Here is a 49,560-nt window from a genome sequence, read left to right on the forward strand (position 1 = left end):
CTCCCGAACCTCACGGTTCGGGAGGGCGCCGCGTTCGCGTTCCCACCGTCTTGTTCGTCGACCCGCGCCCCATCGCGTCGCTGAGCGAATGTATCCCTCGCTAGTTCTGACAAGCCGAATGAGCCATTCGCTCAGGTGTGGGGGAGAGGTTCTGGCCGGTTCACCGATCGATCCATTCGGTGCCCGCGGGCTCGAGCTCACCTGTACCCGAGGTCAGCGACGCCACCAGGCCTTCAAGTTCGGTCGGATCACCGGCGACCGTGAACACCACTCGGTCCGTGTAGGCGACGTCGAGCAGCACCACTCCGCGCCCCCGCAACTCTGCTTCGAGTCGTCCGGCATCGGCATGCCCGACTCCCAAAGTGAATTTCTCGCGTTTGCGGCGTTCGACGAGCGAGGCGGTGTCCAGCGCCGTCGACACCGCGCCCGAATACGCGCGCACGAGACCTCCCGCACCGAGTTTGATGCCGCCGAACCATCGGGTGACCACCACGACGACGTTCACGAGGTCGCGATGGTGCAGCACCTGCATCATCGGCACCCCGGCCGTGCCGCCGGGCTCGCCGTCGTCACTCGACCGCTCTGCGCGGTGCGCCTGATCGTCACCCACCACGAAGGCCCAGCAGTGGTGACGTGCGTCGGGGTACAGCCGACGTTGCTCGCCGATGAATGCCGTGGCGTCCTCGGACGAATCCACGCGACGGAGCGCGGCGAGGAAACGCGAGTTCTTCACCTCCGTCTCGACGGCAATGTCCGATCCTGGCGCGAGTGTGTGCGGCATGGCCACCATTCTGGCGCCGGATGCATAGGGTGGTGATCAGCGACCGACTACTGCAGGAGGCTCGATGTCATACACCAGCGGCCCATCCGTGCCGAGCAAGGTTGTGCCGTTGCTGTTGCCCATCGGTGTGGCAGTCCTCGGCATCGTGAACTTCATCGTCGGACTGGCCCCATACGTGAGGATCACGTTCGGCTCGTTCGTGTCGCTGTCGTCGTTCGACTTCGGCTTTGCGGTCGTGCCGCTCGCGCTGCTGCTGTTCGGCGGTGGTTGTGCGGCCCTGTCGTTGCTGCCGGGCCAAGACCTGCGCGCGGCCGCGGTGGTCGCGTCGGGGGTCGGTTTCGTCACGTCGCTGTTCCAGCTGTTCCACCTGCCCCAGGACACGGGCATCGCCTGGGGCGGCGTGACGATCCTCGTCCTCGGTCTCATTCAGACGGCGCTCGCCGTGTTCGCGTTGCTCTTCGGGATAGGTGTCCTTGTGCCGGGGCAGCGACCTGCCCAGCACGGCGGGTACGGGCAGGGCTTCCCACAGCAACCCTTCCAGCAGGGCGGTACCCAGCAGGGTGTTGCACAGCAGGGTGTTGCACAGCAGGGCTTCCCTCAGCAGTTTCCGGCCGGTCAATACGGTGGGCAATATCCTGCCCAGCAGGGTGGGCAATATCCTGCCCAGCAATTCGGAGCACAACAGCAGCAGTTCGGAGCACAGCAGCAACCCGGTCGGATGCAGAACCCGGGAATGCAGCAGCCCTACCCCGGCCAGCAGGACCAGTTCTCGGGGCAGATACCCCAGCAAGCCCCCTACAGCGAATACCTGCAGCCGTACGCGGCGGCACAGCGCGAGGCAGTGTCGAACGAGCAGACGCAGTCGAACGAGCAGACGCAGTCGAACGAGCAGACGCAGTCGCACGAACCGGTGCAGTCGCACGAACAGACCGAGCCGGATCGGTCCCGCGACACGGGATCGGGCACGGTACCTGTGGCCGAGAACACCGACGAGGCGCCGACCCAGGTGTTCCGTGCACCCGACGACCAGCGGTGATCGGCGCGCCTGACACCGTCGACCGGCCGACGGTGCAACCATCGAGGCGATGACTTCGACGCTCGGCCGGCCCGTTCGGCACACACCCTCCGAGGACGACCAGCTCGACTCGGAGCGCTTCCGGATCCTGATCGCTGCGGCGACGCGTGTTCCCGCGGTGACGATCGCCTTCGTCGCGACCCTCGTGGTGACCACGATGGTCGCGGTGAACAGCGATCTCACGGGAATCTACGCGGCGATCGCCGGTACATGGCTTGCACTGCACCAGGTGACCCTGACGATCGACGGCACCTCACTCGGCGTGCTGCCACTGCTTCCCACAGCGCTCATCGTGTGGCAGGCGGCGCGGGCGAGTGCCGCGGCCGTGGATGCGACCATCGACCACACCGAACAGAACCTGACGCTGCAGGACGCGTTGCGAATCATCGCCGCGACCATCGCGGGGCCCTTGGTGATCACGGTTGTCGCACTCGTCGTGATGCAGGACGCCGCGGGTGTGCTCCCAGTGGCGCCGCCCAACGCGGCTGCCGCTCTGGCCTGGGTGACCGGTCTGTACCTGCTTGCTGCAGTGCTGGGAGTCGGTTCTCGGACGTGGCAGGTGGTGTGCCGACGCTACGACATCCCGGAATGGCTCGTTCTGTCGCTACGCCCGGCGGTGCGAGCGCTGCTGAGCATGTTCCTGATGGGTGGTGTGCTCACCGCGGTGGGCATGGCGTTGTCGTGGACCACCATGGGAGACCTGCTCGAGCGCGGTGGGGGAGTCGTCGGCGTCCTGGGGCTGACGGTGCTGTCGATCCTCTACCTGCCCAATGTCTTCTTCGGCTCCTCATCGATTCTGGCCGGAAGCACCGTGCAGTTCGGCGACGTCCGGTTGAGTCTGTTCGAGGCGAGCGGCGGCGATCTGCCGGCACTCCCCGTCCTCGCTGCGATTCCGGCCGGTCCTGCGGCTGCGTTCTGGCCGGTGATGCTTGCCGTGCCGGCGACTGTCGGCGCGCTTGCGGGCCGGTTCGTCGCACAGCGCGTCCTGCAGGCGCAGGCAGATGGTGTGCCGGTGCGTAGCGCCGACGCGTCGCTGACGATTCTCGCGACAGCCGCCCAGACCGGAATCGCGATCGCTCTGCTGACTTGGGCAGCGGGCGGCCCGCTCGGGATCTTCGGGATCGTGGGCAGCAACTGGTGGCTCACCGGTGTTCTGGTCTTCGCGTGGGTTGGCCTGCTCGGGCTGATCACCGCTCAGCTGTTGATGTGGCGGGAAGGCAAGTTCGTCGCGGCGCAGACGGTCGACGACGAATACGACGCCGACGAGTATGACGACGACGAATATGACGACGACGAATACGACACCGACGAATACGACGACGAGCACGACGACCTCGACCACGATGATGACGACACCGACGGCGAGGTCAAGGCGATCGAGGGCCCCGACACAGACGACGCAGACGACGCAGACGACGCAGACGACACAGGCACCGACGGCGATCCCAACGTCATCGAGGCGGAGGTCGTCGCACTCGAAGACGACGAGTCGGATGTGGAGGAGTCGGACACAGACGAGTCGGACACGGCGGCGGATGCGGGGACGGGTCGTGGGGCGTCCGGCGTTGTCGACGGGGAGGTCGAAGACAAGCGCAAGAAGGGCGGCGACTAGTCTCTGAGGCGGCCGCCTTTCCGGCCTGCCCCCTCGAGTTCCAGGAGTAGAGCGCTGACTGCCTCGCGTGACCAGCTGCCGCCCACCGCGCCCGCGCGGATCGTCGTCCTCGCTTCGGGTACGGGAAGTCTGCTGCATTCGCTCCTCGCCGCGACCCGTACCGACGGGTATCCCGCGCAGATCGTCGCGGTCGGGGTGGACCGCGTGTGCACCGCGCAAGAGCACGCCGACGGCGCAGGCATTCCGCAGTTCGAGGTCGCGCTGCGCGACTACGCCGATCGCACCGAGTGGGATCGCGCCCTCACGGCCGCCGTCGCGAAACACGAACCCGACCTGATCGTCACTGCAGGGTTCATGAAGATCCTGGGTTCCGCGTTCCTCGAACGTTTCGGTGGGCGAATCATCAATACGCACCCCGCTCTGCTGCCGTCGTTCCCCGGTGCACACGCCGTCCCCGACGCGCTGGCCTACGGCGTGAAGGTCACCGGGTCGACCGTGCATCTCGTCGACGGTGGTGTGGATACCGGGCCGATTCTCGCGCAGGAACCGGTGCCGGTTCTCGACGGCGACGACGAGGCGGCCCTGCACGAACGCATCAAGGTTGTGGAACGACGCTTGCTGGCCGACGTTGTCGCCGCCGTCGCGACCCGTGGAGTTGTATCCGATGGACGAAAGGCCGTGATCCCCAGTGACCGAACGTAAGACTGTGCGCCGCGCACTGGTCAGCGTCTACGACAAGAGCGGACTGGTCGAGCTGGCGAGTGGGCTGCACGATGCGGGCGTCGAACTGGTGTCCACCGGCTCCACCGCCGCGACGATCGCCGGAGCAGGCGTGCCCGTGACCCGGGTCGAGGAGCTCACCGGGTTCCCCGAATGCCTCGAAGGTCGCGTCAAGACGCTGCACCCGCGTGTGCACGCAGGCATCCTCGCCGACACTCGCAAGCAGGACCACCTCGACCAGATCGCCGATCTCGGCATCGAGGCCTTCGAGCTGGTGATCGTCAACCTGTACCCGTTCACGCAGACCGTGGCATCGGGCGCGACCCCCGACGAGTGCGTCGAGCAGATCGATATCGGTGGCCCGTCCATGGTGCGTGCTGCCGCGAAGAACCATCCGTCGGTGGCTGTGGTCGTCGACCCCGCCGGTTACGGTGACGTTCTCGAATCCGTCAAGGGTGGCGGCTTCACGCTGGCGCAGCGCAAGCGTCTCGCGGCGCAGGCCTTCCAGCACACCGCCGCGTACGACGTTGCGGTCGCGAGCTGGATGAACAGCGGTTATGCAGCTGAGTCCGGGGCGAGCGAAGCGACGGGGAATGCCACTGAGGATAGGTCCCAGTTCCCGGAATGGGCAGGCGCGACGTGGACGCGGACGAACGTGCTGCGCTACGGCGAGAACCCGCACCAGGCCGCGGCACTGTACGTGTCCGAGGGTGGCGAGCCCGGGCTGGCGCAGGCCGAGCAGTTCCACGGCAAGGAAATGTCGTACAACAACTACCAGGACGCCGACGCCGCGTGGCGCTCTGCGCACGACCACAGTGAGCCGTGCGTCGCGATCATCAAGCACGCCAACCCGTGTGGCATCGCGATCTCCGACGACATCGCCGCAGCCCACCGCAATGCGCACGAGTGCGACCCGGTCTCGGCGTTCGGTGGCGTGATCGCCGCGAACCGCGAGGTCAGTGTGAAGATGGCCGAGCAGGTCGCCGAGATCTTCACCGAGGTGATCATCGCCCCCTCGTACGCCGACGGTGCCGTCGAGGTGCTCTCCCGCAAGAAGAACATCCGGATCCTGCGTGCGGATCCGCCGAAGTCGGCGCAGATCGAGATGCGTCAGATCTCCGGTGGTCTGCTTCTACAGGAGCGCGACGCGCTCACTGCCGAGGGTGATTCGCCCGCCAACTGGCAGCTTGCGTGCGGTGACCCCGCCGACGAGGCAACTCTGCGCGACCTCGAGTTCGCGTGGCGTACGGTGCGTGCCGTGAAGTCGAACGCGATTCTGCTGGTGTCGGGCGGCGCGACCGTCGGTGTCGGTATGGGGCAGGTAAACCGGGTCGATTCGTCGCGGCTCGCTGTGACCCGCGCCGGTGATCGTGTCGTCGGTTCCGTTGCGGCGTCCGACGCGTTCTTCCCGTTCGCGGACGGCCTGCAGGTTCTGACCGAGGCGGGCGTCAAGGCCGTGGTGCAGCCGGGCGGATCGGTGCGCGACAACGAGGTCATCGACGCTGCTCGCGAGGCCGGAGTCACGCTGTACCTGACGGGTGCGCGCCACTTCGCACACTGAGCAAGATCCTGCGCTGAGTCGATCTTCGCAGGGCTACCGCCCACTCACAGTCGCTGTTGTCAGGCGGCGTGCGAGTGGGCGGTGTGCTGTGCGGGGTCTTCGAGGATCCCGCGGTCGTCGGCGATGACGAGGCGGGCAGCGCCGCGATCGAGCAGTCGGCGGATGAGATCTGCGGCTTCGGCGCCCTTCTCGGCGTCGACGTGGCTGAGATCGATGGTGATGGCGTGGCCTGTGAGATCTTCGGGCAGCTCTTGCGGGATCTCGCCCATAGCGGTGAGTCGGAATTTCATGGTGTTCTCCTGTTGGAAGGTAAAGAAAAAGGCACCCGGGGCGAAGTGCCCGGGTGCCCGAGAGGCGAGTCGTCGAGGACTCTATTCTCGGGGTTGCCGCGGGGCTACGTGGGAGTGGAAGAAGGCGAACGGTACGAAGCGGCGCTTACAGAAGTGATACTGACGTTGCATCGGACCGTACCTTTCTCGAGTACTCCAGCGGGTTAACGGCAAACCATACACTATCGACGCGTAAGTGACATCTAAAATTCCCCGACGCGTCGCGGACGACCTGGTCAGAGCGATTTGAGCCACTTCTCGAAACCGGAGGTGAACTCCTGGGAGTAGGGCAGGTCGGCGACGTAGTCGGAACCGGTGGACTGCTGGTCGCCGATGTCCTTGAGGACGTGGTTGGTGCGCTGCATGCGCAGCGACGTCAACCGGGTGTGCACCAGGGCGGAGTCGAGCGCGTCGACGTCCTCGATGCGAACCTGGATGTCTTTCGACGAGACGGTGGTGAGCACGGGGAGATTGCCGTCGACCTGCGCGGCGAGCATCCGCGGATCGAGTGCATCCTCTTCGGCGAGTGCCTTTGCGTTGGCCGAGACGAGACCTGCGTTGCGCAGCGGCTCGGGCAGGTTGTCGCTCAGCGTGCCGTCGGCGCGCAGTGACTCGACGGCACCCGCCAGCGCGACACGTAGTTCGTCGGCGATCTGCACCGGGAGCTGCCGCGCGGACACCACGGCGTCGAGCTGGGCGTCGATCTGGGCGGTCAGCAGGTCGAGCAGGCGCACGGCCAGCGGCTCGAGCAGACCGAGGCCCTTGATGTCGATCTCGTTCCCCGTCGCTCCGCTCGCCTTGCTCTCGTTCCCCGTCGCTCCGCTCGCCTTGCTCTCGTTCCCCGCCGCTCCGCTCGCCTTGCTGTCGTGTTGAGCGGTGTCCTGGGCGAGCGCCAGGGCGATGAGCGCACCCTCGCTGTGCCCGATGACGTACATCCGTGTGGAGTCGACACCACGTTGCCGTGCGAGGAACGCCATTGCATCGGCGGCTGCGTCGATGAACGTCGAGAATCCGAGATCGGCGACGTCTTCGACTTCGTAAGGGCCGAGGCCTGTGGTGCCGCTGCCGAGCTTGTCGTAGCGCAGGCTGGCGAACCCGTTGTCTTCGAGGACGTCGGCGAGATGGCGAAGCGTCCCGATCGGGCCCGGGAGCAGGGCGCTGTCGCCGTTGCGATCGGTGGGGCCGCTGCCCGCGAGCAACAGAACTGCCGGTACCGCTCCCTTGATCGAGACGGGGATGCGCATGCTGCCGTGCAGGGTCACATCGCCGCTGGAAAAGGTGATTTCGGTGTCCGACATGTCATTTGTCTATCAGAAGGATCCGACCGTGCGGGCATTCAGGCCGGTCGTGCGCGGCGTGCGCGTCGCATCCGGTCGTATCCCTTGAACCCGACCCAGCCGAACAAGATCAACAAAGGGATGATGAGCAGCGGCAGGACCAGCGCGATCAGCGACGTCACGAACGACACGGTGCTGTCGACCACCGACAACACGGGGTTGCCTGCTCCCGCGGTTGTGGCGGTACTCACGGCGCGGGTGCCGGTCTGCGCGGTGCTCACCGCAAGCGCGGTGGGCGCGCCCACGACGATCCCGGCGATCGCCGCCCACGTCGGATCGAGATTGCTGAACGCCGCCCACGCCACCAGCGCACCCGCGATCGGGCGAGTGACCGTACCGGCCAGAGACAATGCATTGTCGACGAACGGGATCAGATCTGCGAGCACCTCCGCGACGGTCGCGATCGCCAGCGCCGTGAGCGCCGCCGTGGAACCGACCCACTGCATCGAATCACCCACGACAATGCCGAACAGTTCGAAGTGCACGGCCGCGCTCAACATCAGCAGCGGGAGGAACGTGCGCAACCCGGTCGCGGCGGCCAGGCCGAGACCGAGCAGTGTCGCCAGGAGCCAGGTGTCCATGAGCGGAAGTGTAAGTGCGACACGCCCCGGCGCTGCCCTTTCACGCCCCGGAAACCGGAGGGGATGCCGAAACGACGCGACGGTCGTACCTTGGGTGAGGTGACGTCACCCACATCCCGCCCATCCACCCTCGGTGAGCTGCGCGCGTCCGGACACGTGCAGCGCTCCGTCAAGGATGAGATCAGGCAGAACCTGCTCACAGCGCTACGCGACGGCGCCGACCCGTGGCCCGGCATCGTCGGATTCGACGAGACGGTGGTCCCGCAGCTCGAACGGGCCTTGCTTGCCGGCCACGACGTGGTGTTGCTCGGTGAGCGAGGTCAGGGCAAGACCAGGCTGCTGCGCACCCTGCCGCTACTGCTCGACGAATGGACACCCGTGATCGCCGGGTCGGAACTTGGCGAGCATCCCTACGAGCCGATCACACCCGCGTCGATCCGTCGCGCGGCCGAACTCGGCGACGACCTGCCCGTCGCGTGGCGGCACCGCAGTGAGCGTTACTCGGAGAAGCTGGCCACGCCGGACACGTCCGTCGCCGACCTCGTGGGCGACGTCGACCCCGTCAAGGTCGCGGAGGGTCGCAGCCTCGGCGACCCCGAGACCATCCACTTCGGTCTCGTGCCGCGTTCGCACCGCGGCATCGTCGCCGTCAACGAGCTGCCCGACCTCGCCGAACGCATCCAGGTGTCGCTGCTGAACGTGATGGAGGAACGCGACATCCAGGTGCGCGGATACACCATCAGGCTTCCGCTCGACGTGCTGCTCGTGGCGAGCGCCAACCCGGAGGACTACACGAACCGCGGGCGCATCATCACTCCGCTCAAGGACCGCTTCGGCGCCGAGATCCGCACCCACTACCCGATGGAACTCCGCGACGAGATCGCGGTCATCGAGCAGGAAGCCGACCTGCAGGCACGCGTCCCAGGATTCCTGCTCGAGATCCTCGCGCGCTTCACCCGGCTGCTGCGTGAGTCGACGTCCGTCGATCAGCGTTCCGGTGTGTCGGCGCGGTTCGCGGTCGCGGGTGCCGAGACCGTCGCCGCCGCGGCCGTGCGCCGCGGTGCGGTGCTGGGGGAGGCCGACCCGGTGGCGCGCCCGGTCGATCTCGCCACGGTCGTCGAGGTGCTGCGCGGCAAGGTCGAATTCGAGTCCGGTGAAGAAGGACGCGAATTCGAGGTCCTCGACCATCTGCTGCGTCGCGCGACCGCAGAGACCGCCCGCGCCCGCCTCGCAGGCATCGATCTCGCGCCCCTTGTCTCGGCCGTCGAACAGGGCGAGCCCGTGGTGACAGGTGAGCGGATCACGGCGAAAGTACTGCTCGACGAGCTGCCGGAACTGCCAGTGCTCGACGACGTCGCCGACCGCCTCGACGCGAGCGACCCCGGATCCAGGGCATCCGCAATCGAACTCGCCCTCGAAGGGCTCTACCTCGCACGCCGGATCTCCAAGGACACCGGCGACGACGGCGCGGCGGTGTACTCCTGATGAGTCGGGCCGCTCGCTACGGTCCGTATCACGGCGGTGACCCGCTCGCTCCGCCGGTGGATCTGCGCGAGGCACTCGCCTCGATCGGCGACGACGTCCTCGCCGGGAGCTCCCCGCGGCAGGCCCTCCGCGAGCTGCTCCGGCGCGGTCAGGACAACATGCGAGGCTTGGACAAACTTGCGGCGCAGGCGAACCGGCGTAAGCGTGAGCTACTCGACCGCACCAACCTCGACGGCACCCTGCGGGAAGTACGCGAACTGCTGGACAAGGCGGTCCTCGAAGAACGGAAAACGCTCGCGCGGGCCCTCGACGACGATGCGCGCTTCTCGGAGATGCGCATGGAGGAACTTCCGGGTTCCACGGCGCAAGCCGTGCAGGAACTCGCCGACTACGACTGGCGCAGCACCCAGGCGCGCGAGGACTACGAGAAGATCCGCGACCTGCTGGGCCGGGAGATGCTCGACCAGCGATTCACGGGGATGAAACAAGCGCTCGAGGGCGCGACCGCCGAAGATCGGCAGCGCATCGCCGAGATGCTCTCGGACCTCAACGATCTGCTCGACAAGCACTCCCGCGGTGAGGACACCCCGGAAGATTTCGAGCAGTTCATGGCCGAGCACGGCGAGTTCTTCCCGGAGAATCCGCAGAACGTCGAGGAACTGCTCGACTCTCTCGCGCAGCGTGCTGCCGCGGCGCAGCGACTGCGCAATTCGCTGACGCAGGAACAGCGCGACGAGCTCGATGCGCTGGCTCAGCAGGCATTCGGATCACCCGACCTCATGCAGCAGCTCGACCGGCTCGACGGGAACCTGCGCGCGGCAAGGCCCGGTGAAGATTGGACGGGGTCGCAGCGGTTCCGTGGCGACGAGGGCATGGGGCTCGGAGAGGGCACCGGTGCGCTGCAGGAGATCTCCGAACTCGACCAGCTCGCCGAGCAGCTGTCGCAGCAGTATGCGGGTGCATCGCTCGACGACGTCGACCTCGACGCACTCGAACGTCACCTCGGCCCGGAAGCCGCCGCCGATGCGCGAACCCTCGCCGAACTCGAAAAGGAACTGCAGAAACAGGGGTTCTTCGATCGCGGTGCCGACGGACAGTGGCGCTTGTCGCCGAAGGCGATGCGGCAACTCGGGCAGCACGCGCTGCGCGATGTGATGAACCGGATCTCGTCGCGGGGCGGGCAACGCGAGACGCGCCGCGCGGGTGCGATGGGTGAACCGACCGGGGCCACCAAGCAGTGGGAATTCGGCGACACCGAACCGTGGGATGTGGTTCGGACCTTGACCAATGCGACCCTGCGCGATCCGGGGGTGCCCGTGCGGATGGCGGTGTCGGACGTCGAAGTGGTCGAGACGGAACAGCGTGCGCAGGCCGCGGTCGCGCTTCTCGTCGACACCTCGTTCTCGATGGTCATGGACGGACGATGGGTGCCCATGAAGCGCACCGCGCTCGCATTGAACCACTTGGTGTCCACCCGCTTTCGCGGCGATGCACTGCAACTCATCGCGTTCGGACGGCACGCGCGCGTCGTGACGGCCCCCGAACTCGCAGGGTTGGACGGCGTCTACGAGCAGGGCACCAACCTGCATCACGCGCTGTTGCTCGCGGGCAGACACGTACGACGTCATCCGAACGCGCAGCCGGTGGTGCTCGTCGTCACCGACGGCGAGCCCACCGCGCACCTCGAACCGGACGGGTACGCGGCGTTCGACTATCCGCCCAGCGCACGGACACTCGGGCTGACCGTGCGGGAACTCGATCATCTCGCGAAGATCGATGCGCAGGTGACGATCTTCCGTCTCGGCGACGATCCCGGGCTCGCACGGATCGTCGACCACATGGCGCGGCGTGTGGGTGGCCGGGTGGTGGCGCCGGATCTCGATGGTCTCGGTGCCGCGGTGGTGGGCAACTACGTGCGGATGCGGCGGCGTCGCTAGCTGCGCAGGGCGCGCCACGTCGAGGTGGCCGCCGCCGACAGCAGGGCCGCCGTCACCCAGAACACCGAGGCGACACCCGCGACGCCGGCGATCGCGCCCGCCGCGAGCGGCACCATCACCTGACCGAGACGGTTTCCGGTGAGCCGCACCGCGAGCGCCGACGCTCGATCCGGCGGCGCGACCAGCCCGACGACCCACGTCATCGTCAGCGGTTGCCCCACACCCCAGAACACCCCGCACACCGCGAGCAGCACACCGATCACCCACGGATTCGGCACCAGCGGGATCAACGCGACCGGCACGATCGTGCCCGCCGTCGCCGACAACAGCAGCTGCCGACGCGGGATCCGTCGCAGCGCCCACGGCAGCAACGCGCGCGACACGATCGACGCGACGGTCCGCGCGGTGAGCAGCGCCGACACGAGCAGCACCCCGAATCCGAACTTCTCACCGAGAAGCGGCAGGTACACCACGATGAGGTCGACGGAGGCCAGCACGATCAGGCTCGACAACATCGCGGGCTTCATGCCGGGGGTGGCGAGCATCGAACGTACCGATTGGGGTGGCCCGTCGTCGGCGCTGCGCCCCGATCCGGGCGGTTGCCGCAAGCCGAGGACGAAGGGCAACGCGAGCGCCGCCAGCACAGTCATCGCCACGAGTGCGCCCGTGGTCTCGACGTCGCCGTCGCCGGTGCTGTGTGTCGCGGCGATCGCACCCGCGATCGGTACGCCCACCGCCTGCCCGATCGACACACCGAGGGTGATGCCGGCAAAGCCACGGTCGAGTTCGCCCGGCGGCGACAGGATCGAGACGAATGCCTGACCGGACACGGTGACGAGCAGCTGGCCGAGCCCGAGCACGATGTTGCCGAGTCCGAGCACGAGCAGGCCCGAACTCATCGCGATCAGTCCGACCCCCACCGTGGACACGACGATCCCGACACGCAGGATCACGGTGGCGTGACCGCGGTCGACGGCACGTCCCATCCGGACCGCCGCGAGCAACGGTACGAGCGCATACAGGGCAGTGATGATGCCGATCGCCGCGGCGTCGCCGCCGAGGGAGAGGATCCGGTACGAGACGAGGACGCGCACCGACTGGAATGCCGCATGCAGCAGTGCGGTGGAGACGCAGAGGTAGAGGAGCCAGTGCCGAGGAGGAGACTGCATGGGTCAGGCGGCGGTGACCACTCGATCCCCGAGCGGTGACTCCAACTGAACCTCGATGGTTCCGAACACCGCGACCATGATGCACATGCTGTCCTGCATCTCGGGCAAGGTGCCGCCCATCAGCGACACCGTCACGACGTCGTCGGTCTCGGTCACGGTCGGATCGACGCCGAAGCACTGCGGAGTTCCGGTCTCGAAATGCAGCGAGATCCGGTCGTCGCCGCTGCGCGAGAAAGACGTGATCGTCAGAGGATGAGCCTCGACGATGTCGGGTCGCGCCGAAAACACCGTGGCGCCTGCGGGTTCGGGACTCTCCGGTAGCGGCTCGACGTCCGGGGGTGTCGAACCGCAGGCGGCGGCGAGAAGGCAGCAGGCGAGGAGCACGAACAGACGCATGCTTTCCACCGTAGGCGTGCCACGTGGCAATGTGTGGAGGCCGCGCACGATGACCGGAGGACCATGAAGCTGCCAGTGTTTTTCGACCCGCCTCCCCGGGCGATGCCGACGCCCGAGGTCGTCGTCGACGACACGACCACTCCGCGCCGGTTCACCGTGCGGACGATGCTGGCGGCGAAGAAGTGGACGATTCCCGCCGCGCTGCTGGTCGCGATCCATCAGGTGTGCGAGACGCTCGTGCCCGTCGTCATGGGGCAGGCCATCGACCGGGCGGTCGCCACCAGAGACTTCGATGCGCTGTGGCGGTGGCTGCTCGTCCTCGCCGCGGTCTTCGCGGTCCTGACGGTGTCGGCCCGGTTCGGCGGGCGGATCGGGCAGGCAGGCATGCTCGCGGTGCAGCATCGGATGCGCACGCGCGTGACCGACCGGATCCTCGACGTGCGCGGTGTGGGCGGTCCGCAGCGGACCCCCGGCGACATGCTCAACATCGCGACGTCGGACGTCGAACAGCTCGCCCGTGGCATCGCCGTCATGGTGTACCCGATCGGTCACGTCGCCGCGGTCGTGTTCGGAGCAATCATGCTTCTGAGCGTGTCGTGGCCGCTCGGCCTGGCGATTCTCATCGGAGCGCCGGTGATCCTGTGGCTGCTCGACAAAGGTTCGGGCCCGTTGCGCCGGCGCAGCTTCGAGGAACAGCGGGTCGCGGGTGCGGCCGCAGGCACCGCCACCGACCTCGTCACGGGCATTCGTGTCGTCAAGGGCATCGGTGCCGACGCGGAGGCGTCGCGGCGGTATGTGGGAGCGAGTCGCCGTGCCCTCGACGGCGTACTCCGTTCGGCCCGTGCCGAAGGCGCATACATCGCGACCATGGAATTGGCGTCGGGCCTGCTCATCGTCGGTGTCGCTGTGGCGGCAGGAGCGATGGCGGTGACCGGGTCGCTGACCGTGGGGCAGCTCATCACCGTCGTCGGCGTGACACAGGTGATCATGGGTCCGCTCGCCGCGCTCGGATCCAACATGGGTGCGGTGTGGGCGGCAGCGGTCGCCTCCGCGGAACGAGTTCTCAGTGTTCTGCAGGCGCCGCCCGCCGTCGACACCGGTGATCGTGACGCTCCCGGCGACTCCGCCGTCGAATTCGATTCATTGACTGCCGGACACGCGCGCGACCTGGACCTGAGCATCACCGCGGGCACCTTCGTCGTGGTCCACACCGACGCCGAGACCACCGCAGATCTCGTCGCCGTGTTGTCGCGCTCACGACACCCGGAACGCGGCCGCGTCCTCATCGGTGGCGTCGACCTGTTCGACCTCGGATCCGACGCAGCCAGGCGCAGCATGCGGGTGGTGCCGCACGCGTCGCACCTGTTCGAGGGCACCGTCGTCGACAACATCGCCGCGGGAATACCGGAGGGCGCTTCCGATGCCGATGCGCGGGTCACCCGTGCGGTGTTCGCTGCCGCGTGCGACGACGTCGCACGAGTACTGCCCGCCGGACTCGGCACACCGGTCGGTGAGGCCGGGCGGCTGCTGTCCGGTGGACAGCGCCAGCGTGTCTCGCTCGCACGCGCTCTCGCCGCGCCGGCGGAGGTGCTCGTTCTGGTCGATCCGACGACGGCCGTCGACTCCGTCACCGAGGCCACGATCGCCGAACGCCTGCCGGAGCTGCGGCGCGGACAGACCACGGTCGTGTTCACCCGATCGCCCGCGTTCACGGCAGCGGCCGACGACGTGGTCGTGCTGACCGACCGCGACGTACCTGGACGTTCCTTCGCATCCCCTGGAGAGAGCCGATGACCACCACTGGCGTTCGTGCAGGTGAGCGGTTCCGGACCGCGGATGCGCGCGGCACTGTCCGCATCTCGCGCTCGGCGTTCGCAGGTAAGGGCCCCGCGGCGTGCGGCCTGTTCGTCGTGCTGGTGGTCGGTGCCGCGGCCGGATTGGTGACGCCGTGGGCGATGGGGCGGTCGGTCGATGTCGTGCTCGAGGGTGGCGATCTCACCGACATCGCGTGGCTCGCCGCGGCGATGGTCGTCGGCGTCGTGGTGTTCGCTGCATTGAGTGGTTTCGGCCTGATGCTCACCTCGCAGCTTTTCGAGACCGGTCTGGCACGCCTGCGCGAACGCATGCTCGCGGCGGCGATGCGCATGCCGCTGGCCCGGATCGAATCGGCGGGCAGCGGCGACCTCGTGTCGCGGGCGACGGACGATGTCGCTCAGGTCAGTTCCGCAATCCGTGAGGCCGCCCCCGCGATCTCCGGTGCACTGTTCACCGTCGTGCTCACGATGCTCGGCCTGGCGGTGCTGGACTGGCGGTTCCTGATTGTGCTGATCGTGGTGCTGCCCGTCCACTATCTGGGTGCGCGCATGTACACGCGCGCCGCCCCGCCGATCTATCAGAAGTCGCGGATCGCGATGGGGGAGCGTGCGCACCACGTACTCGGCGGAATCCGTGGCCTGCCGACGGTGCACGCGTTCGATCTCGGACCGAGCCTCGCCGGCCCGATCGACGAACATTCGTGGTGGGTCGCGCGGTGGGAGCTGCGGGCCCGCATCGTCGTGAACCGCCTGTTCGGCCGGGTGAACCTCGCCGAATTCCTCGGCATGGCGTCGATCCTGTTCGTCGGGTTCCTGCTCGTCGACGGCGGCGCGGTCACCGTCGGCGTCACCACCACCGCGATGCTGTTCTTCCTGCGACTGTTCGGGCCGCTCGGACAGCTGCTGATGGTGATGGACTCGCTGCAGAGCGGACTCGCGTCCCTGTCGCGGATCGCGGGTCTGATCGAGGAGTGCGAAGAGTACGACGGCACGGATCGCGAGGATGCCGAGTCGCCGTCGCCGGCGGGCCGTGAACTCGTCGCGCGCGACGTGCGTTTCGGATACGAGACCGGACCGGAGATCGTGCACGGGGTGGATCTCACAATCGGCGACGGCGAACACGTCGCGCTCGTCGGTGCCTCCGGGGCGGGGAAGACCACCTTCGCAGCGCTGCTCGCGGGCGTGCATCCCGTACGCGCCGGAACCGTGACGTTCGGTGGAGTCCCGATCGCTGAACTGGGCGACGAGCGTCGTACCCGCGAGATCGCTCTCGTCACCCAGGAAGTGCACGTGTTCTCCGGAGCGGTGCGCGACGACCTGCGGATGGCAGCTCCCGACGCAACGGACGAGCAGCTCGTCTCCGTGCTCGAACGGGTCGGAGCTCACGGCTGGGTGTCGCGGCTGCCGTCGGGGCTCGACACCGAGGTGGGCTCGGGCGGCCACGTCCTCACTCCGATGCAGGAACAGCAGCTCGCGCTGGCACGCCTGATCCTGCTCGATCCGGCCCTGGTCATTCTCGACGAGGCCACGGCCGACGCGGGGTCGGCAGGCGCCGACGAGCTCGAGGCGTCGGCGGAGGAGGCATTGAAGGGGCGGAGCGCGCTGATCGTCGCTCATCGGTTGAGCCAGGCGGCGCGCGCCGACCGGATCGTGCTGATGGACGACGGGCGGATCGTCGAACAGGGCTCGCACGACGAGCTGGTTCGCCGCGGCGGCCGGTACGCGCGACTGTGGGCCGCGTGGTCGGTGGGAAGATCAGGCGAGTAGCGCGGCGACCACGCCGATCCCTGGGATCGCCGCGATGGTGGTGACGAGCGCGGCGTCGCGGGCGAGGACCATGCCGCGGCCGTAGGCGCTCGCGTAGACGAACACGCTCTGCGCGGTCGGCAGCATCGCGACGACGACCACCGCGAACAGTTCTGTGCCGTCGAGCCCGAGCAGGTAGCGACCCATCGCCCACGCGAGCACCGGCTGGACGACGATCTTGAGCACCGACGCGAGCGCGATGTCGCGCCTCGGGCTGGTGCCCTTCTGGAGTACCCGCACGCCCTGCAGCGACAACCCGAACGCGAGAAGTGCGCCGGGCACCGACGCGCCGCCGAGAAGCTGGATCGGTTGCAGCAGTGCGTCGGGCACGCTCCACCCCGTCCCTGCGACGACGAGCCCGGCAGCACCGGCGACGACGATCGGGTTCTTGAACGGTGTGATGAGCGTCTGGATCCGCGATGCTCCCGGTCGCGCGGTGGACAGGTCGAGGGCGGTGAGCGCGATGGGGGAGAGCACCACGATCTGGAACAGCATCAGGGGCGCGACGAACGAGGCGTCGCCGAGCACGAACACGGCGATGGGGATGCCGAGGTTCGCGGAGTTGACGTATCCGGATGAGAGCGCGCCGATCGTCAACTCGGGGACCGCACGTTTCATCCATATCCGGGCGATCACGATGTAGACGATGGACACGGCGAACGCGGTGGTCGCGCCGACGTAGAGATGCTCGGAGAAGATTGTCGACAGGTCGGAGGTGGCGAGCGCGTCGAACAACAACGCGGGCGTGGCGACGACGAACACCATGCGACTGAGTACCGTCTGTGCCTCGGCGCCGAGCGTGCCGCGTCGGCCCAGCACGAAGCCGATTGCGATGATCACGAAGATCACAGTGAATCCCGAGATCACGCCAGACACGATTGCCTAGTCTAATGATCTCCTGACGGCGCTCGATCGACCATGCACATCTGGTCGCAAATGTCATGAAAACTGCCCACTTGTGCACAACGACGAAGTTGTCCACATATGCCTCCCGCGCCTTCCCTGCGGGCGCAGCGCCGGGCATTGTCGGTGCTCATGGGGGAATTCGACGAACCGTTCATCGGCACCGAAGCGGTGGCCGCGGGCCGAGTGTCGCTGCGACAGCTCCGCCGCTTCCGGCGGGTGCACCGCAACGTCTACATCCATCCGGACGTGGAGGTGACTCCGGTACTGCGGGCGCGGGCGGCGTGGCTGTGGTCCGCTCGCGGCGGTGTGGCGGCGGGATTGTCCGCTGCGGCTCTGCACGGCTGCCGCTGGATCGACACGACCGCCCCGGCCGAACTCGTTCGCACCGGTAGCCGCCGAGGCTCCGCCGGAGTGGTGATCCACAGCACCGCATTGAGCGACGACGAGATGTGCGTCGTCGACGCGATGCGTGTCACGACACCGGCCCGGACAGCGTTCGACGTGGGGCGCCGGCTCGAGCGTGACGACGCGATCGCCACACTGGACGGACTGTGCCGAGCGACCGGCCTTCACCCCCGCGGCATCCTCGACCTCGCTGCGCGTCATCCCGGTGAGCGTGGCTTGAAGCAGTTGGCCGCGGTTGTGGCGCTGGTAGACCCGGGCGCCGAATCGATCCCCGAGACCCGGGTTCGGCTGCTGCTCGTCCGTAGCGGCCTACCGACCCCCGAGACGCAGGTGCCGATCGTCGACGGCTCACGGGTGATCGGGCACGCCGATATGGGATGGCGACAATGGCGCACAGCCGTCGAGTACGACGGAACTCACCATTGGACCGACGAACGTCAGCGCACGTACGACATCGAGCGCTACGAAGCGTTCGCGTCGCTCGGATGGTCGGTGGTCCGCGTCAACTCCGAGCAGCTTCGGCGAAAGCCCGCATCGATCGTGGCCCGGGTCCGGCAGCGGCTCCGTGCGGCCGGAGCGCCAGTTTGAGCGTGCACAACTCGGCGCGCGCATCGAGTACAGACGACAACAACTGCACACTCGACCGTGACGAAAGGCGCCCCTCCCGAAAATCGGGAGGGGCGCCTTCGATGCGTGTTACTTGCTGCTGACGTAGGGCAGCAGAGCCATCTCGCGGGCGTTCTTGACGGCGATGGCGACCTCGCGCTGCTGCTGCGGGGTCAGGCCCGTGACGCGGCGGCTGCGGATCTTGCCGCGGTCGGAGATGAACGTGCGGAGCAGGTTCACGTCCTTGTAATCGACATGATCGATCTTTGCCGCGAAGAGGGGATTCTTCTTCGGCTTGCGGCCCTCGACGGCACGCGACTTCTTCGACGGTCCTCGCTTGACAGCCATTCCTCGCTCCTCACCAGCTCGACGTGGACGCCGGGTAACTCCCGGGGCGGGCAGGCTCACGTGTCCATGAGAACCCGAACTTCCGCAGGTGGCCGCCTGGGCGACCGTCCGCAGCGTCTCGATTGCGCAATCGTACCGGACTCGCGACACGGGCTTGACGCGCAACCGTTCTCAGGCACCTCTCAGCGCTTCGGTTCACACTGGTGTGCATGCGCATCTTGGTGGTCGACGACGACCGGGCGGTGCGGGAGTCCCTGCGCCGATCACTCAGCTTCAATGGATACACCGTCGACTTGGCGTTCGACGGGCACGACGCACTCGAGAAGGTCGCCGCCGCCCGACCCGATGCGATGGTGCTCGACGTCATGATGCCGCGCGTCGACGGGCTCGAAGTGTGCCGCCGACTGCGGAGCACCGGCGACGACCTGCCGATCCTCGTGCTCACCGCACGCGACTCGGTGTCGGAGCGGGTATCGGGGCTCGATGCCGGCGCCGACGACTACCTCCCCAAACCGTTCGCGCTCGAAGAACTCCTCGCCCGGCTCCGGGCGCTGCTACGACGCGCCGGCCCGGATCCGGAAGGTGGGCTCGAGGACGCGATGAGCTTCGACGACCTCACCCTCAATCCCGCGACCCGCGAGGTAGCCCGCGGGGACAGGCAGATCAGCTTCACCCGCACCGAGTTCGCGCTCATGGAGATGCTCATGGCGAATCCGCGGCGTGTGCTCACTCGTAGCCGGATCCTCGAGGAAGTGTGGGGCTACGACTTCCCGACGTCGGGTAACGCCCTCGAGGTGTACGTCGGGTACCTGCGACGCAAGACCGAGGCCGGGGGCGAACCGCGACTCATCCACACGGTGCGCGGCGTCGGCTACGTGCTCCGCGAGACCCCTCCGTGAGTGAGCAGATGAGACCTCCCATGTTGTTGACCCGCTCGGTGCCGCTGCGCACCCGGGTCACCTGGCTGGCTGCCGGAGCGGTAGCGCTCGCGGTCGCGGTGACATCCATTGCCGCGTACATGGTGGTGTCGCGTGCCCTCTACTCGGACATCGACAAGCAACTGCACGCCCGGGTGGCCGCGCTCGTCGAATCGAGCACGCTGATCACCTACGATCCCCGCTACATCGGGGGCGCCCAGCTCTACAGCTCCGACATCAGCGTCGCGCTGATCTACCCCGACCTCGGCCGATATGTGCCGCCCGGGTCGTCGGTGCCGATCGGAGAGCCCGAACTCGCCGTCGCCGAGGGCGATCAACCGTCGTCGTTGCGGACCGTCGCGCAGCACCGGGTCCTGGCGCAGCAGATCCCCGACGGCAGCACCATCGTCATCGCGCAGCGACTGCGACCCACCGTCGAAGTGCTCAACCGGCTCGCGAGCGTGCTGTTCATCGTCGGCGGGTGCGGGGTGGTGCTCGCCGCGGCTGTCGGTGCAACGGTGGGTCGCACCGGTCTGCGGCCGATCGCGCGACTCACCGCCGCCGCCGAACGTGTCGCGAGGACCGACGACCTGAGACCCATCCGGGTGACCGGGCACGACGAACTCGCGCGACTCACCGAGAGCTTCAACATGATGTTGCGGGCGCTCGCCGAATCACGGGAGCGACAATCCAGGCTCGTCGCCGATGCCGGCCACGAGCTGCGCACGCCACTGACCTCGTTGCGAACCAACATGGAACTGCTCATCGCCGCGAGCCGTCCCGGGGCACCGAGCCTGCCCGACGACGACATGGCCGAACTCCGCGAAGACGTCGTCGGCCAGATCGCGGAACTGTCGACCCTCGTCGGCGACCTCGTCGACCTGGCAAGGGAGGATGCGCCGGAGACGGTCTTCGAGGCCGTCGACATCGCCGAGGTCGTCGATCGCAGCCTCGAGCGCGCACGACGACGTCGTACGGAGATCGATTTCACCGCTGTCACCGAACCGTGGTTCGTCTTCGGCGACCACGCGACACTCACCCGAGCGGTGGTCAACGTCCTCGACAACGCGGCGAAGTGGAGCCCGGCCGACCAGGACGTGGTGGTGAAGATGCACCAGATCGGCACCGGACTGATGGAACTGACCGTCGACGACGCCGGACCCGGCATCCCCGAAGAAGAGCGGGAGCTGGTGTTCGAACGGTTCTACCGTGCGACGACGGCGCGGTCGATGCCCGGCTCAGGGCTGGGCCTGGCGATCGTGCGCCAAGTGGTGATGAAGCACGGCGGGACGATCGCCGTGGACAGGTCGGAGCGCGGGGGTGCACTCATCCGCATCGTTCTTCCGGGCACGCCGCAGCTCGATGCCTGATGATCGCCGAGAGAGTGGAAATTGTCAGCAAACTCTGAGCTGATTCTTCAGGACCTTCTCAGCTGACGGGTTCATATTGGATGAAGTAGAAAGCCTCCACTCGGATCGATTCTAAGGACGAAGGCGACGAACGAATGACCGACGACCCCACCCACGGCTCCGGACAACCTGGGCATGGACCAGCCGGGCATGGACCCGGCCCCGCGCAGCCGCAGCAGCCGTATCAGTACGGAACCCCGCCGACGGCTCCGTACCAGCAGGCGCCGCAGCCCCCGCAACAGCGCAAGTCCGGACGTACCGCGCTCGTCGTGGGTGCTGTCGCCCTGGCGATCGTCAGTGGCGGTATCGGTGGCGCAGTGGGTGCATGGTCGGTCCGTGATTCCGGTGGTGCCGGGGTGGTCAACTCACTCGACTCGCCCCGGCCCGAGACCACGACGGTGGCGAACGCCCCCGAGGGATCCGTGCAGGCGGTCGCGCAGCGGGTCGTGCCCAGCGTCGTACGTATCGAGGTGGTCGGACGTTCCGGTGCGGGCGAAGGGTCGGGGGTCGTCCTCTCGTCCGACGGCCTGATCCTCAGCAACAATCACGTCGTGGCGGGAGCAGGCCCGGGCGCAGAGCTCACCGTTGCTTTCGCCGACGGATCGACTGCAAAGGCCAGTGTCGTCGGGACGGACCCGATGACCGACATCGCGGTGATCAGGGTCGAAGGTCGCGACGACCTCACCCCCATCGAGATGGGTAACTCGGAGAACCTTCAGGTGGGTCAGCCCGTGGTGGCGGTCGGTTCACCGCTCGGCCTCGAGAGCACGGTCACCTCGGGGATCGTCTCGGCGCTCAACCGGCCCGTCTCTGCCAGTGGTGAAACCGGGAATCAGGGCACTGTGATCGACGCGATCCAGACCGACGCCGCCATCAATCCCGGTAACTCGGGTGGTGCGCTCGTCGACATGGAAGGTCGCCTCGTCGGAGTCAACACCGCCATCGCGACGTCGGGTCAGCAGTCCGGCTCCATCGGCCTCGGCTTCGCGATCCCCGTCGACCAGGCCCGGCGCATCGCCGACGAACTCATCGCCACGGGCACCGCGACACATGCGCTCATCGGTGTTCAGGTCCCCGCTCGGGCGGACGTGAACGGCGCCGCCGTGGTCGAGGTGGTCCAGGACGGGCCCGCCGATCGTGCCGGGATTCCCGCCGGTTCGGTCATCACGAAGGTGAACGACCGGGTCGTCACGGACGGCGATTCCCTCATCGCGGCGATCCGCTCGCAGGCGCCGGGCACCACGGTGAGCGTCACCTATACCGACGCGCAGGGAAACAACCCGACGACGGTCGATGTCGAAACCGCCTCCGACGCGGATGGTGGCCGATGATTCAGGAGGCAGACATCATGGAGATTGTCGAACATAGGGCGCGTCCGGACGGCCTGCGAACTACCTTTGACTCCATGGAACTCGAAACCCCCCGAAAAGGACGAGCACTCGTTGTGATCGTCGACGACAGGGTCTCGCACGGAGACAGCACTGATTCGACCGGTCCGCTGGTGACGGAACTGCTCGTCGAAGCCGGCTACGCCGTCGACGGCGTTGTGTCGGTATCGGCCGACGAGATCGAGATCCGCAACGCGCTCAACACAGCGGTGATCGGGGGAGTGGATCTCGTGATCTCGGTCGGCGGCACCGGCGTGACCCCGCGCGACGTGACTCCGGACGCCACCGCGGACGTGCTCGATCACGAGATCAGGGGGATCGCCGAAGCTCTGCGGTCGTCCGGTCTCGCGTCGGGTGCCGTCGATGCCGGACTGTCGCGCGGGCTTGTCGGAGTATCGGGTTCGACGCTCGTCGTGAATCTCGCGTCGTCGCGCGCGGCGATCCGCGACGGCATGGCAACGCTGTTGCCGCTCGCGACCCATGTCATCGAAGAGTTGTCGCGAGTGGAGGAATAACTCATCTCTGCTGACGACATGGCGGACGACGACGAGCGCGACTACACCGCTCGGTCGGACAACACCGCTGAAGAGAAGAGCCGCGCCCGGATCGACCGGGCGCGGCTTGCTCGGATCTTCGGGGACGCCCTTCCCGACACGACGAAGGACGAACGCGGGGTCGGTGACGAGAGATCGGACGACTCCGACGAATGGCTCAAACGCCAGGTACCGCCTCACCATGGATAACTGTGATATCAATCACTTTGCATAGGGTAACTTAAGTCTTGACCCGACCTCGGGGTCGGCGTGTCGCAACCCGTTCGTAATGTCGCGTTTCCCTGCGTGGTGAAGTGTGGCGAGAGATACGAGTGTTCATGATCACAGCGGCGGGGTAAGTATGTGCACTGAAAGTGCACGTAATTCGACCGATTACCTGCACGAACGTCCGGTTCGTGATGACTACGCCCAAATGGGCGGGTGGTCCGGGGATCTTGGGGTGAATCCGAGTAGCGCATATTTTGCGTTTCCGGCTTGTGTCCGGCTGTGTTTCGTGAGTGTTCCGGAGGCTGGGCGTAGCCATTGCCTCGAGATTGGTCACGGTCTAATCTCCTCACAGGTTCGATCAGGTCAAGGAAAGGTCGCGGCGACCCCGACTTGATCACGAATCGGTAACGCAAACCGTGCGGACGTTGATCAACAGCGAGCTCACCGGCGGCTACGACCGGCGGTGAGTTCTGTGTGGGATGCGCCTCGCGGACGACTAGGGCGACCAAGTTGTCGGACGCGGTCGCGCAACCCGGCACGCAGAGAACGGATGAGACATTCATGAAGATTCAGACGCGTCGCGGTTTCCGAACCGCCCGCAACGCCACGGTGGCGGCGGCCGCTGTGGCCGGTCTGGTTCTCGGATCGGCCGGGGCGGCAAGCGCCGAGGTCAATGATCAGAACCGGATCGTTTCCGACGGCCACGAGGTCATCGTCACCCAGGAAGACACCTTCATCAACGGTGTGCCCCCGATCGGTGGCAGCCCGCTGAGCCGTGAGTGGTTCCACAACGGTCGCGGCCTCGCCAACATCGTCGGACCCGAGGCTGCAGAGTTCGAGGATTCGACGTTCCAGTTCGGCTACCAGGTCGCATGGTCGGCGTCACTCGACGGTGCGATCGGCTTCAGCTGGACGACCCCTCAGCTCGGGTTGGATGCAAAGCAAGGTGTCAAGAACGTCCCACTCTACGACCAGCTTTGGAATCAGAGCGAAGTAGAGGACGAGTACACGGACAAGAACGGTGAGATCGTCAAAAAGGGCGACTACATCGACTACGAGGGAAACAAGGTTCCTTCGGACGATCGACTGGCGAAGACTTCCGACGGCACGGCAAAGGGCGATCCGCTCTTCGTTCCGAACGGCAAGACCAGCCCGGAGCCGTATGCCGAAGAAACGCTGAAGGCAACGGGGCTCCTGCCCCAGGTCACCGCTGGCGTTGAGCTGACCCCCGCTCCCGGCATCGCGGAGCTCGTCGTCGCAGAGGGCCAGTTCGACGGCGACTTCAAGGAAGTTCAGATCGCGAACGTCCACGGTGCCGCCACCGGCGTCATCGGGCCCGTCTCGGTCCGCCCGTTCGTCCGCGTCATCACCGACAACGGCGACAACGTCACCACCTACGGCCAGGTCTGGACTCTCTGAGTCCGGTCCGAGCACTCCCGCAGTAAATCCCCACCACCTAGTACGGAGTAAACATGGGAATCAAGTCGCGTGGCTTCAAGGCTGCACGCAACAGCGTCCTGGCCGGTGCCGCAGTTCTCGGCATGGTCGTCGGTGCCTCGGGTGCCGCCTCGGCCGAGGTCAACGACCAGAATCGCATCGTCTCCGACGGCCTCGAGGTCGTCGTGACGCAGGAAGACACCTTCATTCACGGTGTCCCGGCTCTCGGTGGCAGCCCGTTCAACCGCGAGTTCTTCCACAACGGTCGCGGCACCGTCAACCTCCTCGGCGAGGGTGCAGCCGATGAGGCCGGCACCACCATGCAGTTCGGTTACCAGTTCGCATGGGCCGGCAGCATCGACGGCGCCATCGGCGTCACCTACTCGACCCCCGGCCTTGGTGTGGATGCCAAGCTCCCGGCCGGTGAAGTGACTGCCAAGGTCACCGACATCCTCCCGCAGGCATACGCCGAGCTCGAGCTGACCCCGGCTCCGGGCATCGAGGAGCTCGTCGTCGCCGAGGGCGAGTTCGACGGCGACTTCAAGACCGTTCAGTTCTCCAACGTCCACGGCACCGCCTCCGGCGTGCTCGGCGCTGTCCAGGTGCGTCCGTTCGTCCGCGCGATCACCGCGAACGGCGACAACGTCACCACCTACGGTCAGGCCTGGACCGTCTAAGTAGACGTCCGGCGCAAGCCGAAAGTGTCACAGGCTGGGCCCGCTCGCACTGCGAGCGGGCCCAGCTTTTTCGAGTACCCGTGAAACTCTCGCTTGCTCAGGACTGTTCGGGCGCGGGCTTGGCGTGCGCGCCACCCTGGCCCGGCTGTGAGGCCTGAGATTCGAGGATGTCGCGGATCTGGATGAGTAGATCCTCGGCGCTGGCCTTCTCGTCGGACTCCTCGGTGATGAAGCGCTTCTTCGCCGCGTTGGCCGGCATGATCAACACGAAATACACGACCGCCGCGATGATGATGAAGTTGATGGCCGCGGAGATCACGGCACCGATGTTGATGAACGTCGACGGGTTGTCGGCGATGATCTGGAAGCCCCAGCCCATCTCGTTCTCGCCGCCGAGCGCGGCGATGAGCGGCTCGATGATGTACTCGGTGAAGGCGGTGACGATGGCGGTGAAGGCGGTGCCGACCACCACCGCGACAGCGAGATCGAGGACATTGCCTCTCAGTAGGAAGTCCTTGAAACCTTTCAGCATGCGGTGCTCTCCCTTTCGGCTGGACCGCGTGGACGCGGGCATCGGCGCGTCTGCGATGCGTTGTGTCCTGCATCACATGCCGATAATGGGACGATAAACCGATCGGGTCTGTCGTGTGGGCTCAGTGGAGCGTCACGGTCAACGCGCTCGCGAGCGACGCCGCAGCCACCGCGGTGGCCTGCTCCGACTCGAGTGCCACGAGAATCACGCGTTCGCGCTGGTCGGATGACTCTCCGTGTTGAGCGAGCACCACCACGGCGCCACGAGCCAGCACATGAGCATCGGGCATCGCCGCGTCGGACTCGCCCGTCACGGTCAGGACGTCGACTCTGTCTCCTTCGCGCAGCAACCGGCCGACACCAGCGTCGGCAAGCCGGATGGGAACGACGCGCGCGTTCTCGGTACCCACCGCGGCAGCGGCGAGACGTGGCCCGAGGATCCTCGTGTCGACGAGCGCTTCACCGGCAGGCACCGGGCCGGCGAGGGTGTGGCCCACTGCGTCGGCGAGATCGGTGAGGGTTCCTGCCGTGAGGGCCGAGGTGTCGCGATCTGCGAACTCGACGTCGTCTGCGGTGAGCGAGATTCCCGGAGTCAGGTCGCGCGCGGCAACCACCACGGCGGTCTGTTCGGAGGCCGGATCGTCTCTGAGGGCGAGGAGCGCGGCCAGGGCGACGAGGAGCGCCGCTACGACGCGCCTGACGGCCACGGAGCGGGCCCAGCCGGGGCGCAGAAGGGTGCGGATACGGTCGGGAAGGCTCAGTTCCAGCGACGACGCGGGTCGTGGGGAACGGTGACGAAACGGCGCAGGTCCGGCGGGCATGCTCCGAACTTAGGACTCGGATCGGCCCGCCGGACCTGAGAAACCGGCGAATTCGGGCAACCTGTGGATGAACAGGGTGCCTGTGGACAACTCCGGAGGAGTCGGACGCGTCAGCTGGCGGCTGCGGCGGTCGAGGTCGAGGTCGTGGACGTGGACGCCGCGGCGGGCGCCGAATCGGACTTGGTCTCGGTCTTCGCGGGAGTAGCGGATTCGCCCGCGGTGCTGCCGCTGCGCGAATCGGTGCGGTAGAAGCCGCTGCCCTTGAAGACGATGCCGACCGAGTTGAAAAGCTTACGAAGCTTGCCGGTGCACTCCGGGCATGCGGTCAACGACTCGTCGCTGAACGACTGCACGATGTCGAACTTGTTGTCGCACGCCGTGCAGGCATATGAATAAGTAGGCACCGGGGGCTCCTCCACGTAAAAGTTCGGCTTTAGCACTCTATAGTCGACAGTGCCAACAAATCTAGGGACTGTGTTGTTCCGCACGCTCGTCGGAGTCAAGACGAACCAGCCCCGACCCCGGTGTGAGCGCCCATCCCATCCGAATGTCGTGCGGATCCTCGGGCAGTTCGTCGACGAGTTCGTCGTCGCGCACCACTGCGACGATCCGCGCATCCCGCGCGGCCAGGTGGAGGATGCGGTCGTAGAAGCCTGCGCCGCGGCCCAACCGTACGCCCCGCCGGTCCACCGCGAGGGCGGGCACGAGAATGGTGTGTGCCAGGCCCACCGTCTCGGGCGGCAGTGCGTCGCCGGTGGGTTCGTGCAGCCCGAAACCTGCCGCGACCAGTGTGTCTGCGCCGAGGAAGTGCGCCCAGCGCAGCGGTGTGTCCGGCCGGGTGACCGGCACGAGCACCTCGGCGCCCGCATCGATCAGAGCGTCGAGCATCGAGATGGCGCCGGGCTCGGACCCCACGGGCACATACGCGCATACCGTCACGTCGGCGGGAACGAGCGTTGCGGCTAACGTGGCCAAAGCGGCATTCTCGCTGCGGCGCTGTTCGGTGCCGAGCGTGCGTCGTCCATCGAGGACCTTGGTGCGCCAATCGGCCTTGGTCGAGGGATGCATATTCGTCACCTTAGGATCACCAGGCCATCACTTCGCCGGCAAAAGTTAGGGTGGGAGCTTATGACGAACAATTCGACCGAGGTCGCGCGGCATTTCAGAACCGCGGTCGTGCCGGCGGCAGGTATGGGCACACGTTTCCTCCCGGCCACCAAGACCGTGCCGAAGGAACTGCTTCCCGTGGTCGACACGCCGGGGATCGAACTGGTGGCGGGCGAGGCGGCCGAATCCGGCGCCGAGCGTCTGCTGATCGTCACCTCGCCCGGTAAGGACGGCGTGGTCGCGCACTTCGTCGAAGATCTCGTCCTGGAGTCCAAGCTCGAGGAGAAGGGCAAGTACGAGCTGCTCGCGAAGGTTCGCAAATCGTCGGGCATCCTCGAGGTGGACTCGGTGATCCAGGCCCAGCCGCTCGGCCTCGGCCACGCCGTGTCCTGCGCCGAGGACGCGCTGGACGACGACGAGGACGCGATCGCGGTGCTCCTGCCCGACGACCTCGTGCTGCCCGTCGGCGTCCTCGAAACCATGCAGAAGGTGCGCAGCAAGCGCGGTGGTTCGGTGCTGTGCGCGATCGACGTGCCGAAGGAGCAGGTGAGTGCCTACGGCGTCTTCGACGTCGAGGTCGTGCCCGACGCCACCAACCCCGACGTGCTCAAGGTGCTCGGCATGGTCGAGAAGCCGGCCATCGAGGATGCGCCGTCGACCTTCGCTGCAGCAGGCCGGTACCTGCTCGATCGTGCGATCTTCGATGCGCTGCGTCGCATCGAGCCGGGTGCGGGCGGAGAACTCCAGCTGACCGACGCGATCGCCTTGCTGATCTCCGAAGGCCATCCCGTGCACGTCGTGGTTCACCGCGGCACTCGACACGACCTCGGAAATCCCGGTGGCTACCTCCGTGCTGCGGTTGACTCTGCGTTGAACACCGAGGAATACGGTCCCTCGCTTCGTGAGTGGCTGGTCGAACGTCTCGAACGGTGACGTCGAACGGGTGATCTGTGAACGGTGACGCTGGGTAGTGCGGGCTGGAGGACGAGTAGCGGTATGCGGTCGGTTGAGGATCAGCAGACCAGGGTGACGGCGGCAGCCGTGGCACCCAGGCCTGTCCGGGTGGCGATCTCCGAGGCACAAGGCCTGCTCTGCGCAGAAGAAGTGGTCACCGAGCGGCCGTTGCCCGGATTCGACCAGGCCGCGATCGACGGCTACGCGGTGCGCAGCGTCGATGTACAGGCGGTGGGCGCGCGACCGGACCCGGAGTCCGGCGAGAATCGCACCGAGGTGACGTTGCCGGTCGTCGGCGAAGTTCGTGCGGGCTCGCGCCAGCCGATCCGGTTGCAGCCACGACAGGCCGTGCGCGTCGACACAGGTGCGCCGCTGCCGACACTTGCCGACGCGGTACTCCCGCTCGAGAGCACCGACGGCGGCGATGTTCGGATCAAGGTGCTCGAAGCGGTCCGGTCGGGCGAATACGTCCGCCGCACCGGCGACGACGTGCAGCCCGGCGACGTGGCGGTGCGCGCGGGCGCCATCATCGGTGCCGCGCAGGTGGGCCTGCTCGCAGCTGTCGGACGGGCCAAGGTCCTCGTGCACCCGCGACCGCGATTGTCGGTGATCTCGGTCGGTGGCGAACTCGTCGACATCGATCGCACGCCCGGGCCGGGGCAGGTCTACGACGTGAATTCCTACGCGTTGGCCGCGGCCGCGCGCGACGCCGGCGCCGACGTCAACCGGGTCGGGATCGCGAGTACCGAACCGAAGCGGCTGCGCGAGGTGGTCGAGGGCCAGCTGATCCGCTCCGAGATCGTCGTGATCGCGGGTGCTGTCGGTGGCGGTGCGCTCGACGACGTCCGTGAGGCCCTGACCGACCTCGGAACGCTCGAGGTCGAGCGGGTGGCCATGCATCCGGGGTCCGTTCAGGGATTCGGGCAGCTCGGGCGAGACGAGGTGCCCACCTTCCTGCTTCCGTCGAATCCGGTCAGTTCTCTTGTCGTGTTCGAAGTGATGGTGCGCCCGCTCATCCGGATCGCGCTGGGACGTCGTCAGCCGATGCGGCGGATCGTCACGGCCCGCACGGTCGCCCCGATCACGTCGATTCCCGGTCGCAAGGGATTCCTGCGCGGGCAGCTCATGCGCGACGAAGAGACCGGCGACTATCTGGTGCAGGCACTCGGTGGTGCCGCGGGCGGGTCGTCGCATCTGCTCGCCACGCTTGCGGAGGCGAATTGCCTGGTGCTGGTCCCGCCGGATGTTTCCGAGATCCGGACGGGTGACCCGGTGGATGTGTCGTTCCTGGGGCAGCGTGGATGAGTCGTCACCCCGGGTGGCCGGCCGATCTGGGGCCGCTTCGAGTCTCGGGTGGGCTTGTCACGGTGCGGTCGGTGCGTCTGCGGGATGCCGCCGCGTGGAGCCGGCTGCGTACGCGCGACCGGGATCATCTCGAGCCGTGGGAACCGACGGGTGAATCCCCGTGGGAGGTGCGGCACCACATCTCCGTGTGGCCGGGCCTGTATCGGAGCCTGCGCGCGGAGGCCCGTAAGGGGCTGATGGTGCCCATGGTGATCGAGCTCGACGGGCGGTACTGCGGTCAGATCACGGTGGGCAACATCGTGCGCGGAGCGCTGCGGTCGGCGTGGATCGGCTACTGGGTGGAGAAGGAAGTCAACGGTCTCGGAGTGGCGACGGCAGCCCTCGCCCTCGGGCTCGACCACTGCTTCGGTCCCCTCGGGCTGCACCGTGTCGAGGCGACGGTGCGCCCGGAGAACGAACCCAGCCGCGCCGTGCTGCGCAACGTCGGTTTCCGCGAGGAGGGACTGCTGCAGCGGTACCTCGATGTGCACGGACGTTTTCGTGATCATCTTCTCGTTGCGATGACGGCCGAGGAGGTGCCGGGTTCGGTGGCAGACCGATTGGTGCGTAGCGGTCGGGCGACCTGGGCCTGAGCGCCCAACTCAGTGGTGAACAGCTCCATGTGTAACGCAAGTTACGTACAACATAAGTAACAATCCCCACCGCGAATATATATCTGTGTGACTAGAGTGAAGAGTGTGTCACATGGTTTCGCGTGACTCGTGTGACGGCTGTAGCCGTCTGAGTCGGCGTTTCTGTAGGGATAAGAGTGGTGATGCCGTTAACCTGGGAACGGTCAGTGGCGTCGACGGACTGGTAGGCGACAACTGGGAGGAGGGCCGCCGGAATGCCGAACTCACTCCTGTGGATCGGGCTAGTTGCCGTGTGGTTGTTCGTCCTGGTTCCCATGCTGGTCACGAAGCGTCCTCGTATCCGTCAGACGACCGACGCCGCACTCGCAACACGGGTTCTGCATCGCGGTGACCAGAAGCCGAAGGCTCCCCGTGGGCCCGCTGCCGGTCACCGCACTGATCCGAACTGGCGTCCGAGTCGTGATCACACGCACCGCCATGCGGAGGCTCGTATGAACACTCAGACAGACGACAGGCTCGACACCGAACTCGACCTCAGCGACCTCGACGGTGCTGCACCAGACAACTCCGACGAATATCAGTACGAGGTCGACGGCCCACCTGCTCGTCAGGGCGTTCCGCGTCGACGCGGCCGAGGAGGATTCGATCCGCAGGCAGACGCCGTCGCGTCGGCCGAACGATACGACTTCCGGCAGCGCGCCGTCCTGGGTCTGCTCATCGCCGCCATCATGACCGCGGCGCTGGCCGTGATCCTCTCGTCGGCCATGTGGTGGGTGTGTGGTCTGGTGACGGCCGGTCTGGTCGGCTACCTGTTCTATCTGCGTCGCCAGGTCCGGCTCGAGCAAGAGATTCGTCGGCGGCGAATGGCACGACTGCAGCGGTCGGCGGCGACCGGAGTGCATGTGCGCGGCGACGGCGACCACGGCGAAGTTCCCTCGCGGCTGCGTCGTCCGGGGGCAGTGGTTCTCGAGATCGACGACGAAGATCCCGAATTCGAGCACCTCGACCGGTTCGACGACGAGTACGAGTACCCGGATTACGTCGACCCGGGTTACGACGAACCTGACGACTTCCCGGTCCGGCGCGCTTCCGGTGCATGACCGGAAGCGTGCGATCTACAGCCTCGGAAAGCCCGCATCACACGGTGCGGGTTTTCTGCTGCTTGGCCCTGTGACCTGCTGAGATAGCCGGATTTCGTGTTCGTGGGGTCGGTTTGCTAAGGTTTTCCGAGTTGGTCCGTATGGACTTTCGGGGCTGTGGCGCAGTTGGTAGCGCGCTTCGTTCGCATCGAAGAGGTCAGGGGTTCGATTCCCCTCAGCTCCACCACTTCACAGGCACGATCTCCACGTGAGATCGTGCCTTCGTTGTCTGCCCCGCACCGGAGGGTGAGTCCGCAGCGCTATAAGTGCGCGCAATGGTCATGGGTGTACGGAAATTCCCGTACACCCATCACCACTCGCAGCCTTTATGTGGCGGGTACGGGCGAGTGCGCTGCGTGGATGAACAGCACCGCGAGCCACGCCCACCCGACGACGATCACTGCCCGCTGGATGAGGCCGGCGTAGCGGGAATCGTTCTCCCACGCCTGCCCGAACACGACGAAGCCGGCGGTCAGCGCGGCAGCGGCCAGACCGGAGAGCCACATCCATCCCGCGCCGGGCACGGTGAAGACTGCGATGACCGCCGCCGCGGGAAGCGAAGTGAAGACGACCGCGCCCGCCTGGTCGTGGATAGTGTGCCGGCGCGAGTACTCCGTCGGGGTCTCGTCCGGTGTGCCCGGCGGGTATCCGCGCATGGCGTCCATCGGGAAGAGGCCCGAGACCACGAGCGACAATCCGAATACCCCGATCGCGACCGCGAGAAGCACGCTGCCGAACGCATCGGCGACACCGACTGCCCCGATCGTCACTGCCGAACCGCACACGACGAAGTTGGTCGCTTGGACCCGGCCTCGGCGGCCCAGCGCGAGTGCGCTGACCGGTTGGCGCACAGGATGATAGCCGGGGCGGGTCCACCCGTCGACGAGAAAGACGACGACGAACACGACGAGTGCGACAGAGCCGATGATCGTCACAGGATCACTCCCATCGGAAGAGTGCCGCCGCGACCACGACACCGACCACGATCGTCACGCAGAGGGCGACGAAGTGCGCAGGGTCGGCGGGGGTTCCTGCCCAGGCGGCAGACATCGCCTCGACCGAAGCGCCGAACGGCAACCATTCGCCGACCGTCGCCACAGGACCGGGAAGGGCATCACGGCTCCCGAACAAGCCCCCGGTCGCACCCAGTGCGAAGAACGCGACGAGCCCGATCGCCACGGCGGAGTTCGGGGTCGGGGACACTGCCGCGACGATCATCCCCACGGCATACATCGCCGCCATCGACAGTGCGAACACACCGAGAGCGGTGCCGAGATTCACGGGCAGGCGGGCGTCGAAGAAGACAGTGGCCACAACGAGAGCTGCGGTGAGCCCGACGAGGGTCTGCAGCACGCTGACCACGACCTGGGCTACCAGGACCATCGCGGGCGACGCCGGAGTCACCGACAGTCGTCGCAGAATTCCCGTGCGCCGGTAGTACGCGAGGAAGCTCGGCATATTGATGACACCGATCGTGGCGGTGATGATCGTGAACACCAGCGGCAGCACGAATACGTCCAGCACCGAGCGTCCGTTCGCCACTTCTTCGCTGCTCGCCGACGAGGCGCTCATCACCAGGATCAGCAGGGGAAGGCCGATCGGAACGACGAGGCCGGCGGTGTCGCGTACGACCATCTTCGCCTCGCACACGGTCAGCGTCAGCCAGGCGGCGACTCCCGGACGGTGGGTGTCGACGGCGGTGCTCATGCGGTGTCCTCCAACTCTTTTCCGGTGAGTGCGACGAACGCGTCGTCGAGGTTCTCCGCCGCTGCCCGCGCGACGAGACCGGACGGGGTGTCCAGTGCGACGATGTTTCCGGCGTCGAGCAACGCCACGCGGTCGCACAGGTGCTCGACCTCTTCCATCGCGTGGCTGACCAGCAGAACTGCGACGTCGTCGTCGCGCAATCGCTCGATGGTCTTCCATATCTGTCGCCGCGCACGAGGGTCGAGGCCGGTGGTCAGTTCGTCGAGGATGACCACGCGTGGCTGCCCGACGAGAGCGAGCGCGATCGACAACCGCTGCTGCTGCCCGCCGGAGAGCTTCTCGAATCGGACATCACGTTGCTCGGTGAGGCCGACCATCTCCAGAAGTTCCCCGGCAGGAACGGGTTTCGGATAGAACGTGCGATACAGGCCGACGAGTTCGGCGACGGTCAGCGACCCGTGCAGTGTGGACTGCTGCAACTGCACGCCGAGGATCTGCCGGAGCTGTGCCCGGTCACGGTGTGGGTCGAGGCCGAGTACGCGCACGCGTCCTCCGTCCGGCTTCCGAAGCCCCGCGACCATCTCGACGGTGGTGGTCTTCCCCGCTCCGTTCGCCCCCACGATGCCGAGCGTTTCGCCGACCCCGAGTGTGAAACTCACGTCGTCGACAGCGACCCGGTCGCCGTACCGTTTGTGGAGGTGATCGGCCTGGATCGCCGGTCGGCTGTCGGTGGTCCTGTCCATGATGCCGACGCTACGAGTCGTGGGTGGGTCGTCGCGCGTGCCGGATGTCAGGAATGTGCGCCATGACTTTCGGCACCCTCGGAGGCGGGCTTGCGCAGCTTAAAGTGGTGACGTGCAACGTTGGACACCGGAGGGCCTGTCGGGTGTAGCGATGCTCGTCGTCTCGATCGTGGTGGGTGGGCCGGTGCTGTTCGGGGCCGCGCAGACCGAGATTCCGCGTGCTCTGTGGATCGTGCTGTTCGGCGTCCTGCTCGTGACCCTGTTCGTCGCCGCTGCGACAGAACGGCCTTCGACGGTCGGTGCAGTGTCGTGGGCGGTGGCGGTCGTGACGGCCTGGGCCGTGGTGTCGACAGCGCCGGGTATGGGCCTGCTTCCGGTGCTGCTGGTCATCGTCGCCGCGGTGAGCGTCTACATCGTGCCTGTGCGTGTCGGTCTGTGCGTGGTGGCACTCAATACCTTCGTCATCGCGTGGGCCACGGCCCAACAGAGCGGTGATACGGGTGCACTGATCCTCACCAGCGGTTTCTACCTCCTGATCCAGCTGGCGACGCTGTTCAGTTCGGTCTCGCTCCTGAGGGAACAGCGGATGCGGCGGGAGTTGACGGAGGCCCATGTCGAACTACAAGCGGCGAGCGTCCTGTTGTCGGAGTCGGCGCGCACCGCGGAACGGCTGCGGATCTCTCGCGACCTGCACGACCTCATCGGTCATCAGCTCACTGTTCTGGCTCTCGAACTCGAAACAGCGCGACACCGCGATGGCGAGCAGGCGCGTGAGCACGTCGAGCGGGCGAACGGTGTCGCGCGGGAGTTGCTCGCCGACGTGCGGTCCACGGTGGGTGAGCTGCGGGTCGAACCCCTGAATCTGGCCGCCGCATTGACCCAGGTGGCGCGTGATCTGCCGGGGCTCGAGGTGCAGATCGATGTCGCTTCCGACGTGGACGTCGGTGAAGAACAGGCCGTCGCATTCGTGCGTGCCGTGCAGGAGATCGTCACCAACGCCCTACGTCACGCCGGTGCCCGCACACTGCGGATCGAGGTGTCGTCGGAGCGCGGCGGTGCCGTCCTGTCCGCAGTGGACGATGGTGCCGGCGCGCGGAAGCTGACCGTCGGTAACGGTCTGCGAGGTCTTGCGGAACGTTTCGAGGCGCTCGGTGGAAGTGCCGCGTTCGATGGGACCCGCGGCTTCCGGGTCACCGCGTGGGTACCTGCCTCATGACCAGTGTCGTGGTGGTCGACGATCAGACCCTCGTGCGCCAGGGGATCCGGAGTCTTCTGGAGATCGCCGAGATCGACGTGATCGGTGAAGCCGACGACGGCAGGATGGCTCTCGACGTCATTTCCTCGACGGATCCCGACGTGGTGCTGCTGGACCTGAGAATGCCCGGATACGACGGCATCTGGACACTCGACCGGTTGCGTGAGCAGGACATCGCGGTACCCGTGCTGGTGCTCACCACCTTCGACGACGATGCACTCGTTCTCGCCGCGCTTCGCGCAGGCGCGCGCGGCTATCTGCTGAAGGATGTCACTCTGGAGCAGTTGACGCACGCGGTGCGCACTCTGGCCGACGGCGGCACTCTCATCGCGCCGTCGATCACCGACCGGCTGCTCCGGGCGATCCGGTCCGGCCCGTCACCGTCGGGGACGGGGTCGGGGGCCTCGCGGGCACCGGACCTCACCGACCGAGAACTCGAAGTGCTCCGCCTGATGGCCGAGGGCTTCAGCAACCGCCGGATCTCCGAGGCACTGTTCCTCGCCGAGGGCACAGTGAAGAACCACGTCTCGTCGATTCTGCTCAAGTTCGGTGCCCGCGACCGCACCAACGCGGTGTTGAAGGCACTCCACGAAGGTGTCCTACGCTGACGTCAATCTGCCTGTGAGCACTATCTCGACCGTGCAACCGTCACACGAGACGATGGCGCGGATCAGCGCAACCCGGCACACTGTGTGACATGGACCACAGGATGAGTGACGACGAATTGCGGCGCGCGATTCGGGTGCTGCGTGAACGCGCGGACCTCGCGCGCAACGAGAGCCGTGAGGACGACGCCGCAATGCTGGAACGGACCATTCTCGACTACCAGAAGGAGATGTCGCAGAGGCTTTGAGAGCAGGTTGCGCGTTCCGGAGTGTTCTGGCGGTTAGGGTGTCGCCATGGCGATCAAGGATCTGCGCGGCACGAGGTTTCTCGTCACGGGCGCGGCCAGTGGAATCGGCCGGGCTCTCGCTTTCGCTGCGGCCGACGAAGGCGCCGAACTCGTCCTCACCGACCTCCACCCGGACGGCCTCGACGACGTCGTGACGGCTGTCCGCAACCGCGGTGGGACGGTGCTGCATTCCGCTGCGTTCGACATTTCCGATTACGACGCCGTCACCGCGTTCGCACACGAGGTCCACGAACTGTGCGAGTCGGTCGACATCGTGGCGAACGTTGCGGGGGTGTCGGTGTGGGGCACCGTCGACCGGCTCGAACACAAGCACTGGAAGCTCATGGTCGACGTCAATCTGATGGGGCCGATCCACGTCATCGAGAACTTCGTGCCGCAGATGATGGCGGCGCGACGCGGCGGGCACATCGTCAACGTGTCGTCGGCCGCGGGATTGCTCGCCCTTCCCTGGCATTCGGCATACAGTGCCAGCAAGTTCGGGTTGCGGGGTGTGTCGGAGGTGCTCCGATTCGACCTCAAACGCGACAAGATCGGTGTCTCGCTCGTGGTGCCGGGTGCGGTGGCGACTCCGCTGGTCGACACGGTGCAGATCGTCGGCGTCGACCGAGATGCGCCCGCGGTCCGCAAGCTCACCGGCCGTTTCGTGAAGCACGCGGCCTCACCGGACAAGGTGGCCGACCGCATCCTCGCGGGCATCCGGAAGAACCGGTTCATGGTGTATACGTCGTTCGACACCCGGTTCGGTTTCTGGTGGGCCCGAAAGTTCGCGCCGCCCTACAACCTCGTCATGCAGGGCGCCAACGACTACTTCCGCAAGGTTCTACGCTCGAGCACCGCGAAGTAGCCGAAGCTGGCCGATCTCGGCGACGTTCTTCGTGAGTTCGACGTCGACCCATACGACCGTGTGAGCGACGGTCTTGTCCGGGTCGCCCTGCCACGGAAACGGTGCAGGGGAATCGAGGTCGTCGTCGGTCATCGTGTCGAGCACGGCAACCCACTCGTCGTGCAGGTCGCGTAACCGGGCGATCGAGGCCTCACCGCTACCCGGCCACGTGATCGCGGTGCGGTCGCGTGGGGTGCGGCCTTGCACGTGGTCGAGTGTCACCGTCCACCACCACTCGATGTGCCACATGACCCACGCGATCGTGGGAACCGGAATCGGATCGGGTTCGGTCTCGTCCCAGTCGGGGATCCACAGGCCGTCGGCGCGTTCGTGGACCGTCCAGCAGAGGCCGGCGGGCTGCCACAGGAAATCGTCGGGTTGCAGCCGATCGAGGTGGAATTCGAACAACGACCACGTCAGGTCGAACTGCCATCGCAACAACTCTCGCCGAGAGGACGGCATGCCCCGTATCCCGTCGGGTTTCAGTTCGCGCGCTGGAGTTGCGCGTGCAGATGATGGGTCAGCGGGGTGTCGGCGTGTGCCATCCACATGTCGTAGGTGAGGGTGTCGCCGTCGAGAACGAATCGGCGTTTCAGTTCGTGCACCGGCTTCGCGTCGGGGGAGCGTTCCAGCACGACGGTGACCAGATCGAGCACACCGTGGCTGAGCCGGCCGCGCTGGATCTCGACGAACCCCGTCGGTTGCGAGACGAGTAGTTCGATGTCGTGGCCACTGTTCCTGAGATACCCGTTCTCGGTGTGGAGCGGCCGGGCCTCGGTGCGGTGACGGGTCCGGCTGATGTACATCAGGAACGGTTTTCCGGGGATCGAGGCGAACTCGATCGTCTCGTCGTACGAGAAGTCGTCGATGGTGGGGTAGTGGCCGTCGCCGCCTCCCACCCAGCGACCCGCAAAGGGGGCGAGTTCGCCGAGCGGATCGTTTTCGGTCATGGTGGATAACTCCTCGCGAGTGGGCTGCGGCGTGTGCTCCCGCCATCCTCGCGCAGAAGGCTACCGTTGTCGCATGAACCAGCAGTGGGGTGTCGATTCGGAGGTGGGCGACCTCACCTCCGTGATGTTGCATCGGCCCGGCGCGGAACTCGAACGGCTGACGCCCCGGAACAGCGATCAGTTGTTGTTCGACGCGTTGCCGTGGGTGGCACGGGCACAGGAGGAGCACGATGCGTTCGCCGAGGTGCTGCGCAGTCGCGGTGTCGAGGTCTACCTGCTCGCAGATCTGCTGACCGAGACGCTCGAAGTGAGCGGTGCGGCGCGGGTCCAGAGCATTTCGTCGGCCGTCGACCCGCGCAGACTCGGACATGCGCTCGCGCAGGAACTCTCCGGTCACCTGCGAGCTGTTCCCGCTCCTGAACTCGCGCGAATCCTCATCGGCGGGATGACCTTCGATGAACTTCCTGCGGCAGGGGTGGGTGGGGCACCGTCGCTCGTGCGGCTGATGCATCACGGTCCCGATTTCGTGATCGATCCGCTCCCGAACCTGCTCTTCACTCGGGATTCGTCGTTCTGGGTGGGCTCGCGCGTGGCGATCTCGACCTTGGCGTTGCCGGCGCGGCGACGGGAAACGAACCTCACTGACCTCATCTATGCGTTCCACCCGAAGTTCCTCGGCGTCAGGCGCGCATACGAGTCGCACACGGCACCCGTCGAAGGCGGTGATGTGTTGCTGCTGGCGCCCGGCGTGATTGCTGTCGGAGTGGGAGAGCGAACCAGCCCGGCCGGTGCAGAAGCACTGGCGCGCAGCGTATTCGAGGACAATCTCGCGCACACGGTGCTCGCGGTTCCCATCGAGCAGCGACGCGCGTCGATGCATCTCGACACGGTCTGCACCATGGTCGATGTCGACGCGGTCGTGATGTATCCCGCCATCCGCGACACGTTGGAAGCGTTCACGATTCGACGTGAGGACGGCCATGCCCGGATCTCCGGGCCCAGGTCCTTCCTCGATGCGGCGGCCGATGCGATGGGGATCGAGAAGCTCCGGGTGATCGATACCGGGCTCGATTCCGTTGTGGCGGAACGGGAACAATGGGACGACGGCAACAACACCCTCGCGGTCGCGCCGGGGGTGGTGGTTGCGTACGAGCGCAATGTCGAAACCAACACACGGCTCGAAGATTCCGGAATCGAGGTGCTGCGGATCGCCGGGTCGGAGCTGGGCTCCGGCCGCGGCGGTCCGCGATGCATGTCGTGCCCGTTGGCGCGGGCGGCGCTGTAGAGGCGTCAGAGAATGTCGCGAACCTTGTCGACCGGTCGCGCGAGCACCGTCCCCTTGTCGGTGACAACGAGGGGACGTTCGATGAGAATCGGGTTCTCGACCATGGCGACGAGCAGTTCGTCCTCGGATGCGTCGGCGAGGTTCAACTCCTTGTAGACGGCTTCCTTCTTACGGATCGCTTCGCTGGGCCTCAGGCCCGCATCGTCGAGGAGTTTGCGCAGGCCGTCGCGTGACGGTGGCGTGTCGAGGTACTTCACGATCGTCGGTTCGAGGCCCTCCTCGCGCAGGAGCGCGAGGGTGTTGCGGGACGTGCTGCAGCGAGGATTGTGATAAATCGTTGCGGTGTGTGCCATGTCTCGATTGTGCCCTGCCGGTGGGACCGCCGGAATTGTCTCTGTTGAACGCGGCCACCGGGCCCTTTAACATTCCAGGGTCAATCCGTCTGCATCAACGTGGTTCCTCCGTGAAAGGCCCGGGGATATGCTCAAAGGTTTCAAGGATTTCCTGCTGCGCGGGAACGTCATCGAACTTGCAGTTGCCGTCGTGGTGGGCGCGGCCTTCACCGCGATCGTCACCGCGTTCACCGACAACATCATCAATCCGCTCGTCGCAGTGGTCGGTGGCGAGAACGAGATGGGTTGGGGGTTCCAGATCCTCCCCGACAATGCGGCGACCTTCATCAACCTCGGTGCTGTGGTCTCGGCCCTGATCAACTTCATGATCATCGCCGCGGTCGTGTACTTCGTGCTGATCGTGCCGGTCAACGCCGCCAAGGCGCGCTTCGCCCCGGACAAGGAACCGGAGGACGAGCCGCTGAGCGAGACCGACCTGCTCATCCAGATCCGCGATCTGCTCGAGACGGGCAGCTACAACACGGTCGACGACGACACCGACGGTCGCCACAGCGACAAGGCTCGGGTCTGACCACGCGGTTGCTCGATCGAACGGCGGTCCCGCGCAACGCTGGGCCGCCGTTTCTCTTCCGGTCGAAACCTCTGCGAGACGCTGCTAGCCTGCAATAATGCTCGATATCGTGATCGATTCGGATTCGTCCGTCCCACCGTTCGAGCAACTTCGACGGCGAATCGTGGAACTCGTCCGGGATGGGGAGTTGATCGCAGGAACCAAACTGCCCACCGTGCGCGGAATGGCCGAGACCCTCGGGATCGCGCCGAACACGGTGGCGAAGACGTATCGGGAACTCGAGCAACTCGGTGTCCTCGAGACACGGGGGAGAGCCGGAACCTTCATCGCGGACTCGGGAGACCCCACACGTTCGCTGGCGCAGCAGGCGACGATCGAGTACGTCGCATCGGTGCGTGTGCTGGGAATGTCCGACGAGGAAATCACCGAATTCGTCGAGGTAGCGCTGCGCGCCTGAACGATCGAATGTCGTCGAGATCACAATTTTGCCAACGCACAGGAAAAATGTGCACTCGCCTCGACCGAGTTCTGCGAAAGCGGCACAATATCCAGGCGACGGAGGCAAGTTGGGACACATGACTGTGCCTGACGACCGGACCGACGCTGCAGAAGTAGCTGTAGCGGCCGGGCCCCCGGAGACTCCACCGACAGATCCACCGCGTGCGCGCACCGACGTCGTCGTCTTCGGCATATCTGCGGCCCTGGTCGTCGCCATCGTGGTGTGGGGCCTCGTTGCTTCCGACAACTTCACGTCCGTGACCGGATCCGTCCTCGACTGGATCGTCATCGAGATGGGCTGGCTGTTCGTGATCGCCGCGACCGCGTTCGTCATCTTCGTGTTGTGGATCGCGATGAGCAAGTACGGGAAGATTCCGCTCGGCAAGGACGACGAAGTGCCCGAGTTCCGCACCGTCAGCTGGATCGCGATGATGTTCAGCGCCGGGATGGGCATCGGCCTGATGTTCTTCGGTGTCTCCGAGCCGGTGTCGCACTACGCCTCGCCACCGCCCGGCACCGTAGGCGGAACCGGGGTGGCGATGGCGACCACGATGTTCCATTGGAGCCTGCACCCGTGGGCGATCTACGCGGTCGTCGGTCTGGCCATCGCTTACGGCACCTTCCGAAAAGGCCGGAAGCAGCTGGTGAGCGCCGCATTCATCCCTCTCATCGGCCGCCGTTCGGAAGGGCCGATCGGCAAGCTGATCGACATCCTCGCCCTGTACGCGACCCTGTTCGGTACGGCCGCCTCGCTCGGTCTCGGGGCCCTGCAGATCGGCTCGGGTTTCGAGGTAACCGGATGGCTCGAGACCGCCGGGGTCGGCCTTCTCGTGGCGATCGTCGCGATCCTCACCCTTGCCTTCGTGGCATCCGCTGTATCGGGAGTCGCGAAGGGAATCCAGTGGCTCTCGAACATCAACATGGTGCTGGCAGCCGTCCTCGCGCTGTTCGTGTTCGTTCTCGGCCCCACCATCTTCATCCTCAATCTCATTCCCACGACTCTCGGCGCGTACGCAGCAGATCTCGCCAGGATGTCGGCCCGCACGGCAGCCTCGGGTCCGGAAGCAGGTGAATGGCTCTCCAGCTGGACGATCTTCTACTGGGCATGGTGGATCTCGTGGGCGCCCTTCGTCGGGATGTTCCTCGCGCGGATCAGCCGCGGCCGAACGATCCGGGAGTTCGTCGTCGGTGTGATGATCGTGCCGAGTTTCGTGAGCCTGCTGTGGTTCTCCGTCTTCGGCGGCGCCGGGATCCAGCAGCAGGAAGAAGGATTCGACATCGCGGGTGCGGACACCGTCGAAGAGCAGCTGTTCGGAATGCTCGACCACCTGCCCCTCGTGGGTATTTCCACAGTGGTCGTGATGGTTCTCGTATCGATCTTCTTCGTCTCCGGTGCCGACGCAGCATCCATGGTGATGGGTAGCCTCACCCAGCGGGGAACACTTACGCCGAGTCGTGGCGTCGTCGTGTTCTGGGGTGGTCTCACCGGTGGTGTCGCAGCGCTCCTGCTGTGGACGGGCGGCTCCGAGGCCCTCAACGCGCTCCAGACGATGACGATCATCGCGGCAGCACCGTTCGTCATCGTGATGATCGGGCTGTGCGTGTCGCTGTACCGCGACCTGAGGCGAGATCCGCTGATCACCGGCGGCCGGCGACGACGACTGCTCAAACGCATCGAGTGAGGGAGTGCGTGGCATTCGCGATCGAGGTGACCGATCCGCAGCCGGGATGCAGTGTCCTCGTGATCGGATCCGGTACCGAGGCCGGTGTATTCGCGGCCCGCGTCGGCCCCGACGTCGAGGTCCGCGTCAGTGGGAACCTGGCCGACGCGACCGGTGAGAACCTGGCCGACGCGACCGGTGACAACCTGGCCGATGCGGCCGGTCACAACCTGGCCGACGCGGCCGGCGCCTCCGACCTCGTCTGCGCCTTCGGGATACCGGAGTTCCGCGACAGCGACGTGTCGCGGCTCGCCGGTATCCCCGAGCTGCTCTTGCCCGCCGGACAACTGTGGGTGTTCGACTCACCGGGAGAGGACGATTCGGCCGGGTCACTGTCCATGCGGATCAGCACGACACTCTCGCATGCAGGACTCGCGATCGTCGACATACTCGAAGGCCGGTGCGTCATCGGGCTCTGTGCAATGGTGAAAGGATGAGCGCCGCACGCGATCTCCTGACCACCTTCGAAGAGTTCCTGCGGGTGCCGCTTCCGGTCCACGTGCGATGCTGGGACGGGTCGGAAGCCGGACCCTCCGACGCCGAGGTCCGCGTCGAATTCCGCAACCGCCGGGCACTGCGCCACGTGCTGTGGGCACCCAATGAACTTGGCCTGACCCGCGCCTACGTCAGCGGCGACCTCGTGATCGACGGCGATCTCTATGCCGTTCTCGCACTCCCGGACCTCGTCGACGCACTCGGCACCCGAACCCTGAGCAACACATCGCCACGTGAACTTGCGCGCCTGGCCCGCAAGTTCGCCGCGCTCGGCATAATCGGGCCACCGCCGCGACCACCGTCGGTCGAAATCCCTCGCCGGCGAGGAGCCCTCCACAGCAAGCGCCGCGACGCGCAGGTCGTCTCGCACCACTACGACGTCGGAAACGATTTCTACAGGCTTTTTCTCGGCCCGTCGATGGTGTACTCGTGTGGCTATTGGTCCCGACCCGACACCGGCACCGCCGGTCTTCAGGACGCCCAGCACGACAAGCTCGATCTGGTCTGCCGCAAACTCGGACTCGAACCGGGCATGCGACTGCTCGACGTCGGGTGCGGATGGGGGTCGATGGCGCTGCACGCCGCGCAGCACTACGGCGTCGACGTCCTCGGCGTCACCCTCAGCGCCGAACAACGAGACTTCGCGCGAGCCCGAATCGCCGAGGCAGGCATGTCGGATCGCATCGAAATCCGGTTGCAGGACTACCGCGACATAGACGAGAACCCGTTCGACGCGATCTCGAGCATCGGAATGTCCGAACACGTCGGGGCCGCAAGACTCCCCGAATATGCGCGCCACCTGCACGAACTGCTCGTCCCCGGTGGGCGGTTGCTCAATCACGCCATCGCCTCGGTGGTGTACCGCCCCGAGCCCCGCAGTCGCCCCGCGACATTTTCCCGCAGTCGCCCCGCGACATTTTCCCGCCGCCGCCCCACGACGTTCATCGACCGCTACGTCTTCCCGGACGGGGAGATACTGCCGCTGAGCCGGACGCTCGACGCATTCGAACGCGCCGGACTCGAAGTCCGCGACTCCGAGGCGCTGCGCGAACACTATGCGCTGACCCTCCGAGCGTGGGTGGCGAATCTGCACGAAGGATGGGACGACGCGGTGGCACTCGTCGGCGCCGAACGTGCCCGAACCTGGTTGCTGTACCTCTCGGCGAGCGCGCTCGGATTCGAAGAGCCCGGGCGGTTGACGATCCACCAGGTGCTCGCGGTGCGCCCCACCTCAGGAGGTGCGAGCGGAATGCCACGAACCCGCCACGAATGGCTCTCGGACCGCTAATCCTCGGTGATCTCGCCATCGCAGATCGGTGTCATGGCGATCAGAGATCGGTGTCATGGCGATCGCAGATCGGTGTCATGGCGATCAGAGATCGGTGCGCCTGACAGGGTTTGTCGGCACCCGGCAGTAGCGTGACCGCAGCCCGCTGTTGCACCGCGAGAGGGGAGTCACGGATGGCCCACACAGACCGCTTCGACGGAATTCTGGAACGGGGCTGGAACCGTTTCCGCACTCGGCTGGCCGCACGGATCGCGACGCTCGGGAAGGGCGAGCAGATCGAACTCGCGGCCGAATCCGCAGGTGAATACGTCACCCTCGTGAAGCTCGTCGCGCTCGATTCGCGGCGCATCGAGGTCGAGATGATGGGCGCAGGCTCGAATATCATCCCTGCACGTCGAGCCGATGAAATCGCGCAGCGCGTCGTCTCGGCACTACGCAGGACGCACGGCGTTCTGCACCCCACCTTCCTGCGCCGCGACGAACCCGACGATCCCCGCACACTGCGCTCCCGTGTCGCGCAGGCACTGAAACTGCAGTTCGGCCGACCCATCCCCATCGACGCCGACGGCGACTACGTCGTCATCGTCGACTCACAGGCCGTGTTCGTCGTGGTCGACGACATCGCCCGCACCATCCAGCTGTGGGCGCCCCTGCTGCACGGCATCACCGGGCGTGCGCAGGCAGCCGAAGAATTGCTCGAGCTCAACCGCGTATGGCCACACATCAAACTCCTTCTCGTCGAAGACCGGCTCGTGGCGACGATCGATGTGATGGGCGACCCGTTCGTGCCCCGGCACCTCATCGACCTCTTCGGGGCCCTGAGGGTGCTGCTCGGCAGCGTCGACACCGGATTCGCACAGCGCTTCGACGGAGAGCGGTACACCGGCGACATCGATGCGGAGTCCGCCCTGTCCGACGAGCCGACAGTGTTCGACGAACCCAACTGAACAGGCGCATCAACGCCAGCTGGGCAACCACAGCTGGTTGTGCCAGTCCGCCACCGTGATGGGCAGGCCGGTCAGGATCGGCCACAACCACACGAAGTTCGCGACCACCAGACCCACGTAGAGGCACACCACGAGCAGACCGGTGGTTCGCCTTTCCGGCGCCGCGTGACGCTGTCCCAGCACCTCACCGAGAACCAGCGTGATCCCCATGACGAGGAACGGCGCGAGGGGAACCGCGTAGAAGTAGTACATCTGCCGATCGAGGCTCACGAGCCACGGCAGAATGCCCGCCCCGTACCCGGTGAGCACGGCCGCCCAACGCCAGTCGCGGCGCACGAGCATCTGCCACAGCCCCCAGACGAGGACGGGCAGCGACACCCACCACAGCGCTGGAGTGCCGATGAGCATCACGGCTTTGACGCACTCGTCTGCTCCGCAGCCCTCGATCTGCTGGCCGTCCGCGAAGTAGTACAGCATCGGACGCAACCCCATCGGCCACGTCCACGGCTTCGATTCCCACGGGTGGATGTTGCCCGCCGAGTTGGTCAGGCCCGAATGGAATTGCAGGACACTCGCGCTGTAGTACCACAGCGACCGCAGGGCGTCGGGGACGAACGAGAAGGCACCGTCCTGGCCGATCTGATTACCGACGGCGTGCCGGTATACACCCGTCTCGCTGGCGAACCACGCCCAGAACGTCGCGAGGTAGACGCCGATCGGGATCACCACCAGCGCGTACAACGCGGGACCGATGTCGCGAAGCGCAGTGCCGATCCACGGACGCTGCACACCGTAGGCGCGGCGCGCAGCGAGGTCGAATGCCACCGACATCAGGCCGAAGAACGCGATGAAGTACAACCCCGACCACTTCGTGCCCGCCGCCAGACCCAGCAGCACCCCGGCTCCGAAACGCCACCACCGGACCCCGAGTCGAGGCCCCCACAGCGATTCGCCGATGCGACCCTCGGCGTACACGCGGGCCATGCGTCGTCGGATCTCGTCGCGGTCGACGATCAGAGCGCCGAACGCGGCGACGACGAACACCGATTGGAAGATATCGAGCATGCCCATACGCGACGTCACGAACGTGACTCCGTCGACGATGAGGAGCAGCCCGGCGACGGCACCGAGCATCGTCGAATGCGTCATCCGTCGCACGATGCGGACCACCAACAGCACCAGGACCACACCCGCGACGGCCGACGAGAACCGCCAACCCCAGCCGTTGTAACCGAACAGTGCCTCGCCCACCGCGATGAGTTGCTTACCGACCGGGGGATGCACCACCAGTCCATAGCCGGGGTTGTCCTCGATCCCACCGCCGGTGAGGACCTGCCAGCCCTGGGGAACGTAGTGCTTCTCGTCGAACACCGGTGTCCTGGCGTCCGTCGGATAGTTCAGCATCGTGAAACGCGTGATGGCGGCAAGAACGGTGACGAACGCCGTGACGATCCAGCCGCGCGCTCGATCGACCGGACCGGACTGCGGTGGCGGCACTTGCGGAGCGGGACTCGCGAGGCGACGGTGCGGGGCCTCGAAAGGGCGCAGGTCCGTCGCGATCACAATCCGATCGTAGGCTGAACCGCATGCAGGCAGAGAATCCGGGACAACACGCGAATCCGGGACAGGGTCGGCTCGTGCTGGCCGCCACACCGATGGGCGATGTCGGCGACGCCTCCCAACGACTCCGCGACGCGCTGGCCACCGCCGACGTCGTCGCCGCCGAGGACACCCGCCGCACCCGGTCTCTCGCCTCTGCACTCGGCGTGACCATCACGGGCCGCATCGTGAGTTTCTACGATCAGGTGGAGGTGTCGCGGGCGCCCGCGCTGATCGCCGACATCGAAGGTGGCCGCACGGTGTTGCTCGTCACCGACGCGGGCATGCCGTCGGTGAGCGATCCCGGGTATCGGTTGGTCTCGGCATGCGTCGAGGCGGATCTGCCCGTGACGTGCCTGCCGGGTCCTTCCGCTGTGACCACTGCGCTCGCATTGTCGGGCCTGCCCGTCGAGCGGTTCTGCTTCGACGGATTTCCTCCGCGAAAGCAGGGCCAGCGCCGCACCTGGCTGGCGACACTCGCGACCGAGCCCCGCGCCGCCGTGTTCTTCGAAGCGCCGCACCGGCTGGCCGCGTGCCTCGCCGACGCCGTGGAGGTCCTCGGCGGGGAACGCCGCGCCGCGGTGTGTCGCGAGCTGACGAAGACCTACGAGGAAGTCAAGCGCGGGACCCTCGCCGAACTCGCGGAATGGGCAGCAGGCGGGGTGCGGGGTGAGATCACCGTCGTGCTCGAAGGTGCCGCGCCGCGCAGCAGCGATCCCGCCGATCTCGTCGATGACGTCGAAGAACTGGTTGCGGATGGCATGCGTCTCAAGGACGCATGCGCTCAGGTCGCGGGGACCGCGGTGTCGAAGAAAGAACTGTACGACGCGGTGCTGGTGGCTCGGCGCGTCTGACCTCTGTACAGCACCGCAGGCCTACACTTTCCCTCCATCGGATCCACCTCAACGGTCGACGAGCAGGGAGAAAGTGTATGGACGCTGTCAACGATTTCCTCGTCGAGGTGGCGGGGGTGGTGTGGGGCCCGTTCCTGCTGATCCCCCTACTCCTCGGAACAGGCCTGCTCCTGACCATCCGTCTGCGCGGCGTGCAGTTCCGCAAGCTGGGGCCCGCGCTGAAGCTGGGTCTGATCACCCGCAACGACCCCGGCGCTGCAGTGGGCGACATCTCCCAGTATCAGGCGTTGACCACCGCACTGGCTGCCACCGTGGGCGTCGGGAACATCGCCGGTGTCGCGACGGCGATCTATCTCGGCGGCCCGGGCGCGCTGTTTTGGATGTGGGTGACCGGTCTGGTCGGAATGGCGAGCAAGTATTCGGAAGCGTTCCTCGGGGTCAAGTACCGCAAGACCGATACGAAGGGCGAGATGAGCGGTGGGCCGCAGTACTACCTGGCCCGGGCGATCCCGAACAAGTTCGGGCTCGTACTGAGCCTCATGTTCGCGGTGTTCGCGGTGCTCGCAAGCTTCGGTATCGGCAACATGACCCAGGCCAACACCGTCGCGACGCAACTCGACGGCACGTTCGGGGTGCCGACGTGGATGAGCGGCGCCGTCATGATGGTGCTCGCGGGCGCCGTGCTGCTGGGGGGAATCAAGTCCATCGGCCGGGTCACGGCAGGGTTCGTGCCCGCCATGATCGTCCTGTACGTCGGGGCGGGCATTCTCGTGCTCGCCGTCAACTTCGGTGAGATTCCGTCCGCCCTCGGTCTCGTGTTCACCGACGCGTTCACCGGCACCGCCGCGACCGGCGGCTTCATCGGATCGGTGTTCATGGCCGCGATGCGGTACGGCGTCGCGCGCGGCATCTTCTCCAACGAGTCGGGCATGGGCAGTGCCGCGATCGCGGCTGCAGCAGCCCGGACGACGCACCCCGTCCGTCAGGGCCTGGTGTCGATGACCCAGACGTTCATCGACACCATCATCGTCGTCACCTTCACCGGCATGGTCATCATCACCACCGGTGCGTGGACGTCGGGTGAGCAGGGCGCCGCGATGACCTCCACCGCATTCTCGGACGGCCTGGGCGGCGAGTGGGGCAGCTGGATCGTGGCGATCTCCGTGGTGTTCTTCGCCTTCTCGACGATCCTCGGATGGTCGTACTACGGCGAGCGCTGCGTCGAACGTCTGGTCGGCCGCGGCGGTGTGGTGCCGTATCGCGCGATCTTCGTGCTCGTCGTGTTCATCGGCGCGACCACGGAGCTCGAAGTGGTGTGGAACTTCTCGGACGTGATGAACGGTCTGATGGCGCTGCCGAACCTCATCGGCCTTGTCATACTGTCCGGCATGATCGCGCGGGAGACGAAGGCGTACCTCGACCGAGACCCGTATCTGTTGGGAGAACCGCCGGCAGCCCGCGAACCGGACAAGGCGTAACCGGAACACACGGTGCCGATGAGAAGCACGGTGCCGAACAGAAGAGCGACGGCCGGACGATCGATGATCGTCCG

Annotated in this window: 52 protein-coding genes, 1 tRNA gene and 1 pseudogene; 34 read left to right on the forward strand and 20 right to left on the reverse strand. The window is 66.4% G+C overall.

Annotation, left to right across the window (positions count from 1 at the left end; genetic code table 11):
* Positions 1 to 160: 160 nt before the first annotated feature.
* A complete protein-coding gene (locus ACFWB0_RS18305; protein ID WP_378491883.1) occupies positions 161 to 781 on the reverse strand; it encodes an IMPACT family protein in 621 nt (206 codons plus the stop codon).
* A gap of 64 nt (positions 782 to 845) precedes the next feature.
* Between ACFWB0_RS18305 and ACFWB0_RS18310 the strand changes: the two genes are divergently transcribed.
* The 4 genes from ACFWB0_RS18310 to purH are packed head-to-tail and all read left to right on the forward strand — an operon-like array spanning position 846 to position 5,749.
* Complete coding sequence (locus tag ACFWB0_RS18310; protein WP_378491884.1) at positions 846 to 1,817, forward strand: DUF5336 domain-containing protein; 972 nt, start codon at positions 846 to 848, stop codon at positions 1,815 to 1,817.
* Between the two features lie 49 nt (positions 1,818 to 1,866).
* Positions 1,867 to 3,468, forward strand: coding sequence for a DUF6350 family protein (locus tag ACFWB0_RS18315; RefSeq protein ID WP_378491885.1), 1,602 nt, complete (start codon positions 1,867 to 1,869; stop codon positions 3,466 to 3,468).
* 54 nt (positions 3,469 to 3,522) lie between these two features.
* Positions 3,523 to 4,170 carry a phosphoribosylglycinamide formyltransferase gene (gene purN, locus ACFWB0_RS18320; RefSeq protein ID WP_378491932.1) on the forward strand — a complete coding sequence of 216 codons (648 nt, stop codon included), beginning with the start codon at positions 3,523 to 3,525 and terminating at the stop codon, positions 4,168 to 4,170.
* Entirely contained in the window at positions 4,157 to 5,749 is a 1,593-nt protein-coding gene (gene purH / locus ACFWB0_RS18325) for a bifunctional phosphoribosylaminoimidazolecarboxamide formyltransferase/IMP cyclohydrolase (protein WP_378491886.1), read from the forward strand. Before purN ends, purH begins: the two co-directional genes overlap by 14 nt.
* 59 nt (positions 5,750 to 5,808) lie before the next feature.
* On the opposite strand, the gene ACFWB0_RS18330 is transcribed toward purH, so the two are convergent.
* From ACFWB0_RS18330 to ACFWB0_RS18340, 3 genes are all read right to left on the reverse strand, one after another.
* Positions 5,809 to 6,039, reverse strand: coding sequence for a hypothetical protein (locus ACFWB0_RS18330; RefSeq protein WP_378491887.1), 231 nt, complete (start codon positions 6,037 to 6,039; stop codon positions 5,809 to 5,811).
* Between the two features lie 275 nt (positions 6,040 to 6,314).
* Positions 6,315 to 7,376: an alpha/beta hydrolase gene (locus ACFWB0_RS18335; protein WP_378491888.1), complete on the reverse strand. Its 1,062-nt coding sequence runs from the start codon at positions 7,374 to 7,376 to the stop codon at positions 6,315 to 6,317.
* 38 nt (positions 7,377 to 7,414) lie between these two features.
* Positions 7,415 to 7,996 carry a DUF4126 domain-containing protein gene (locus ACFWB0_RS18340; protein ID WP_378491889.1) on the reverse strand — a complete coding sequence of 194 codons (582 nt, stop codon included), beginning with the start codon at positions 7,994 to 7,996 and terminating at the stop codon, positions 7,415 to 7,417.
* A gap of 99 nt (positions 7,997 to 8,095) precedes the next feature.
* On the opposite strand from ACFWB0_RS18340, the gene ACFWB0_RS18345 reads away from it, so the two are divergent.
* Both ACFWB0_RS18345 and ACFWB0_RS18350 read left to right on the forward strand, forming a co-directional pair.
* Positions 8,096 to 9,481, forward strand: coding sequence for a sigma 54-interacting transcriptional regulator (locus ACFWB0_RS18345; RefSeq protein WP_378491890.1), 1,386 nt, complete (start codon positions 8,096 to 8,098; stop codon positions 9,479 to 9,481).
* On the forward strand, positions 9,481 to 11,418 hold the full coding sequence (locus tag ACFWB0_RS18350; RefSeq protein WP_378491891.1) for a VWA domain-containing protein: 1,938 nt from the start codon (positions 9,481 to 9,483) through the stop codon (positions 11,416 to 11,418). The genes ACFWB0_RS18345 and ACFWB0_RS18350 overlap by 1 nt, the downstream gene beginning before the upstream one ends.
* Here the strand turns inward: ACFWB0_RS18350 and ACFWB0_RS18355 are convergent.
* Positions 11,415 to 12,587 carry an MFS transporter gene (locus ACFWB0_RS18355; RefSeq protein ID WP_378491892.1) on the reverse strand — a complete coding sequence of 391 codons (1,173 nt, stop codon included), beginning with the start codon at positions 12,585 to 12,587 and terminating at the stop codon, positions 11,415 to 11,417. The genes ACFWB0_RS18350 and ACFWB0_RS18355 overlap by 4 nt on opposite strands.
* Before the next feature lie 3 nt (positions 12,588 to 12,590).
* Entirely contained in the window at positions 12,591 to 12,983 is a 393-nt protein-coding gene (locus ACFWB0_RS18360; protein ID WP_378491893.1) for a hypothetical protein, read from the reverse strand.
* A gap of 63 nt (positions 12,984 to 13,046) precedes the next feature.
* On the opposite strand from ACFWB0_RS18360, the gene ACFWB0_RS18365 reads away from it, so the two are divergent.
* Positions 13,047 to 14,777 (forward strand): ABC transporter ATP-binding protein, encoded by a 1,731-nt coding sequence (locus ACFWB0_RS18365; protein ID WP_378491894.1) that lies wholly within the window; start codon positions 13,047 to 13,049, stop codon positions 14,775 to 14,777.
* Positions 14,774 to 16,564, forward strand: a complete 1,791-nt coding sequence (locus ACFWB0_RS18370; RefSeq protein ID WP_378491895.1) for an ABC transporter ATP-binding protein — start codon at positions 14,774 to 14,776, stop codon at positions 16,562 to 16,564. Before ACFWB0_RS18365 ends, ACFWB0_RS18370 begins: the two co-directional genes overlap by 4 nt.
* Here ACFWB0_RS18370 and ACFWB0_RS18375 read toward each other — a convergent pair.
* Positions 16,553 to 17,479 (reverse strand): AEC family transporter, encoded by a 927-nt coding sequence (locus ACFWB0_RS18375; RefSeq protein WP_378491896.1) that lies wholly within the window; start codon positions 17,477 to 17,479, stop codon positions 16,553 to 16,555. The two genes, ACFWB0_RS18370 and ACFWB0_RS18375, sit on opposite strands and share 12 nt — an antisense overlap.
* 159 nt (positions 17,480 to 17,638) lie before the next feature.
* Between ACFWB0_RS18375 and ACFWB0_RS18380 the strand changes: the two genes are divergently transcribed.
* On the forward strand, positions 17,639 to 18,502 hold the full coding sequence (locus tag ACFWB0_RS18380; RefSeq protein ID WP_378491933.1) for a DUF559 domain-containing protein: 864 nt from the start codon (positions 17,639 to 17,641) through the stop codon (positions 18,500 to 18,502).
* A 108-nt stretch (positions 18,503 to 18,610) separates the two neighbouring features.
* Here ACFWB0_RS18380 and rpsR read toward each other — a convergent pair whose 3' ends face one another.
* Both rpsR and ACFWB0_RS18390 read right to left on the reverse strand, forming a co-directional pair.
* Entirely contained in the window at positions 18,611 to 18,868 is a 258-nt protein-coding gene (gene rpsR, locus ACFWB0_RS18385) for a 30S ribosomal protein S18 (RefSeq protein ID WP_054719669.1), read from the reverse strand.
* A 10-nt stretch (positions 18,869 to 18,878) separates the two neighbouring features.
* Positions 18,879 to 19,028 (reverse strand): annotated as a pseudogene (locus ACFWB0_RS18390) (30S ribosomal protein S14); the annotation flags it as partial.
* A gap of 49 nt (positions 19,029 to 19,077) precedes the next feature.
* Here ACFWB0_RS18390 and ACFWB0_RS18395 point away from each other — a divergent pair.
* From ACFWB0_RS18395 to ACFWB0_RS18425, 7 genes are all read left to right on the forward strand, one after another.
* Positions 19,078 to 19,767: a response regulator transcription factor gene (locus ACFWB0_RS18395; protein ID WP_378491897.1), complete on the forward strand. Its 690-nt coding sequence runs from the start codon at positions 19,078 to 19,080 to the stop codon at positions 19,765 to 19,767.
* Between the two features lie 8 nt (positions 19,768 to 19,775).
* Entirely contained in the window at positions 19,776 to 21,155 is a 1,380-nt protein-coding gene (locus ACFWB0_RS18400; protein ID WP_378491898.1) for an ATP-binding protein, read from the forward strand.
* A 134-nt stretch (positions 21,156 to 21,289) separates the two neighbouring features.
* Positions 21,290 to 22,525, forward strand: coding sequence for a S1C family serine protease (locus ACFWB0_RS18405; protein ID WP_378491899.1), 1,236 nt, complete (start codon positions 21,290 to 21,292; stop codon positions 22,523 to 22,525).
* Between the two features lie 74 nt (positions 22,526 to 22,599).
* Positions 22,600 to 23,097, forward strand: a complete 498-nt coding sequence (locus ACFWB0_RS18410; RefSeq protein ID WP_378491900.1) for a molybdenum cofactor biosynthesis protein B — start codon at positions 22,600 to 22,602, stop codon at positions 23,095 to 23,097.
* A gap of 18 nt (positions 23,098 to 23,115) precedes the next feature.
* On the forward strand, positions 23,116 to 23,325 hold the full coding sequence (locus ACFWB0_RS18415) for a hypothetical protein (RefSeq protein WP_378491901.1): 210 nt from the start codon (positions 23,116 to 23,118) through the stop codon (positions 23,323 to 23,325).
* Between the two features lie 579 nt (positions 23,326 to 23,904).
* Positions 23,905 to 24,762: an MspA family porin gene (locus ACFWB0_RS18420; RefSeq protein WP_378491902.1), complete on the forward strand. Its 858-nt coding sequence runs from the start codon at positions 23,905 to 23,907 to the stop codon at positions 24,760 to 24,762.
* 53 nt (positions 24,763 to 24,815) lie between these two features.
* Positions 24,816 to 25,457, forward strand: a complete 642-nt coding sequence (locus ACFWB0_RS18425; RefSeq protein ID WP_378491903.1) for an MspA family porin — start codon at positions 24,816 to 24,818, stop codon at positions 25,455 to 25,457.
* A gap of 97 nt (positions 25,458 to 25,554) precedes the next feature.
* Here the strand turns inward: ACFWB0_RS18425 and mscL (ACFWB0_RS18430) are convergent, their stop codons facing one another.
* The 4 genes from mscL (ACFWB0_RS18430) to ACFWB0_RS18445 all read right to left on the reverse strand — a co-directional run bounded on the left by mscL (ACFWB0_RS18430) (position 25,555) and on the right by ACFWB0_RS18445 (position 27,877).
* Complete coding sequence (mscL, locus tag ACFWB0_RS18430) at positions 25,555 to 25,989, reverse strand: large-conductance mechanosensitive channel protein MscL (protein WP_378491904.1); 435 nt, start codon at positions 25,987 to 25,989, stop codon at positions 25,555 to 25,557.
* Positions 25,990 to 26,110: 121 nt separating this feature from the next.
* Entirely contained in the window at positions 26,111 to 26,809 is a 699-nt protein-coding gene (locus tag ACFWB0_RS18435; RefSeq protein WP_378491905.1) for an SAF domain-containing protein, read from the reverse strand.
* Positions 26,810 to 26,919: 110 nt separating this feature from the next.
* The gene (locus ACFWB0_RS18440) at positions 26,920 to 27,213 is read right to left on the reverse strand and encodes an FmdB family zinc ribbon protein (RefSeq protein WP_378491906.1); all 294 of its coding nucleotides are present in this window, start codon (positions 27,211 to 27,213) and stop codon (positions 26,920 to 26,922) included.
* A gap of 61 nt (positions 27,214 to 27,274) precedes the next feature.
* Positions 27,275 to 27,877: a 5-formyltetrahydrofolate cyclo-ligase gene (locus ACFWB0_RS18445; RefSeq protein WP_378491907.1), complete on the reverse strand. Its 603-nt coding sequence runs from the start codon at positions 27,875 to 27,877 to the stop codon at positions 27,275 to 27,277.
* 60 nt (positions 27,878 to 27,937) lie between these two features.
* Here ACFWB0_RS18445 and ACFWB0_RS18450 point away from each other — a divergent pair, with 60 nt between their 5' ends.
* From ACFWB0_RS18450 to ACFWB0_RS18470, 5 genes are all read left to right on the forward strand, one after another.
* The gene (locus ACFWB0_RS18450) at positions 27,938 to 28,849 is read left to right on the forward strand and encodes a UTP--glucose-1-phosphate uridylyltransferase (protein WP_378491908.1); all 912 of its coding nucleotides are present in this window, start codon (positions 27,938 to 27,940) and stop codon (positions 28,847 to 28,849) included.
* 63 nt (positions 28,850 to 28,912) lie between these two features.
* A complete protein-coding gene (gene glp, locus ACFWB0_RS18455) occupies positions 28,913 to 30,175 on the forward strand; it encodes a gephyrin-like molybdotransferase Glp (protein WP_378491909.1) in 1,263 nt (420 codons plus the stop codon).
* Positions 30,172 to 30,807 carry a GNAT family N-acetyltransferase gene (locus tag ACFWB0_RS18460; protein ID WP_378491910.1) on the forward strand — a complete coding sequence of 212 codons (636 nt, stop codon included), beginning with the start codon at positions 30,172 to 30,174 and terminating at the stop codon, positions 30,805 to 30,807. Before glp ends, ACFWB0_RS18460 begins: the two co-directional genes overlap by 4 nt.
* A 254-nt stretch (positions 30,808 to 31,061) precedes the next feature.
* Positions 31,062 to 31,907, forward strand: coding sequence for a gephyrin-like molybdotransferase receptor GlpR (gene glpR, locus ACFWB0_RS18465; RefSeq protein WP_378491911.1), 846 nt, complete (start codon positions 31,062 to 31,064; stop codon positions 31,905 to 31,907).
* Between the two features lie 150 nt (positions 31,908 to 32,057).
* Positions 32,058 to 32,133: transfer RNA gene (locus ACFWB0_RS18470), tRNA-Ala, on the forward strand.
* Positions 32,134 to 32,272: 139 nt separating this feature from the next.
* Here ACFWB0_RS18470 and ACFWB0_RS18475 read toward each other — a convergent pair.
* From ACFWB0_RS18475 to ACFWB0_RS18485, 3 genes are read right to left on the reverse strand one after another with little or no spacing between them, the layout of a single operon-like run.
* Positions 32,273 to 32,881, reverse strand: a complete 609-nt coding sequence (locus tag ACFWB0_RS18475) for a DUF998 domain-containing protein (protein WP_378491912.1) — start codon at positions 32,879 to 32,881, stop codon at positions 32,273 to 32,275.
* A 4-nt stretch (positions 32,882 to 32,885) separates the two neighbouring features.
* Positions 32,886 to 33,653: an ABC transporter permease gene (locus tag ACFWB0_RS18480; RefSeq protein WP_378491913.1), complete on the reverse strand. Its 768-nt coding sequence runs from the start codon at positions 33,651 to 33,653 to the stop codon at positions 32,886 to 32,888.
* Entirely contained in the window at positions 33,650 to 34,396 is a 747-nt protein-coding gene (locus ACFWB0_RS18485) for an ABC transporter ATP-binding protein (RefSeq protein ID WP_378491914.1), read from the reverse strand. Before ACFWB0_RS18485 ends, ACFWB0_RS18480 begins: the two co-directional genes overlap by 4 nt.
* 112 nt (positions 34,397 to 34,508) lie before the next feature.
* Here ACFWB0_RS18485 and ACFWB0_RS18490 point away from each other — a divergent pair, with 112 nt between their 5' ends.
* The 4 genes from ACFWB0_RS18490 (at position 34,509) to ACFWB0_RS18505 (ending at position 37,408) form a co-directional block, all read left to right on the forward strand.
* Positions 34,509 to 35,612: a sensor histidine kinase gene (locus ACFWB0_RS18490; RefSeq protein ID WP_378491915.1), complete on the forward strand. Its 1,104-nt coding sequence runs from the start codon at positions 34,509 to 34,511 to the stop codon at positions 35,610 to 35,612.
* Entirely contained in the window at positions 35,609 to 36,259 is a 651-nt protein-coding gene (locus ACFWB0_RS18495) for a response regulator (protein ID WP_378491916.1), read from the forward strand. The genes ACFWB0_RS18490 and ACFWB0_RS18495 overlap by 4 nt, the downstream gene beginning before the upstream one ends.
* A gap of 101 nt (positions 36,260 to 36,360) precedes the next feature.
* A complete protein-coding gene (locus tag ACFWB0_RS18500) occupies positions 36,361 to 36,504 on the forward strand; it encodes a hypothetical protein (protein ID WP_378491917.1) in 144 nt (47 codons plus the stop codon).
* Between the two features lie 46 nt (positions 36,505 to 36,550).
* Positions 36,551 to 37,408, forward strand: coding sequence for an SDR family oxidoreductase (locus tag ACFWB0_RS18505; RefSeq protein WP_378491918.1), 858 nt, complete (start codon positions 36,551 to 36,553; stop codon positions 37,406 to 37,408).
* Here the strand turns inward: ACFWB0_RS18505 and ACFWB0_RS18510 are convergent.
* Positions 37,385 to 37,909 (reverse strand): DinB family protein, encoded by a 525-nt coding sequence (locus ACFWB0_RS18510; protein ID WP_378491919.1) that lies wholly within the window; start codon positions 37,907 to 37,909, stop codon positions 37,385 to 37,387. The genes ACFWB0_RS18505 and ACFWB0_RS18510 overlap by 24 nt on opposite strands.
* A 20-nt stretch (positions 37,910 to 37,929) precedes the next feature.
* On the reverse strand, positions 37,930 to 38,397 hold the full coding sequence (locus ACFWB0_RS18515) for an FABP family protein (protein ID WP_378491920.1): 468 nt from the start codon (positions 38,395 to 38,397) through the stop codon (positions 37,930 to 37,932).
* 73 nt (positions 38,398 to 38,470) lie between these two features.
* Between ACFWB0_RS18515 and ACFWB0_RS18520 the strand changes: the two genes are divergently transcribed.
* The gene (locus tag ACFWB0_RS18520; protein ID WP_378491921.1) at positions 38,471 to 39,682 is read left to right on the forward strand and encodes an arginine deiminase; all 1,212 of its coding nucleotides are present in this window, start codon (positions 38,471 to 38,473) and stop codon (positions 39,680 to 39,682) included.
* A 5-nt stretch (positions 39,683 to 39,687) separates the two neighbouring features.
* Here ACFWB0_RS18520 and arsC read toward each other — a convergent pair whose 3' ends face one another.
* Positions 39,688 to 40,035 carry an arsenate reductase (glutaredoxin) gene (gene arsC, locus ACFWB0_RS18525; RefSeq protein ID WP_378491922.1) on the reverse strand — a complete coding sequence of 116 codons (348 nt, stop codon included), beginning with the start codon at positions 40,033 to 40,035 and terminating at the stop codon, positions 39,688 to 39,690.
* 127 nt (positions 40,036 to 40,162) lie between these two features.
* On the opposite strand from arsC, the gene mscL (ACFWB0_RS18530) reads away from it, so the two are divergent.
* The 6 genes from mscL (ACFWB0_RS18530) to ACFWB0_RS18555 all read left to right on the forward strand — a co-directional run bounded on the left by mscL (ACFWB0_RS18530) (position 40,163) and on the right by ACFWB0_RS18555 (position 45,555).
* Entirely contained in the window at positions 40,163 to 40,606 is a 444-nt protein-coding gene (gene mscL / locus ACFWB0_RS18530; protein WP_378491923.1) for a large conductance mechanosensitive channel protein MscL, read from the forward strand.
* 97 nt (positions 40,607 to 40,703) lie between these two features.
* Complete coding sequence (locus ACFWB0_RS18535; protein ID WP_378491924.1) at positions 40,704 to 41,063, forward strand: GntR family transcriptional regulator; 360 nt, start codon at positions 40,704 to 40,706, stop codon at positions 41,061 to 41,063.
* A 118-nt stretch (positions 41,064 to 41,181) separates the two neighbouring features.
* A complete protein-coding gene (locus ACFWB0_RS18540; protein WP_378491925.1) occupies positions 41,182 to 42,786 on the forward strand; it encodes a BCCT family transporter in 1,605 nt (534 codons plus the stop codon).
* An 8-nt stretch (positions 42,787 to 42,794) separates the two neighbouring features.
* Positions 42,795 to 43,262 (forward strand): SAM-dependent methyltransferase, encoded by a 468-nt coding sequence (locus ACFWB0_RS18545; RefSeq protein WP_378491926.1) that lies wholly within the window; start codon positions 42,795 to 42,797, stop codon positions 43,260 to 43,262.
* Positions 43,259 to 44,608, forward strand: coding sequence for a class I SAM-dependent methyltransferase (locus ACFWB0_RS18550; RefSeq protein WP_378491927.1), 1,350 nt, complete (start codon positions 43,259 to 43,261; stop codon positions 44,606 to 44,608). The genes ACFWB0_RS18545 and ACFWB0_RS18550 overlap by 4 nt, the downstream gene beginning before the upstream one ends.
* Positions 44,609 to 44,781: 173 nt before the next feature.
* Positions 44,782 to 45,555, forward strand: a complete 774-nt coding sequence (locus ACFWB0_RS18555; RefSeq protein ID WP_378491928.1) for a hypothetical protein — start codon at positions 44,782 to 44,784, stop codon at positions 45,553 to 45,555.
* A gap of 9 nt (positions 45,556 to 45,564) precedes the next feature.
* On the opposite strand, the gene ACFWB0_RS18560 is transcribed toward ACFWB0_RS18555, so the two are convergent.
* A complete protein-coding gene (locus tag ACFWB0_RS18560; protein ID WP_378491929.1) occupies positions 45,565 to 47,118 on the reverse strand; it encodes a dolichyl-phosphate-mannose--protein mannosyltransferase in 1,554 nt (517 codons plus the stop codon).
* Positions 47,119 to 47,141: 23 nt separating this feature from the next.
* Between ACFWB0_RS18560 and rsmI the strand changes: the two genes are divergently transcribed.
* Entirely contained in the window at positions 47,142 to 48,008 is an 867-nt protein-coding gene (gene rsmI / locus ACFWB0_RS18565; protein ID WP_378491930.1) for a 16S rRNA (cytidine(1402)-2'-O)-methyltransferase, read from the forward strand.
* Between the two features lie 77 nt (positions 48,009 to 48,085).
* The gene (locus ACFWB0_RS18570; protein WP_378491931.1) at positions 48,086 to 49,486 is read left to right on the forward strand and encodes an alanine/glycine:cation symporter family protein; all 1,401 of its coding nucleotides are present in this window, start codon (positions 48,086 to 48,088) and stop codon (positions 49,484 to 49,486) included.
* Positions 49,487 to 49,560 lie beyond the last annotated feature (74 nt).

The sequence above is a fragment of the Rhodococcus sp. NPDC060086 genome, assembly GCF_042730275.1.
Classification (GTDB): Bacteria; Actinomycetota; Actinomycetes; order Mycobacteriales; family Mycobacteriaceae; genus Rhodococcus.

Bases quoted from the DNA above. Each gene is read 5' to 3' on its own strand.
- ACFWB0_RS18305 (WP_378491883.1), bottom strand. From the start codon at position 781: ATGCCGCACACACTCGCGCCAGGATCGGACATTGCCGTCGAGACGGAG.
- ACFWB0_RS18310 (WP_378491884.1), top strand. From the start codon at position 846: ATGTCATACACCAGCGGCCCATCCGTGCCGAGCAAGGTTGTGCCGTTG.
- ACFWB0_RS18315 (WP_378491885.1), top strand. From the start codon at position 1,867: ATGACTTCGACGCTCGGCCGGCCCGTTCGGCACACACCCTCCGAGGAC.
- ACFWB0_RS18330 (WP_378491887.1), bottom strand. From the start codon at position 6,039: ATGAAATTCCGACTCACCGCTATGGGCGAGATCCCGCAAGAGCTGCCC.
- ACFWB0_RS18335 (WP_378491888.1), bottom strand. From the start codon at position 7,376: ATGTCGGACACCGAAATCACCTTTTCCAGCGGCGATGTGACCCTGCAC.
- ACFWB0_RS18340 (WP_378491889.1), bottom strand. From the start codon at position 7,996: ATGGACACCTGGCTCCTGGCGACACTGCTCGGTCTCGGCCTGGCCGCC.
- ACFWB0_RS18350 (WP_378491891.1), top strand. From the start codon at position 9,481: ATGAGTCGGGCCGCTCGCTACGGTCCGTATCACGGCGGTGACCCGCTC.
- ACFWB0_RS18355 (WP_378491892.1), bottom strand. From the start codon at position 12,587: ATGCAGTCTCCTCCTCGGCACTGGCTCCTCTACCTCTGCGTCTCCACC.
- ACFWB0_RS18360 (WP_378491893.1), bottom strand. From the start codon at position 12,983: ATGCGTCTGTTCGTGCTCCTCGCCTGCTGCCTTCTCGCCGCCGCCTGC.
- ACFWB0_RS18365 (WP_378491894.1), top strand. From the start codon at position 13,047: ATGAAGCTGCCAGTGTTTTTCGACCCGCCTCCCCGGGCGATGCCGACG.
- ACFWB0_RS18370 (WP_378491895.1), top strand. From the start codon at position 14,774: ATGACCACCACTGGCGTTCGTGCAGGTGAGCGGTTCCGGACCGCGGAT.
- ACFWB0_RS18380 (WP_378491933.1), top strand. From the start codon at position 17,639: ATGGGGGAATTCGACGAACCGTTCATCGGCACCGAAGCGGTGGCCGCG.
- rpsR (WP_054719669.1), bottom strand. From the start codon at position 18,868: ATGGCTGTCAAGCGAGGACCGTCGAAGAAGTCGCGTGCCGTCGAGGGC.
- ACFWB0_RS18395 (WP_378491897.1), top strand. From the start codon at position 19,078: ATGCGCATCTTGGTGGTCGACGACGACCGGGCGGTGCGGGAGTCCCTG.
- ACFWB0_RS18400 (WP_378491898.1), top strand. From the start codon at position 19,776: ATGAGACCTCCCATGTTGTTGACCCGCTCGGTGCCGCTGCGCACCCGG.
- ACFWB0_RS18405 (WP_378491899.1), top strand. From the start codon at position 21,290: ATGACCGACGACCCCACCCACGGCTCCGGACAACCTGGGCATGGACCA.
- ACFWB0_RS18410 (WP_378491900.1), top strand. From the start codon at position 22,600: ATGGAACTCGAAACCCCCCGAAAAGGACGAGCACTCGTTGTGATCGTC.
- ACFWB0_RS18415 (WP_378491901.1), top strand. From the start codon at position 23,116: ATGGCGGACGACGACGAGCGCGACTACACCGCTCGGTCGGACAACACC.
- ACFWB0_RS18420 (WP_378491902.1), top strand. From the start codon at position 23,905: ATGAAGATTCAGACGCGTCGCGGTTTCCGAACCGCCCGCAACGCCACG.
- ACFWB0_RS18425 (WP_378491903.1), top strand. From the start codon at position 24,816: ATGGGAATCAAGTCGCGTGGCTTCAAGGCTGCACGCAACAGCGTCCTG.
- mscL (WP_378491904.1), bottom strand. From the start codon at position 25,989: ATGCTGAAAGGTTTCAAGGACTTCCTACTGAGAGGCAATGTCCTCGAT.
- ACFWB0_RS18435 (WP_378491905.1), bottom strand. From the start codon at position 26,809: ATGCCCGCCGGACCTGCGCCGTTTCGTCACCGTTCCCCACGACCCGCG.
- ACFWB0_RS18445 (WP_378491907.1), bottom strand. From the start codon at position 27,877: ATGCATCCCTCGACCAAGGCCGATTGGCGCACCAAGGTCCTCGATGGA.
- ACFWB0_RS18450 (WP_378491908.1), top strand. From the start codon at position 27,938: ATGACGAACAATTCGACCGAGGTCGCGCGGCATTTCAGAACCGCGGTC.
- glp (WP_378491909.1), top strand. From the start codon at position 28,913: ATGCGGTCGGTTGAGGATCAGCAGACCAGGGTGACGGCGGCAGCCGTG.
- ACFWB0_RS18460 (WP_378491910.1), top strand. From the start codon at position 30,172: ATGAGTCGTCACCCCGGGTGGCCGGCCGATCTGGGGCCGCTTCGAGTC.
- glpR (WP_378491911.1), top strand. From the start codon at position 31,062: ATGCCGAACTCACTCCTGTGGATCGGGCTAGTTGCCGTGTGGTTGTTC.
- ACFWB0_RS18480 (WP_378491913.1), bottom strand. From the start codon at position 33,653: ATGAGCACCGCCGTCGACACCCACCGTCCGGGAGTCGCCGCCTGGCTG.
- ACFWB0_RS18485 (WP_378491914.1), bottom strand. From the start codon at position 34,396: ATGGACAGGACCACCGACAGCCGACCGGCGATCCAGGCCGATCACCTC.
- ACFWB0_RS18495 (WP_378491916.1), top strand. From the start codon at position 35,609: ATGACCAGTGTCGTGGTGGTCGACGATCAGACCCTCGTGCGCCAGGGG.
- ACFWB0_RS18500 (WP_378491917.1), top strand. From the start codon at position 36,361: ATGAGTGACGACGAATTGCGGCGCGCGATTCGGGTGCTGCGTGAACGC.
- ACFWB0_RS18505 (WP_378491918.1), top strand. From the start codon at position 36,551: ATGGCGATCAAGGATCTGCGCGGCACGAGGTTTCTCGTCACGGGCGCG.
- ACFWB0_RS18510 (WP_378491919.1), bottom strand. From the start codon at position 37,909: ATGCCGTCCTCTCGGCGAGAGTTGTTGCGATGGCAGTTCGACCTGACG.
- ACFWB0_RS18515 (WP_378491920.1), bottom strand. From the start codon at position 38,397: ATGACCGAAAACGATCCGCTCGGCGAACTCGCCCCCTTTGCGGGTCGC.
- ACFWB0_RS18520 (WP_378491921.1), top strand. From the start codon at position 38,471: ATGAACCAGCAGTGGGGTGTCGATTCGGAGGTGGGCGACCTCACCTCC.
- arsC (WP_378491922.1), bottom strand. From the start codon at position 40,035: ATGGCACACACCGCAACGATTTATCACAATCCTCGCTGCAGCACGTCC.
- mscL (WP_378491923.1), top strand. From the start codon at position 40,163: ATGCTCAAAGGTTTCAAGGATTTCCTGCTGCGCGGGAACGTCATCGAA.
- ACFWB0_RS18535 (WP_378491924.1), top strand. From the start codon at position 40,704: ATGCTCGATATCGTGATCGATTCGGATTCGTCCGTCCCACCGTTCGAG.
- ACFWB0_RS18540 (WP_378491925.1), top strand. From the start codon at position 41,182: ATGACTGTGCCTGACGACCGGACCGACGCTGCAGAAGTAGCTGTAGCG.
- ACFWB0_RS18550 (WP_378491927.1), top strand. From the start codon at position 43,259: ATGAGCGCCGCACGCGATCTCCTGACCACCTTCGAAGAGTTCCTGCGG.
- ACFWB0_RS18555 (WP_378491928.1), top strand. From the start codon at position 44,782: ATGGCCCACACAGACCGCTTCGACGGAATTCTGGAACGGGGCTGGAAC.
- rsmI (WP_378491930.1), top strand. From the start codon at position 47,142: ATGCAGGCAGAGAATCCGGGACAACACGCGAATCCGGGACAGGGTCGG.
- ACFWB0_RS18570 (WP_378491931.1), top strand. From the start codon at position 48,086: ATGGACGCTGTCAACGATTTCCTCGTCGAGGTGGCGGGGGTGGTGTGG.